Here is a 55,685-nt window from a genome sequence, read left to right as displayed (position 1 = left end):
GCGGCCATTTCGCCGGCATGATGCTCGACGGGGCCAAGGTGGATGTCGACGCCCTCCCGTACCGGCTTCCCAGCCCGGGCATCCAATCCGTGAGGACGTACCTCGAAGCGGTCGAGGCGGTGCTGTCGGAGCGGGCGGCGAAGCTGGGCGTGGAGATCAGGCGCGGTGTGACCGTCACGGCCGTCGCCCAGAGCCGTGAGGGGGTGACCGCGCACGCCGGCCCGGACGCATACGAGGCGCGCTGGCTCGTCGGCTGCGACGGCGGACGCAGTACGGTGCGCAGGCTCGCGGGTTTCGAATTCGTCGGCACCGAGCCGCAGTTCACCGGCTACGTCATGCACGCCACCATCGCGGGCGTCGATGAGCTGCGCCCCGGGTTCAACCTGACGCCGACGGGCATGTACATCCGGATGCCCGACGCGGGGTACATCGGCATGATGGACTTCGACGGCGGTGCGTTCGACCGCTCGCGGCGGCCGAGCCGGGATCATCTCCAGGCGGTCCTGCGCCGCGTGTCCGGCACGGACGTGACACTGGACGAGGTCCGCACCGCTTCGAGCTTCACCGACCGGGCGATGCAGACGACGGCGTACCGGCAGGGACGCGTCCTGCTCGCGGGCGACGCCGCTCACATCCACTCCCCCCTGGGCGGTCAGGGGCTCAACACCGGCCTGGGCGACGCCATGAACCTGGGCTGGAAGCTCTCCGCGACCGTGCGGGGGCACGCTCCGGAGGGACTTCTCGACACGTACGCCGACGAGCGCCATCCGATCGGCGCGGCGGTGCTCGACTGGTCGCGGGCACAGGTGACGGTCATGAATCCGAACCCGCACGCCCAGGCGGTCCAGGCGGTGGTGCGTGATCTCATCGGGACCCGCGACGGAACCACCTACGTGGTCGAGAGGCTGTCGGGGGCGTGGATCCGCTACGACCTGGGCGGCGAGCACCCGCTGGTCGGCGCCAGCGCCCCGGAATTCCGTCTGGAGGACGGCACTCGCCTCGGCGATCTGATGGAGGACGGGCGGGGCGTCGTGCTCGATTTCAGCACCGACCGGCGCCTGCACGCTCCGGCGATGGGCTGGGAGGGCCGGATACGGTACGCGGCCGGGACCGCGGGGGACGACCTCGGGCTGGGTGCCGTGCTCGTCCGTCCCGACGGCGTGGTCGCCTGGGCGGGTGATCGCCACCCTGATCCTGACGCGTTCGAGCGGGCCGCGAGTCGTTGGTTCGGCAGTCCGGTGATCTGAGTACGGTCGGGAGCCGGCGGGGTGTCCCGCCCCGCCGGCCCGTCCCCGCACCCGTCCCGGTGTCGGGGGCAAGGGAGGGCAGGCCGGACGAGTCGCGGAGGTGGGTCATGCGGACGCCGGAGCAGACGCTGCACGTGAACGGAGTGGACCTGGCGGTCCAGGCGTTCGGGGACCCTGCCGCGCCGGCCGTCCTGCTGGTCTCCGGGGCCGAGGCGACGATGGACTGGTGGGACGAGGAGTTCGTGGCCAGGCTGGCGGACGGCGGCCGCTACGTGGTGCGGTACGACACCCGGGACACCGGGCGCTCCACGACCTGGCCGGTCGGGGCCCCCGCCTACACGCAGGCGGACCTGGTCGGCGACGCGGTCGGCGTCCTGGACGCGCTCGGGATCGGCGCCGCGCACGTCGTGGGCATCTCGATGGGCGGCGGCATCGCCCAGCGGCTCGGCGTCGAGTTCCCGCGGCGGGTGGCGACGCTCACGCTGATCTCCACGAGTCCGGGCGGGCCCGGGGAACCCGGCGGACCCGGGCGACCGGGCCTGCCGCCCATGAGCGATGCGCTGGCGAAGGTGTTCGCGGAGCCCGGCGAGGCGCCGGACTGGACCGACCGCGAGGCGGTCGTCGACTACTTCCTCGCGGCCGAGCGCACGTTCGCCGGAACCATCCCGGTCGACGAGGACCGCCTGCGGCGGACCGCCGGGCGGGCCTTCGACCGCAGTCCCGTCCCCGCCGCCGCCGGCAACCACTGGTTGATCGGGGGCGGTCCGCCCGTACGCGGCCGGCTCGGCTCGATCGCCGCCCCGACGCTGGTCCTGCACGGCACCGCGGACCCCCTCTTCCCGTACGGCCACGCCGAGGCCCTCGCCCGGGAGGTCCCGGGCGCGCGGCTGGTCCCGCTCGCCGGCATGGGCCACCAGATGCCGCCGCCCGAGGTCTGGGACACCGCGGTGGCCGAGATCCTCGCGCACACCGGCAGGTCGGCGTAGCGGCCGGTCCCGGTGCCGGACGTCTCATCCGCCCGGCCGTGGGCGCGCACCGCCCTCAGAGGCGGTGGATGCGGGTGACGCCGTACCACTTCGACATGCAGCCGGCGACCCAGTCCCGCCCGTAGTCGGAGGTGAAGAAGGGCTCGGCCAGGCTGTCGATGTACAGGGGCCGGTACCCGAGGTCGGTGTTGCCGCGCGCCGCCTCGCCGCGCAGGCGCGCGTTCTGTGCGTCCCAGGCCACCGAGCGGCTGACCGTGGCGGTGGTGAGCTGCTGGAGGTTCGGGACGAGCGAGGCCAGCGTGGCCAGCGTCAGTGCGCCGGCCGTCACGACGGCAGCCGACACGGCCGCCGGGGCACGGCCCCGGCGTGCGAGGAACTGTCTGGCCCAGCCCCCCAGCAGGACTCCGTAGGCGCACAGGGCCAGTTCCATCGGCACGAGGTAGTTCGTCCACGTACGGGCGTACGTCCACCCGCTCGGACCGTAGCCGCTGCGCAGGCCCAGCACCACGGCGAAGGATCCCAGCACCACCACCGGCACGGGCAGCAGCAGCACGGCCACGAGCACCGGGCGGGGTACGTCTGCCCGGCGCCTCATCCATTGCGCGAGCGCGGGGCCGCGGAACCCCGCCCCCAGGCCGAGGAGGACGCCGACGGCCGCGGCGGCGAGGTAGGCCCACTGGCCCGTGACGGCGTCCCACATGTGGAGCCAGTCCCGGAAGGTGCCCTTGAGTTCGCCCGGGGAGAGCATCGAGTGCCCGGCCGGCTGCTGGGCACGGCGCCACCGGGCACCGGGGGAGGTGTAGAGCAGGATCAGGCCGCAGACGAGTCCGGAGCACCAGATCGCGCACCAGGTGAACGTACGCCAGGTGCGCGCCAGTTTGAGGCGGGGCAGGGCCGACAGACCGGCGCAGACCGCGAGCAGGCCGCTGACGAGGGCGAACGGCTCGCTCATGGTGCCGAGCGCGAACGCGATGACGAACGCGGCGGCGAAGCCCGCCGCGCGTACGGGGGCACGGGGCTCGCGCACGGTCCGGATGCCCAGCAGGAGCGCCCACACCCCGATGACGCTCGGGATGGTGTGGGAGATGGTGGCCGGGGCCCACAGCAGCACCTGGTAGCTGCGGGTGCCGGCGTAATAGACCAGCGCCTGGACGGACAGGGCGCAGGCGGTGACGGCCATCACCGTCGTCGCCCGGGGTCTCGCGCCGAGGAGCCGGACGAACGCGCACCCGAGCAGGACAAGGCCGGCCGTGAAGGTGACGACGATGGCGGTGGGCAGGATCTTGATTCCGGCGAACCCGTCGCCGTAGACGACCCCGCTCAGGAAGGCATTGGCGACGCGCCCGTTCTGGGTGGAGTAGAAGTCGGACGTGATGCCGAGGACTCCCAGGTCGCGGGATTTCCAGGCGGCGCACCAGTCGTCGGACGTGGGCCGCACGTAGAGCCCGAGGAAGCATCCGACGGCGACGAGCGCTCCGGCCACCGCCACGAGGGTGACCACCGCGGCCACGAGCAGCCGGCCGAGGATCGCGCGGCCCCCCGCCCGGCCCGGTCGGGCGGTGGCGTCCGTGCCGGGGCCCGCGCCCGGCCCCGCGCCCCCGCCCCCGCCCCCGTCCCCGCCCTCACCCGCGCCCTCGCGCTCCGTCGAAGTAGTACTCATCCACCATTCCTTCGCAGGGGCCGGTCACACCAATGTGCACGGTGCCTCGCCCACCGGCACCCGGGGTCACCCGAGTGGCGGGTGTGTCGTGGCGGGCTCCCCGCGCCGCCCGCAGGATGGGAATTCCGGGCGCCGCACGCGCGGATGCCGGACGGAGGGAGCCGTGATGTCGGCTGGCCTGCTCATACGCTGCACGGTCATCACGACGGCCGTGGTGTCCGTGACCCTTTCCGTGTGCGCCGCGGGTCCCGCCGACCGGCGCACCGACGATGCCGCTCCCCCGGTCGGCCTCCTCACCAACGCCGCCTCGACCGAGGGAATCCCGCAGTCCCTGGCCGAGGGCACGAGGTACGTGGCGCGGAGCAACGTACTGCGGTTGCCGTCCGGCCGCTGGAAGTACCTCCCCGGTGGCCGGGCGGCGGCGGCGATCGTGGCCGCCGAGGATCCGGGAGCCCGGAAGCAGATAGCCGAGAGCGGTGCCTGGCTGGCGGGAGGCCGGGTCCCCGGGGCTTCGCCCGCGCAGCGCGCGGCGGCCGAGCGGGCCCTGCTGACCATGCGCGCCCTGCTCCGGCCGAACGGTGCCATGGCCGCGGGCTGGTCCCCCGCCTGGATGTACTCCTGGCCCCGCGACTCCAGCTTCGCCTGCGCCGCGTTCGCGCACACCGGCCACGAGGCCGAGGCGTACCGGATCCTGCGCTACAGCGCCGCGACCCAGCGCGGGGACGGCACCTGGGAGGCTCGGACGAAACTCGACGGATCCGGGCCGCCGGACGGCAGGCGGTGGCAGCTCGACGCCAACGGCTGGGTCCCCTGGGCCGCGTGGCACTGGTACCGGACGGCGCCGCGGGCCACCCGCCAGGCCCGGCTGGCCACCCTGTATCCGATGATCCGCAAGGCGGCCGACCACGCGGCGGCCTCGCTCCGCGCAGACGGACTGCCTCCGGCCTCCCCGGACTACTGGGAGCTGATGACGACCACGCCGAACATCGGTACGGCCGCGCCCCTGCTCGCCGGGCTCAACTCCTCCGCGGACCTCGCCGGGGAGCTGAACCGGCCGGGCGACGCGGCGCGCTGGTCCGGCGCGGCCAAGCGGCTCTCCTCGGCGATAGCCCGGAAGTTCGCGCCACTGGGCTATCAGCGCACCGTCGACGGGCGCCACGGGTACGACAGCGCGGTCGCCTTCATGGCTCCGCCCTTCAACGCCGCTCCGGCCGACCTGCCGCGGGCGCTGGACACCTCGTACAAGGCCCTGCTGCTGCCCAACGGGGGTCTGACCCCGGGAAACGATCCGGCGGCGCCCTGGGGCGGGAACGCCTGGACGCCCAGCACCTCGTTCTTCGCCCTCGCGTGGGCCGGTACGGGACGGCCGGCGAAGGCGCGGCAGGTCCTGGACTGGGTGCTCGCCAAGCGGAACTCGCTCGGGGAGCTGCCGGAGAAGGTGGACCGGGCCGGCAGGCCGTCATCGGTGGCGCCCCTGGCCTGGACCGGTTCGATCACCGTCCTCGCCCTGGTGGCGCTCGACGACAGGGGCCTCCCCACGCCGCCGTCGCGTTTCCGGGGCGAACGCTAGGCCGTGTCTTTCGGATCATGGCGGGCCCGGGCTGCCCGGCATGATCCGAAAGACAATGCCTAGCGCTCGCGCGCCTGCGCGAGCATCGGGGGCTGGACGGCCCGGTGCCACGGGGCGGGGACGCGGTCGCCGGGCGGCTGGGTGCCGGCCGGCGCGGCCGGCGTGACGATGTGCAGGTCGGCGTCGAGGCCGAGGGCCGCCGCGACGGCCGTACCGGACCGGTCGGCCACCCCCGCCGGCGCGCCCGTGTACAGCATCCGGGACTCCTGCCAGGACTCCGGGCCGCCGGCGCCCGCCACGCCGACCGTGCCCGAGCCCGTGCGGCCGGCGAGCAGCGGGCCCGCGACGCCCACCCCGCCGTAGCCGCCGGGGCCGCCTGCCTCGGCGACCGGGGAGAACTCCGGCGCGGGCCCGCCCGCGGTGGCCAGGCTCGTACCCACGGTGCCGGTGCCGGGCCGGCGGAAGAACACGCGGACGCCCTCGCCCTCCGGGCGCACCGAGAGCATGCCCGTGGTCTGCGGCAGCCCGGTCGCGAAGGCGCCGGCCAAGGGGGCGTCCGGCGCCGGCTGGACCCAGGCCAGTACGGAGCCGGCCGTCGCCGCGTACACGTGCCGCCGCCCCGACCCGTCGGTCGCGGTGACCGGATCGCCGAAGAGGCCGGCGCCGCCGAGGGACTGCCATGCGCCGAAGGCGCCGTCCGGGGCCGTCTGGGTCCGGGCGCGCAGCGTACGCCGGGAGTCGCGTACGTACACCGTCATGCGGCCCGCCGGATCCACGGCGGCGGCCGGTGCGCCGATCGCCGAGGTGACGGAGGCGTCCGCGGTGTCGGGGTCGGGGGTTCCCAGTGACTGCCAGGGGCCGAAGGCACCGTCGGCCTTGTCCTGGACGCAGTACACGAGGGCGCGGCCGTAGTCCCGGGGGGTGGTGCCGAGCGTGGTGCGGGTCGCGAACACCGCGATGCGGCCGTCCGGGAGCCGGACCGTGCTCGCCCCGGCGTCGATGCCCGTACCGGCGAGGAACCGGGGGCCTTGCCAGGGGGCCTTCGGGCCGCTGCGCGACCAGTACGCCATCCGGCCGTCCAGCGCGGCGAAGGCCCACAGCCGTCCGGCGGCGCCCTCGGTCATCCAGGAGGTGCCGTCGCCCCGGCTGTAGCGGATGGTCTGGTTCCATCCTGCGCCGGTGGGCCTGGTCGCGGTCTTGCGGTCACCGCAGCCCGCCGGGCTGCCGCACCAGTCGTCGTGGTCCGTCCAGGCGTACGTCTTGAGGTAGCCGAGCTTTTCCTCGGCGGTCTGCCGGTCGAGCGTCGGCGGCAGTGAGCTGTTCTGGTAGCTCATGTAGTTCTGGACCGAGAAGTGCGGCCGGTCGGTGGCCTGTGCGTAGCGTTCGGCGGCGGCCTGGACGAAGCGGGCGCCGTACATGTGGTCCTGGTGGTCGAGGAAGGCCCCGGTCCCGGCTTTTCCGGGGGTCGGGTCCTGCGTCCGTATCGTCGTCGGCTCGTACTGCGCGAACACGTCCGCGATGGCGGCCACCGCCTGGTCCTTCGTGTACGAGAACGGCTGCTTGACCGGCGTCCCGGAGGTCAGCTGGGCGCCGAGGGCGGGTATTCGGCCGTCCCACAGGCCGCGCAGGCTGTCCGGATTGTCCAGGGAGATGCTGCGGGCCTCGCGCAGCTGCATCCACACCAGGTTGACCTCGGGCCGGGCGACGAGGACGTCCACCTCCGCGCTGCCCCCGCCGGCCGTGGGTACGGACCTGCGCTGCCAGGCGCTGGTGCGGTCACCCGTCGCCATCTGCGCGTAGGCGCCCCGTATGCCGTTCTGCCGGGCCTCCGCGTAGGCGGCGCGGTCGGCGGGGCCGGCCGCGTCGTCCAGGTGCGGGCTGTGGGCCTCGTTGCGGCCGTCGGACTCGCCGGAGGTGAGGTAGACGGTGGTGACCTTGATGCCCGCCGATATCGAGCGGCTCAGGTCGGGGTTCATGAAGAACAGGTCGTCGTCGGGGTGGGCCACGACCTGGAGGGTCGAGCCCTCGGTCACGCTCGCCCGGACGACCGCTTCGGCGGCCGCCGGCTCGCGCTCGTTCCCGTGTCCGTGGGCCCAGGCCGTGACGCCGGCCACACCGACGGAGACCGCCGCGAGCAGGGCCGCGAGGCGAGTGCGGCTGGCCAGGGACATCTACAGCGCCTTGAGGATCGGTCCGGTGCGGGAATCCGCCTGGGAGGTCGGTCGGGTTCCCGATGGCTCCACTGCTTCCGGATACGACCGGGGCCGATTATGCCCCGGCCGTTTGCGACTGACACACCCTCAAAAGGCATATGTTGATGACTGAGTTAAATGACGGGAATGAGCGATTTGTCCAATTCATAAACTGCTGGACCTTCCCGCCTCAGCTCCCCTTCTTCGGCTCCTCGGCGTTGCGCCAGACGGTGAGGTCGAGCGTGATGTACGTGCTCGGGTCCTTCTCCCCGGACTTGCCGCGGTACGTCAGCACCGCGATGTGGCCGGCGTCACTGAGCACGCAGATCTCCGACCCGTCCGTGAGCTGGTCGAGGCCGATCTTCTCGGTGTACCGGGTTTCCGCGCGGCAGGTCTCCAGCGAGCCCTTCTGTGAGTTGTTCAACACGACCAGCTTGCCGTTGTCGGTCCCGAGCTTCGTGTCCCCGAAGAGGGTGTCGAGGTAGAAGTAGACGTCGCCGTGGTTGTAGAGCACCCCGGCGTTGCCGCCGGTTCCGGGGCGCGGCGGATTGTCGGCCAGCATGATCTGGTAGTTGGCCGTCAGGTTGATGCCCTTGTACGAGGCCGGCGTGGGATCGGCCGGCTTCCCGCCCTTGTTCTGGGAACCGCCGCTCGGGGTCCCGCTGCCCCCACTCGCGCCGGCCGAGGACGAGCTGCCACTGCCCTTGTCCTTGCCGCCGGAGCCGTCCGGCAGCAGGGAACCGAGGACCGCGAGGCCGATCACCGCTGCGACGACGATTCCGGCGATGAGCGGTCCCTTCGACTTGCGCTGCTGTGCGGGGGGCGGATAGCCGGGGTGGTGGCCGGGCGCCGGGGTGTTGTAGCCCTGCACGTATCCGGGCGGCGGCGTCTGGTGCACCGGCTGGGTGGGGTATCCGGGCGGAGGGGTCCGGTATCCGGGCGGAGGGGTCTGGTATCCGGGCTGCGACGGGTAGCCGGGCGGGGGCGTCGGGTACCCGGGCGGCACGCCCGGAGCGGCGGGACCGGCCGGCGCGTGGGGAGGAGCCGCGGGGGCGCTCTGCGTCGGCGCGGCGGCCACGCCGAGACCGGTCGGCGCGTACGGGGACACACCCTGCGCCGGGGGCTGCGCGGAGACCTCGGTCGGCGTCGGGGCCACGGCGGGCTGCGGCGGCGGGGTCTTCGCCGGTTCGGGCAGCCGGAGTCGCTCGGTGATGGAGCCGGCCACGGCCCGGGGCAGCCAGTCCTCGCCCTGGCGCAGCGGGGAGGGGGCGAGGTCGTGGCACATCTGGATGACCTCGGTGAGGGTGGGCCGGTCCGCCGGATCGCGGCTGAGGCACCGCGTCACCAGGGGCCGCAACTCCTCCGGCAGCGCACTGAGGTCCGGGTCCTCGTGCACGATGCGGTACAGCACCGCGTGCGAGGACCCCTCTCCGTAGGCGGGCGCGCCGATCGCCGCGTACGCCACGATCTGGCCGAGGGCGAAGATGTCCGTGCTCGCGGTGACCGTGCCCGCGGAGGCCTGCTCGGGAGCCATGAACGCGGGGGTGCCGACGCTGACGCCGCTGCCGGTCAGCGAAGTGGCGTCCGCCGCGCGGGCGATGCCGAAGTCGATCACGCGGGGGCCGTCACCGGCGAGGAGCACGTTCGCGGGCTTCAGATCGCGGTGGACGATGCCCGCGCCGTGGATGACGTGCAGCGCCTCGGCCACCCCGACGGCCAGCAACAGCACGCTGCGCAGCGGCAGCCGGCCGTACCCGGCCACGGCGTGCGCGAGGGAGGGGCCCGGTACGTAGGCCGTGGCCAGCCAGGGCTGGGAGCCTTCGGTGTCGAAGTCGATGACGGGCGCGGTGTAGAGGCCCTGCACCCGCTGCGCCGCCCGCACTTCCTGCTGGAAGCGCCGCCGGAACTCGGGGTCTTCACTGAACTCGGGCCGGATCACCTTGAGGGCGATGGGCCGACCGCCCGGCGTGTAGGAGAGGTACACCTTGCCCATGCCGCCCGCCCCCAGCACGGCGGCCAGCCGGTAACCGCCCACCGCGGCCGGGTCCTCGGGCCTGAGCGGCTGGAAAAGGTCGGAAGAAGGTGCGCTCATGAAAATCCATCCCCTGTCACGGCAGTTCAGCCCGCCGAAGCCCCGAAGCCAACCGCGAGGGTACCCAACTTCGCGGCCGGTCCCCACCGCCCGCTCCACCGGGGCCGGCGGAGCGGACGGTGCTCCGCGTCGGCCGCCTCAGCAGCCACCGCAGGACGGGGCGGCCACCCGAACGGCCGTACGGAGCGGTGCGCGCGCCGTGGGAGGTGCAAGGCTGGAGGGAGGCCCCCAGCCGAGGCCGGGTCGGATGAGGAGGCATTGCCGGTGCCTGGTCTGGATTCCCTGGTGTCGTTCGCGCCGTTCCTCGTGCCGGTGATCACCGGCCTGGTGGGCGCGGTCGGCCTCGTCGTCAGGGACCGGCGCGAAGCCCGGAGCGCCGACCACCACTACCGCAGGAGGCTGGAGAAGGCGCAGATGGAGGTCCAGTTCATCACCGGCTGGATCGAGGCCAAGAGGCTGGCTCCTACCGGGGCCCCCGACCCTGAGCCCGGCCTCTGGCTCGACGAGTGCTACGAGTCGGTGCGCAGCTTCGAGGCCGCGGCGCGCCACCAGCGCGGAGGACCGGGGAAGCTGCGGCGCCTGCTCCTGCTGCGCCCGCTGCGCGGCGGCGCGGCGCACGCCGTGCGGGCCCTGTACTGGCTGGCCCTCCTCGGGTTCAACGGGGCCCTCGCCTGGTGGGTGAGCATGATCGTCGATGGTCCTCCCGCCTTCTTCGGGCCGGACGCGGACTCCGCGTCCGAAGAGGTCGAAGGGGTCCTGGCCATGGCGGGCTCCTTCCTGCTGGCGGCGGTCGTCCTGTGGGCGTGGACGGTGCACCTGGACAGGTCGGAGCCCGAGGAGGCGTACCGCTCGCGGATCGACTCGGCCGCCTGGCAGGCGCGGGAGGACGAACGCAGGAGCACCGAACCCGCCCCTCCGAAGTGATGCGGCACCGGATCGGGCGCGCCGGGAGGACGGTCGTCCCCCGGGCCGGAGTCGGCCCCTGACGGTGGTGGGACGGCGCTCGTCTTGAGAGGATCATCGGACTCGTCCCGTTCCGCCCCTCCCCGTGGCCGGCGACTTCCTCACCACGAACCGCCCGGAGGCCACGACGTGACGCGCACGAGCACAGGAACAGGTACGCGTACGAACGCGACTGCGACCCCGGCTGCGACCCCGACCCCGGCCGCCACCGATCAGCCCCCCGAGTCGCGGGCCGCCCGGCTGATCACCGACGGACTCGATCCCAAAACGTGGATCATCGCCGACACCCTCCTCACGGGCTGGCACACCGGCCGCCTCGCCGGGATCGGATGGGGTCTGCTCGGCTGCCTGTTCACCGCCGTCATACCGCTGGCCTTCATCAAGTACGGCATCCGCCGCGGGCGCTGGGCCGACCGGCACGTCGGCCGGCGGCGGCAGCGCATCGTCGTGATGACCTTCATCACCGGCTCGGTGGCCATCGGCATCACGGCGCTCTGGGCCTTCGGCGCCCCCCGCACCATGATCGCGCTGACATCGGCCATGCTGGCCACCCTCGTCGCCCTCCTCGCCGTGACCCCCGCCTGGAAGATCAGCGTGCACGCCGCCGTCTCCTGCGGAAGCGTCGCGCTGCTCGCCATGACCTACGGGCCCCTGGTCCTCCTCGCCTGTCCCCTGATCGCCGTCGTCGGCTGGTCCAGGGTGGAACTGGCGGACCACACCCCGGCCCAGGTCCTCGCGGGCGCCGCGGTGGGCGGGGCCGTCGCGGCCGGTGCGTTCGCCCTGATCCGATAGGAGAGCATCCGGAACGTCATCCCATTCGTTCATGTGACTGAGAACGGACGACAGCCGGACGAAAGGGAACCACTGTGGACGGGAACGCCTGGGCCATCACCGGGGAGGTGGCCGCCTTCCTCGACGAAGCCGCGGCCCATGTCCCTGCCGAGCAGCGCCGGATTCTGCAAGTACTCAAGATCGGGGAGGAGTTCGGCGAGGCCGCCCAGGCCGTCATCGGCGCCACCGGCACCAACCCCCGCAAGGGCCTGTCCCATTCGTGGCGGGACGTGGAGGCGGAGGTGTGCGACGTACTGGTGACCGCGATGGTCGCCCTGCACCGGCTCGGCGTCGAGGACCCGGCCGCGGCGTTCGGCGCGCACCTGGAGAAGACCGCAGCCCGCACCATGGCCGCCCGCGGGGCATGACCGCCGCCCGCCCCCAGGCCGCCCGCGGGGCATGAGCGCGGACCGCGAGCGGCCCCGCTCCGCGGAGGGTTCCGCGGAGCGGGGCCGTCGGGGCCGGGCGGTCAGGAGCCGCCCTGCTCCGTCAGGATGCCCGGGTCCGACAGGCCGGCCGCGCCGGTCTCGACCTTGCCGGCGAAGCGGCGGCGGAAGTCCGGGAACTCGGACGCGGTGACCGTCACGTCGTACCAGCGCCGCGTGCTCCGCAGCGGAACGCTGTACGTGGTGGTGGCACCCTTGGCGACCGTGAGGCGCTTCGGCCCGCCACCGTAGGCGTTGGTGACCGTCAGCGTCGCGGTCGAGGCGCCCGCGTTGGTGAGGGTGAGGTCCAAGTTCCCCGTGGTGGCGTTGTGGCGCGCCGTGACCTCGGGCCCGGCGGTGGTGCCGGGGTTGCGGAAGCCGCGCAGGAAGCCGTTGGGGCCGTGGACGGTCAGGTCCGTGACACCGGCCGAGTAGACGGTGTTCCAGGTGTCCGAGACCGACTTGCCGGCCTCGGTCGTGTACGTCCAGGGGGCGTCGGTCCGGTTGGCGGAGGTGATGTAGAACTGCGCGCCCAGGTCCGGGCCGCCGCTGAACGTCAGCCGGAACTTGCCCTCGCCGGTGAGTGCGGCGCCGTCCACGTACGGGGCGTACTTCAGCGGCCGGGTGTTGCACAGGCCCTTCTCCTGGAGCGGCATCGTCCCCACGGCCGGCGGGGTGGCCAGGAAGTTGGGGTGGCGCTCGCGGTCCTGCGGCTCCCACGGACCGGTGTCGGGCAGCCGGACCGTGTCGGTGTCCTTGCGCGCGAAGTCGAAGGCGGAGGTCAGGTCACCGCAGACGGCACGGCGCCAGGGCGAGATGTTGGGCTCCTGCACGCCGAAGCGCTTCTCCATGAAGCGGATGACCGAGGTGTGGTCGAAGGTCTCGGAGCAGGAGTAGCCACCGGTGCTCCAGGGCGAGACGACGAGCATCGGGACGCGCGGGCCCAGACCGTACGGGCCGGCGACGTAGCCGGCCTTGCCGGGGAAGACGTCGAGCGTGGTGGACACGGTCGACAGGCCCTGGTTGGCGTTGGCCGGGGCGTACGGCGGCACGACGTGGTCGAAGAAGCCGTCGTTCTCGTCGTACGTGATGAACAGCGCGGTACGGGCCCACACGTCGGGGTTGGACGTCAGCGCGTCCAGCACCTGCGCGATGTACCAGGCGCCGAAGTTGGCCGGCCAGTTGGAGTGCTCGCTGAACGCCTCGGGGGCCGCGATCCAGGAGACCTGGGGCAGGGTGCCGGCGGCGACGTCGGCGCGCAGCTTGTCGAAGTAGCCCTCGCCGGTCCGGGCGTCGGTGCCGGTGCGGGCCTTTTCGTACAGCGGGTTGCCGGGCTGGGCATTGCGGTAGTTGTTGAAGTAGAGCAGCGAGTTGTCGCCGTAATTGCCGCGGAAGGCGTCGTTGATCCAGCCCCAGGAACCGGCGGCGTCGAGGCCGTCGCCGACGTCCTGGTACACCTTCCAGGACACGCCTGCCTGCTCCAGGCGCTCGGGGTAGGTGGTCCAGCCGTAGCCGGCCTCGGCGTTGTTGAGGACCGGGCCGCCTCCCTTGCCGTCGTTGCCGGTGTGGCCCGACCAGAGGTAGTAGCGGTTCGGGTCGGTCGAGCCGATGAACGAACAGTGGTAGGCGTCGCAGATGGTGAACGCGTCGGCGAGCGCGTAGTGGAACGGGATGTCCTCGCGCGTCAGGTGGGCCATGGTGGCCGGCGTCTTGGCGGGGACCCAGTTGTCGTACTTGCCCTTGTTGAAGGCGCTCTGGCCGCCCGCCCAGTCGTGGTTGAGGCCCTGGAGGTATTCCATGCCGAGGTCGTCGGACGGCGGCCGGAACGGCAGTGTCTCCTTGCCGGCGTTGTCGGTCTGGTGCCATACGGACTTGCCGCTGGGCAGGGTCACCGGGCGCGGGTCGCCGAAGCCGCGGATGCCGCGGAGCGCACCGAAGTAGTGGTCGAAGGAACGATTCTCCTGCATCAGTACGACGACGTGCTCGACATCGGCGATCGTCCCGGTCGTCCCCTGCGCGGGGATGGCGGCGGCGCGGGCGATGCTCTCGTTGAGCAGGGTCAGGGCGGCGGCGCCGCCGGTGAGCTGGAGGAAACGGCGGCGGTTCAGTTCTGCCATGGCGAGAGTGACCTCTGCTTTTGATCGAGGAGTGCTGGAGCGCACTCAGAACAGCGTGCCGGGACTACCGGAGAGGGAGCCTGACGTGACGGTGGCGGATACGCCAGACGAACGGCAGTCGGATTTCGCAGGAGTTCGGCCACCTTCTCCGCGGCCGCCCAGGATGGGACCAATTCCGGCCATGGGCTGAACCTCGGCAAGCTGCGCGCGCTCGCCAAGCTGCCGAAGACGCAGCGGGAACTCGCCCGCGGGCTCTGGGGCACGGAGGACACCGCGGCGAGGGGTCTGGACCTCGCCGGGCCGCTCGACGTCATCGAGGCGGACACGAAGGAAGCGCCGGACCGCCCGCAATGGGCGGTGAACCACCGCCCGACCCTGATCGGCATCGAGCACGCGGAGCACCGCGCCCGGGCGATCGCCGCCGGCGAGCGCCCGGAGGTGCTCAAGGACTGCCCGACGTCCCCGGGTTGCACGTCCCCGTACACACCCACCCGGATCTCCGAAATGGTGCGACGGCAGCACGACGGCCCGGCGGGCTGATCGGCGGGAGTCCCGCACCACGACACCGGGGCGGCCGAGCGGCCGACCTTTTTGCGCCACCGCCCTGTACTGCATCGAGCCAATCAGGACCTACACTTAGGCCAGCCTAACCTAACGAGCTTGCGGGTCCGGTGCGCCCACCGCGGCCGGACCCGCCATCACGAAGGAAACGACAGCCGCATGAGACCCGAGTCCACCGTCCTCGCCACCACCCCTCGCGCCGACGTCTTCACCGAGACGGTCGAAGACTTCGGCACCGTCCGCTTCACCCCCGTCGACCCCGCGGCCGATTCGGCCGTACTGCACGCCTGGGTCGCCGAGGAGCGCGCCGAATTCTGGGGCATGAACGGCTGCAGCCGGGAGTTGGTGCAGGAGATCTACGAGGACGTGGACCGCCGGGACACCCATCACGCGTACCTGGTCCGGCTCGACGGCGAGCCGGTGGCGCTCTTCCAGGCGTACCAGCCGGAGGAGGACCGGGTCAGCGAGTGCTATGAGGTGCGGGAGGGCGACATCGGCGTCCACCTCATGCTCGCGCCGATCACCGACCGGCCCCGCCCCGGCTTCAGCCGGACCCTCATCACCTCGCTCCTCCGCTTCGCCTTCCGCGACCCGGCCGTCCTGCGCGTCGTCGGCGAGCCCGACGCCCGCAACGAGAAGGCGATCGCCCTGCTGGGCCGGATCGGCTTCGTCCGTCAGGGCGAGATCACGCTGCCCGAAATCGACCTCCCGGAGATCTACCTCCCCGAGAAGCGGGCCGTACTCGCGTTCCTCGACCGCCCCGGCTGGCTCCCCGCGACCCAGGAGCGGCCCTCCGGCCTCGTGTAATCTGATCATGACTTTTTGAACTCATTCAACAAATTGGGGGGCCGGTGTACCGTCACCGCGTCATGATCTCCGCCGCCGTCGCCGCGGCAGCCGTCGGTTTCGTACCCGTCACGGCACAGGCGGCCGGACCGTCCGCCGACCCCGGCCGGGCCGCGACCGCCGCCTCACCGGCCCCCGCGGCCGGTTCCGCGAAGGACGCCGCGGCGAAGTCCGCCGCCGTCAAGGACCTCGCCGCGAAGCAGGCGAAGGCCAAGGCCGACGCGACGGCCGGCTCCGCCGCGACGGCACGCGCACAGCAGGGCGAGTACTTCGACGTGTTCATGGGTGCGGTCAACTCCAACGCGCACAGCGTGGGGCTGGCGACCTCCGCCAGCACCGACTTCGCCAACAGCTTCGTCGCTTACGACATCGACTGGGGCGACGGCACCATCGACCGCGAATACGGCATGGCCGGCAACAACGTGTACGTGGACCACAGGTACGCCAAGGTCGGCGCCCACAAGATCACGATCACGGCCACCGACACATACCACAAGGTGAGCGCGACCACCACCGAGGACATCGTCCTGGACGGCTCCGAGTTCACCCCGCACGCACCCGCCCGGCTGCTCGACACCCGTGACGGCACCGGCACCGGCACCTCGGCCGGCCGCGCCGTCGCCCCCTACGGCACGACCCGGGTGAAGATCGCCGGCAACGGCGGCATCCCGGCCGGCGTGACCGCCGTGGCCCTCAACATCACCGCCACCAACGCCTCCTCGGGCGGACACGTCATCGCGTACGCCTCCGGCAAGAAGCAGCCGACCACCTCGAACGTCAACTTCACGGCGGGACAGACGGTGCCCAACCTGGCGATCGTGCCGGTCGGCGAGGACGGGTACGTCGAGCTGGTCAACCGCAGCGAGGGCCCGGTGGATCTGATCGCCGACGTGACGGGCTACTTCGCCCGCTCCGCCGCGAGCGGATACACCTCGGTCAAGCCGTCCCGGCTCGTCGACACCCGCGCCGGACTGGGCACGGCCGCGGGCCAGGTCGCCGGTCGGACCACCTTCGGCGTCCAGGTGGCCGGCCAGGGCGGGCTGCCCGCCGCCGGCGTCACGGCCGTGGCCATCAACATCACCGCCACCGGGCCCAAGGGCTCCGGCCACCTGACCGCGTTCCCGAGCGGTCAGCAGGCGCCGTCCACGTCGAGCGTGAACTTCACCGCGGGGCAGACGGTCGCCAACGCGGTGATCGTGCCGGTCGGACCGGACGGCAAGATCAACATCCGCAACGGCGCCTGGGACCCGGCCGATGTGATCGTGGACGTCACCGGCTACTACAGCGCCGACGGCAAGGCCGCCTACCTGCCGATGGAGCCCGAGCGCAGGTTCGACTCGCGGACCGGCACCTGGCCGCTCGCCGGCCAGGACTACCACTACGAGACCATGTGGACGAGCGGCAGGGCACTGGAGGCCGTCGTCCTCAACCTCACGGTGACCAACCCGCAGGGCAGCGGGCACCTCGCGGTCGCCCCGGACCCCAGCAGCCTCGACGACCGCATCGCCGGCAAGGCGGTCCGGCCGACCCCGCCGGACTCCTCGGTCCTGAACTGGACGAAGGGCGCCACCGTCTCCAACCTGGTCCAGGCGAGCACCGGCACCAGCGGTGTCATCGACATCTGGAACCGGGGCTGGGAACCGACCGATCTGATCGTCGACATCTTCGGCACGTACGAGAAGAACTGACGCCGGACACCGGACGATGACGCCGGATGTCGCCGACACCCCCGTGGTCGGCGACGTCCGCGGCGTGGTCAGCGCCCGACCGCGCCGGGTCAGCGGCGGTCGGACCCACCGTTCTCGCGGCGCCTGCGGCGGTTTCGGCCGAGGGCTCCCGCCAGACCGATCAATCCTCCGCTGAGCGCGCCGGCCACGAGGATGCGCAGCAGGTCTTCCATCGAGAGCTCCCAAGTCCGTACGGGTCCACCGCTGCCCGGGTCCGCCCCGGCCGCCGGGCGAAGACCCGTCTTCTTGCGGCGGGGCGCCCCGGGCCCGGTTCGTGATCAACTACGAACCGAGACACTAGCGACGCGCTCACGCACTGGCTTGGACAAATTTGACCTCGCCCCTCACAGGGCGAGCGCTCCCTCCGCCATGCGGGCGGCGGCCATCTGGCCCGGGGTGGTCTCGGCCAGGGCGCGGAACTCGCGGCTGAGGTGCGCCTGGTCGTAGAAGCCGCAGGCGGCCGTCACCTCGGTGAGGTTCGAGCCCTCGCGCGTGAGCAGCCTCATGGCCCGGTGGAAGCGCAGCACGCGCGCGGACGTCTTGGGCGTCAGGCCCACCTGCTCGGTGAACCGCCGCACCAAGTGGCCCTGGCTCCAGCCCACTTCGGCCGCGATCCGGCCGACCGGGATCGCCCCGCCGGCGCGTACGAGCAGGCGCCAGGCGTGCCTCACCTCGGGCGCGGCATCCGGGCCGCGTTCGATCCGGGCCGACAAGGCGATGTCCAGCAGGTCGAAGCGGGCTCCCCAGTCGGCGGTGGCCGCCAGTCGCTCCGCCAGCATGCCGGCCTCCGGTCCGAGGACGTCGCCGAGCCCGACCACCCGGTTGGTCAACTCGCTCATCGGCAAGGCGAACAGCCGGTAGGCGCCCAGCGGGGTCAGTTCGAGCCGGATCGCCTCCTGACCGCCGGGATGGTCACACATCCGTGGCCCGTCCTCCAGACCCGCCACGAGCGAACCGGTCACCTGGATGTTCGGGCTCGCGTCCCCCAGACGGCGCACCTGGGTGAACGGCTCCCCCAGGCTGATGACCACGACCGCCCGGCCCGTGGGAACCAGCCGCACGCGATAGGGCGTGGCCCCCGCCTCCCAGTAGCCGGCATAGCTGTGCACGTACGGGCGCAACCGGTCGGGCCACGGCCGGGTCACCCGCCACCGACCACCCACCCGGGTCATCTCGACTCCCCGACCGGCCGTGCCCGCGCTCGCGCCCACCTGTGCGTCCCTCCCGTGCCGGCGAGGAACTGTTTCCGACGCCGCGCCCAGTGATCTACTGGCACCCATCCGAGGAAGGAAGATCCATCATGCCCACCAAGACGTTACAGATCCCCACCGCGGACGGCCAGGCCGACTCCTTCGCCGCCTTCCCCGACGACGGCGAGCGGCACCCGGGGGTGCTCCTGTACATGGACGCCATCGGCCTGCGGCCCGAACTGGAGGCGAGGGCCCGCGATGTGGCCGGGCACGGGTACTACGTGCTCGTCCCCAACCTCTTCTACCGGCACGGCCCGGCACCGGTGATCGAACTTCCCGAGCGCATCACGTCGGAGATGCGGCCCGCGGTCTTCGCCGAGTTGATGCCCTTGATCCGGGCGCACACGACCGAACGCGCCCTCAGCGACGCCGACGCCTACCTCGGGTTCCTGACCGCCCAGCCCGAGGTCAGCCCCGGACCGGTCGGTGTGATCGGCTACTGCATGGGCGCCGTCCTGGCGATGCGTACGGCGGCCGCCCATCCCGGCCGGGTGGCCGCCGCGGCCGGATTCCACCCCGGCCCCCTGGTCACCGAGGCGCCCGACAGCCCGCACCGCCTCGTCGCCAAGCTCACCGCCGAGGTCCACCTCGGCCTGGCCGAGAACGATTTGTCGCCCGAGGGCATCATCGAACTGGGCCGGGCCCTGGACGCGGCGGGTGCAGCCCACTCCATCGAGATCTACCCCGGCACCGTCCACGGCTTCACCATGTCCGACACGGAGGCCTACGACCCGGCCGCCGCGCGCCGCCACTGGGACCGCCTGCTCCCCCTCCTCGACCGCACCCTGGCCGGCGGCCGAGGCTCCGGAGCCCAGTCCGCCTGATACCGCGGCGCCCGCTCCGCGCCGGGCCGCTCGACGAGCACGCACACGGCCCGGCGCTCCGGGCAGGGAGGGCCGGGCCGTACGGCTCGGGCGGCTTGCGGCCGGCCGTGCCGGGGCGCCCGCAAGGGGTCAGGGCTGCGGCGGGGTGTCCTGGGGCCTGTCGGTTCCCAGCTGCTCGTTGAGCTTCTGCTGGGCCGTGTCGACCTGGCTCTGGTACTTGTTGCCGGTCTTCGCGTCGAACGCGTCGCCGGCCTTGTCGACCCCTTGTCGGGCCACGTCCTCATGGCCCTTGAGCATGCCCTTGAGCTTGTCGAGCATCGACATTACGGCCTCCTTGAAAATGCTGGCGCATCAAGCATCCCGGCATCCGCCGTGATCCGCATCCGGAGCCGGACGGGCACCGGGCCGGGGGGCGGTGCCGCGGGGTCGATCCGCGGATCCGTCACCGCGGATCCGTCACCGCCGATCCGGCGGCTCGTGCGCGGAGCAGGCGCTTGTCCGGCTTGCCCCGGTCGGTGAGGGGAAGGGACGTCTCCCAGAAGACGGCGGTCGGCCGGTGGGCCGGAGCCAGCGCCCCGGCCACGAGCAGGCAGGCCTCGGCGGCCGCCGCGCTCGTGGGGGCGTGACCCGGCGCAGCCACCAGGAACGCGCACAGCTCCTCGCCGGTCCGATCGCTGCTCCTGCCCACCACCGCCGCATCGGCCACCGCCGGGTGCCGGGTGAGGGCCGCCTCGACCGGACCGCAGTAGATGTTCACCCCGTCCACGATCACCACGTCCTTCACCCGGTCGTCGAGGTAGAGGTAGCCATCGGAGTCGAAGTGGCCGAGGTCCCCGGTCCTGAGCCATCCGTCCCGCAGCACCTCGGCCGTCAGGCGGGGCTGATTCCAGTAGCCGGCCATCACCATCTCGGACCGCACCCACACCTCCCCGGTACGACCCGGCCCCGGCTCCGCCCCGCTCTCGTCCCGCAGCCGTACCTCCACACCGGGGGCGGGGCGGCCGACGGACCCCAGGAGGTGCGGCCGGCCGCTCATGCCCGCGTCGTGATCGGCCGCCGACAGCCTGCAGATCACGCCGGCTTCGTTCATCCCGTAGCCCTGCCGCCACCGCGGCCGCGCACCCCAGCGGGTCAGCGCCTGCCGCAGCCGCTGCGGGTGGACGGGGGAGTTGCCGTACGACACCCGGGCCAGACCCGGTACGCCGTCGGCGGTCGCCGGATCGTCCAGCAGCCGGTACACCAGCGGGGGCGTGAGGTAGGTGGACACGGGCGCCAGGCGGCGGCAGGCGGCGGCGAACTCCCCCGGGGCGAAGGGGTCGAGGATCTCCACCCGGCCGCCCTCGCGAAGGTGCTCCAGGCACCGGCCCCCGGAGCGCTGCGCCAGCGAGGTGACCGACAGGTAGACCGACTCGCGCGGGCCGCCGCCCGGGCCTCGCGTATCGGTCCGGCCCGCCATCGCGGCGAACGTGGAGGCCACCCCCTTGGGCCTGCCCGTCGTACCGCCGGTGTACGTCACGCGCGCCACGTCGTCCTCACGGGCGTGCACGGGCACGGGCCCGCCCGCCCGCTCGCGGGCGAGCCGCATGAGCTCCGCCAGCCCGATGCGCGCGGCCCCCGTGTCCGGAACCGGGGTGTCGTGCACCACCAGCACCGGTGCGCAGTCGCGCAGCATGAAGTCCAGGCCGTGGGTGGCCGGACCGACGACCACCTGGGTCAGCCGCGCGCCCCGCACATGGGCCGCGAGCCGCACCAACAGAGCCTCGGGCCGGTTGCCGTCGGTCACGCAGGCCAGACCCGCCCCGCGCCCCACCCCCAGTTCGGCAAGGACGCCGGCCAGCCGGTAGGTGTCGGCCAGGACCTCGGAGAACCCCATGACGAGGGGCCCGGCCCCGATGGCGGGCCGCCCCGCGTGGCGCTCGAACGCACCGATCAGGTCCGCGACGTACCGCGCGCCCATCGCTCCACCGCCTCCATGCCCGTCCCGTGCCGGGATGCCCGCCGTCCGACGTGCGGACCAGTCTCCCGGCAGGCCGCGTCCGAGGGGAGGACCTGGGGAGGACCTGGGGGGACACCCCCTAGTGCGGGGTCCAGGTGAACTTGCCGCCGCCGACCCAGCGCACCACGTCCAGGTCGTCGAGGTCGTGGATCGGGACCCCCGCCTCCGCGGCGATCAGCAGCACGTCCGTCATCGACATCGCCCTGCCGACGAACTCTCCGTCCACCTCCACGATGCGAAAGGGCGGATTGCCGGGTTGGACGCCCAGTACGGTGATCCGTGCCGGGGACAGGTGAGGTGCCGATCCTTCAGTCATGCGGAAACGGTTCCACGCCGGGGCCGGTGACGGCGGCGGCGACACGTTCCGAGGGGCCGTTCGGCTACCGGCCGGTCCACACTCGCGCCCGATCATCGGATTTCATTCCTATTCCAATGAATTGGCGACAAATCGGCGGAACGAGTGGCCTTGACGAACCCTACCGGCGTGCTGGAGTCCGACTCCGAACCGGCTCTGCATGGCTGGAACGTCACGTGCGGCGAGGGAAGGCTGGAGACCGTGGTCGAGCGAAGGAAGATCCTCATGGCCGGCGCCGCGGGGGGTGCGGTCACGCTTTCCCAAGGAGCTCTGGGAACTCCGGCACGCGCATCGGGCGATCCCGCTCCCGGTCACCGTCACGGGTCGGCGCCCGCCGACGACACCACGCCGACGCACACCCCGCCCCTGACGAAGTTCGTCGACCCGCTGCCCACTCCGGTGACGGCCGTCCCGGACCTGTCCGCCTACCCGGGCGCCGACTACTACGACGTCACGATGCGCCAGGGCTCGTGGCGCTTCCACCGGGATCTCGGTCCGGCCCACGTCTGGGGCTACTGGGCCAAGAACCCGCACGACCACGGCAACGCGATCGGCATGGGCTACCTGGGGCCGACCATCGACGTGACCAGGGACCGGCCCCTCGAACACGAGGACGACGACCTGATGCGCCCCTGGACGATCGTCAAGGACTGATCCGGTCAGGCGCAGCCCTTGGGGTGGTGCCGCTCCATGAGGGCGAGGAACGCGTGGGCCCTGGCCGCCATGGCCCGGGCCTGTGCCACCTGGCTGGACGTCATCGCCAGTGCGCAGCCGATGCGTTCGGCGTTCCAGCCCATACGGAACAGGCTGTGCACCACGGCGGGCCGCTGGGCCTGGAGCACCTGCGGCTCCTCCCCCGACACCACGGCCCGGGCCAGGTCCGCACCCTGGCGCATGCGCGCCAGTTGCAGCCTCATCCGGCGCCGCTCAAGCGGTGTGGTGCCGCCCCAGATGCCGTCGCCCTCGTCCGAGCGGACGGCCATCGCCAGGCATTCCTCACGTACGGGGCAGCCGGCGCACAGCTCCTTGGCGGCCGTGATCTGGGCGTGGCTGAGCGGCACGCCGTACGCCGGGAAGAACAGGGCCGGATCGGCGTCCCGGCAGGCCGGTGCGGACAGTCCGGGCAGGACCGCCGGGGCATCGGCCTCGATCACGCTCCGACCGCGTCGGACAACCTGACCTGTCACGGTGAATCCCCTCTCGGTACGACGGCGCCAGGGAGGCTCCCTACACAGGAAACGTCGGATCTCGGGAGAGGGTTCAGAACTCACGTGCCCAATGGGTCCCGCGTGATCGCGGCCGGCGGGAAGTTGACATCCGCCCGGCTCGCGAATTACCGTCAGCATTACTTAAGCATGTCAATCATCCATATCCTCAAGCACCCACTCCACGGGCAGCGGCAGCCGCAGCAGCACCGGATGAAGGGCCCACCCATGAACCCCGCCCAGCACACCGCGGCCGTCGCCGCCGAGGCGGCCGGATTCGTCGCCACCGTCAAGGCGGCGGACCTCTCCGCCCCGGTGCCGACCTGCCCCGGCTGGACCCTCGCGGACCTCACCCGGCACGTCGGCAGCGTCCACCGCTGGTTCACCGAGCTGCTGCGCCGGCGCGTCCAGCAGCCGCCGACCAGCCGTGACGTGGACCTGCGCCTGCCGCAGGAGACCGACGGCCTCCCGGACTGGCTGGCCGCGAGCGCGGCGGAGGCCGCCGAGGTGTTCGCCGCCACCGACCTGGACGCACCGATGTGGGCCTGGGGAGTCGACCAGCACGCCCGGTTCTGGGTCCGGCGCATGCTCTTCGAAACCCTCGTCCACCGGGCCGACGCGGAACTCGCCCTCGGGATCTCCCCGCACATCGACCGCCCGCTGGCGGTCGACGGCATCGACGAGTTCCTGACCAACCTGCCGTTCGCGTCCTCGTTCGCACCGCTGACCGCCGGGCTTCGCGCTCCCGGCCAGGCCATCCGCTTCAGCTGCACGGACGGCGACGGCGACTGGCTGATCGGCCTGCGCCCGGACGGCTTCGCGCTGATCGCCGAAGACGCCGGGGACGCCGGGGGCCGCGCGGCGGACGCCACCGTACGGGGAACGGCCGAGGACCTGCTCCTGCTCCTCTACGGCCGCCTGGACCGCCGCGGTGACGCCTTCGACCTGCTCGGCGACCAGGACCTGCTCGCCCTCTGGTTCACCCACTCGGCCTTCTAGCAGGGACGGTTACATTGGCCGCAGCCGGTCGCCGGCCGCGGCGCAGGACCGTCCCGAATCACCTGGAGGCATGGTGGGCACAGCTCTGATCGCGCTGGCCGCCGCCAGTGTCGGCGTGATCGGCACGCTCCTCGCGCCCCTCCTGTCCCAGCGCCTGACGGCCCGTACCCAGGCGGAGCAGTTCGAGCGCCAGCAGCGGACGGACCAAGCCCAGCGGCTCCACCAGCAGCAGCTCGCCGAGGAGGACCGGCGGCGCGAGTGCTACGTCGCGGCCAACGCCGCCTACCGCCGCTACCGGATCGAGCTGATGAACTACCTGTGGCTGGTGGAGAAGGCGGAGGTCACCCCCGAAGGGCGGCAGGCCGTGGAGGCCGCCCGGCACGCGCACCACGCGGCCTTCGCCGAGGCGCAGATGATCGCCTCCACCGCGGTGATGGACGAACTGGACACCATGACCACGGCGCTGTCCGAGGCGTACGGCCGGACGAAGCGGCTGGAGGAGGGACACCCGGTGCCGGGCGGCTCGTTCCAGGAGATACACGACGAGCTGCAGGAGCTCTGGAACCGCGGCCAGGAGCTCCGCGCCGTGATGCGCGCCGACCTCGGCGTCGGCTGATCCGCGCGGTCACCACCCCTCGTCCGTGCCCCGGTCCCGGGTGAGGGGTGGTGGGCCTCACCCGGGTGGGGCGGGTGGTCAGATCCCGAACGGGGCCGCGTAGCGGACGGTGCCGCTCGGCAGCGGATGGGCCTCGTCGAGCGCGAGGGCCATCATGGCCTCGTCCGGGACCTCGATGCTCAGGCGGATGCCGTGGGCCGAAGCCCGGGTGAAGCCGAACCGCGGGTAGTACGCCGGGTGTCCGAGGACGGTGACGTAGCGCTCGCCCATGTCCTCGGCGGCACGCAGGGCAGCGCGGATCGCGGCGGATCCGGCTCCGGTCTTCTGGTATTCGGGCAGTACGGCGACGGGGGCCAGGCACAGGGCGCGGGTGTCGCCGATGTGGCAGCGGGTGAGCAGCGCGTGGCCGACGGGCCGGCCGTCGCCGTCGACGGAGACGATCGACAGGCCGTCGATCCAGGCGGAGTCGGCGCGCAGTGCGTCGACGAGGTCGGCTTCGAGCGGGGTCTCGAACGCGGCGAGGTTGACGGCGCGGACGGCCGGGACGTCCGCGCGGGTCTCGGCGCGGGTGGTCCAGTTGCTGTGGGTACGCATGAGGGATGGAGATCCGTTTCATGGTGGGTGCGTGCAGGGACGGCCTCGCGAGCTCACGCTCTCGGCGAGGCGGGGTGGACCGGGTCAGACCGTCGCCCGGGACGTGAGGGCGGTCCGGGCGCTGCGCTGCGCAGTGGCCTTGTGCGCGGTCATCAACCCCACCTCCCTTTCATCCCTCATCTGCCTGTGCACGAACCCCTCGAATCTACCACAAGGCGTTTCTTTTTCCTTCGGAACATCGGCATCGGCAGAACCCGCCGGTTCCGGCCAAACCTCCCTCGCCGCAAGCCCCGGAACGCCGCCGGTGCCTGAAACGATCAGCCCGCACGTCGGCCGCGACGGCGCCGGCAGGTCGGCCGGATCCGGCTGCTCCTTCCCCCGCACTGCTGTGTACTCACTCCCTCCAGTTCCCCGGACAGCTGACGGCGCCTCTCCCGACCTCGGGCGGAGGGCTGCGCCGCCATGCCTCGCGCCGGGTGAACCGGGTCCCCTCGCAGCCGAGTTGGAGGAGCCGCAGCATGACCCGCACGACCCGGAAGAAGTCCGTCCCCGAGCAGGCGACAGCCGCCGCGAAACCGGAAGCCGCCGCCGTACCGCCCCCGCCGCCGGAGTTCACGTTCAGCTGGGGCCAGCACAACAAGGCCATGGAGCGCCTGTCGCTCGGGCAGATGGCCCGCCGCGTCCCCGCCGCCCTCGCCCAGACCGCACGGCTGGCCTGGGCGGTGAACCGCGCCGCGTTCCTGTGGCTCGTATGCGCCCAGCTCCTCGGCGGGGTGTGCACGGCTGCCGCCCTCACCTCCGTCTCCCGTGCCATGGGCCCGCTCCTGGCCGGCGGCAGCGCCGGGCAGCGGATCTCCGGCGCCCTCTGGCCCCTGGCCGCCGCGGCGGCCATGACGGCCGTGGGGGCGCTCGCGTCCATCGCCGCGGGCAGTGCCGCCCGGCGGCTTAACCCCGGCATGTCAACGATCGCCGACCTGGCCATGGTCGACGCCCACATGGACGTCGAGCTGGCCGCGTACGACGCCCCCGACTTCACCGAGCGTTCCGAGGCCGCCGAAACCGGGTCCGCGCGCTCCGCCATGCTGCTGCAGGACGCGCTCGGGTTCACCGGCGGGCTGATCGACATGATCGCCGTGGCCTCCGTACTGTCCGTGGTCCACCCGCTGCTGCTGCCCCTCCTCCTGCTGTCGGTGATCCCCCGCGGCCTCGGCTCGGTCTTCGCCGCCCGCCTCGACTACCGCCTCCACAACGAGACGGTGGCCTCCCGCAACATCCGCCACATGATGCGCTGGCACCTGACGACCCCCAAGTTGGCCGACGAGCTGCGGGGCAACGGCATGCGGACGTACGCGCACCACTGGTACGCGGCCGTCTGCGAGCGGATCGACTCCAAGATGGTCGACTGCGCCCCGCGCTACCTGGCCGTCCACCTGACAGCGGCCGCCGTGTCCGGCCTGTTCATCGCCCTGACCTGGATGTCCCTCGGGGCCCTGGTGATCGGCGGCTACATGGCCGTGGGCGCCGCCGGCACCGCCATCGTCGCCATGCGCACGTCCACGGCGGCCCTGTCCCAGCTCGTCGTCTACGGGGCCGCGATGTTCCAGCACGCCCTCTACCTCGGCGACTACGCCGCCTTCATCGCGCAGTCGGCCGAGCAGTCCGTGCCGCGCGGGGCGCAGGTGATGGAGGCGCCGCAGAAGATCAGGCTGGAGGGCGCCTCGTACACCTACCCCGGCAAGGACACCCCGGCGCTGGGCCCGGTCGACCTGACCGTGAACCGCGGCGAGGTGATCGCCCTCGTCGGGGAGAACGGCGCCGGCAAGTCGACCTTCATCCGGCTCCTGACGGCGCTGACCGCCCCGACCGCCGGGAGCGTGTCCTGGGACGGTGTGCCGACGGCCGGCGCCGACCAGCGTTCGGCGTGGACCCACGTCGGGCTCGTCACCCAGTCGTACGGGCACTGGCCCTTCTCGACCCGCGAGAACATCACCCTGGGCCGGCCCGACGCGCGCGGGGAGGACGCCGTGTGGGACGCCCTGGCCGCCGTCGGGATGAAGGAGGCCGTGGAGGAGTTCCCCGACGGACTGGACACGCTGCTGGCCCGTTCCCTCTGGGGCGGCCACGAGCCCTCCGGGGGCCAGTGGCAGCGGCTCGCCTGCGGCAGGGCATTCCACCGGCGGCCGGCGCTCCTCGTCATGGACGAGCCCACCTCCGCGATGGACCCGCGCGGGGAGCACATGGTCTTCTCCGGGCTGCGGGACATGAAGGACGACCGGATCACGGTGATCGTCACGCACCGCATGGAGAACTGCCGCCTCGCGGACCGGATCGTCGTCCTCGACGCCGGCCGGATCACGGAGCAGGGCACGTACGAGGAACTGGTGCGGCTGGAAGGCTCGTTCGCCGAGCTCGTACGGCTCTCCCAGGACCGGTGACCGTACGGGCGACGGCATCGCCCGCGGCCGGGCCCGCCCTCACCGGCCGGTGAGCAGGGCCCGCGCCTCGCGGCGGGCCTCGGCCAGCCAGGCCGCGCGCTGGTCCGCCGTGGAGTCGGTGACGGTGCGGAACACCGTACGCCGTACGTCGGTCACCCCCACGTACGGCAGGACGCAGGCGGACCACACGCGCTCCAGCGGGTCGCCGAACTCGCCCGCCTCGCGCTCCGCCGGGGTGTCGGAGGTGTTCAGCACCAGCGCCCGGCCGGCCCGCAGCAGGCCCGCCGGCTCGCCGTCCGCCTGCCCCAGCTTGTACGCCACCCCGGGCACCAGCACCCGCTGCACCCATCCGGTCAGCACGGCGGGCGGCAGGCCCCACCAGTTGGGGTGGATGAGGACGAGCGCGTCGAGCGTCGCCACCTCGGCGCGGTGGCGCGCCACCAGCGGGTCCGTCGCCGCCCCCGCGGCGTCGACGGTCCCGGTCTCCTCGGCGGTCAGCACCGGGGGGAACCGCTGCGCGCACAGGTCGTGGGCGGACACCTCGCACCCCTCGGCCGCCAGGGTCCGCGTCACCGCGTCGAACAGCGCGTGGTTGAAACTGCCCGCTCGCGGGTGTGCCAGGTAGACCCCGACCTTCAATTCCGTCAACTCCCCTGATGCGTACGGAGATCCACCGCGGATCACCGCCGCAACGGTACGCGGACCACCGGCGCCGGGCCCCGGCCGGGCTCGTGTCAGTGGTGCCGGGTCATGTGCGCGAGGGTCTGGGCGGCGCTGTCGGGTGCGAAGGCGCCGGCGATTCCCTCGGCGGCACCTTCGGCGGCCGCAGCGGAGCGGGGCAGCAGGAGGTCCTCGTAAGCGCGGACGGCGTCGTCGGTCGTGGTGGCGGGGTCGACGAGGGCACGGGCGAGGTCGGCGCCGTCGAGCATGGCGAGGTTGGCCCCCATGCCGGAGAACGGTGACATGAGGTGGGCGGCGTCGCCGAGGAGGGTGAGGCCGGGGGTGTGCGGCCAGGTGTGGGGGACGGGCAGGGCGTACAGGGGCCGGTTGGTGTAGCCGGTGTCGGTGTCGGTGATGAAGCCGAGCAGGTCGGGGCTCCAGCCGGTGAACTCCTTGAGCAGTGCCTCGCGTACGGCGGCTTCGTCGGCCACGTCGAGGCCGGCGTCCCGGTGCCAGTTCTCGCCGGTGCGCATGCCGACGTACACGCGTACGTGCCGGTGGCTGTTGCGCTGGGCGATGAAGCCCCTGTTGTCGTCGAGGGCCAGCATGGTGCCGTCTCCGGTGAGTGCGGCGAGTGCGGGGTGACGGGTGTCGGCGTCGTCGAGGCCGGTCTCGACGAACGTGACGCCGGTGTAGACGGGGGCCGCGCCCGAGAGCCGCCGACGGACGGTCGACCAGGCGCCGTCTGCGCCGATGACTAGATCGGCGTCGGCGGTGGCGCCGTCGGCGAAGTGCAGGCGGTGGACGCCCACGGTGAGGGGCTCGACGTGCGCGAGCTTGTGGCTCCAGCGCACGGTGCCGGGGTGGAGCGAGTTCAGCAGGAGGTCGCGCAGCTGACCGCGGTCGATTTCGGGATTGCCGTCGACGGCGTCGGCCCCGCCGCCGGCCTCGGGCGGGGCCGCGTCGAACAGGACCTGTCCGTCGCGGCCGACCAGACGCATCTGCCGGCCTTCGGGGCGGGCCAACGCCGTGAACTCGTCGAGCAGTCCGGCTTCCCGCAGGGCCTTCCGGCCGGAACCGGGGTGCATGTCGAGGGTGCCGCCCTGGTCGCGGGCGGAGCGGGAGGCGTCCCGGTCGTAGACCGTGGCGAAGACGCCGTGGCGCTGGAGGATGCGGGCACAGGTCAGGCCGCCGGGGCCGGCGCCGATGATCGCGATGCGGGGCGGGGTGGAGGTGCTCATGACCCCAGAAGAGCACACCGGATATGAAAGTGCAACGGCTACACTTTTACATCCGCACCACTCATGCCACCCCGAAATGCGGGGCCATGACGGCGAACACTGCGATCGTGCGGCTCTGACCAGGTGTTTTCCTTGATCGAGTCGCCCGTCCGGACGACGCACCGCTAGCATCGGAGCGGTTCGAGCCTTGGGGAATCCGTTCCAGACGGGAGTCCGACCAGATGGCCACACCGCGTCGTACCGCTCGCATCCTCGCCTCCGGCGTCCTGTCCGCGGCCCTCCTGACCGGTGGAGGGCTGACGGCCGTGATCGCGACCGCGGCCACGTCCGCCGCCGCGGCGACGCCGGCTCCGTCACCCGCCGGGGAGATCAGCCTCAAGGCCTCGCCGACCGAGGTGAAGGCCGGCGAGAAGGTCACCTTCACCGGCCGCTCCAAGGGCCTGCCGATCGGCACCAAGGTGGTCCTCCAGCACAAGAACGGCTCCAAGTGGACGACCCTCCACGCCAACACCCTCATCAAGCAGGGCTCCAGCTTCTCCTTCGACAACACCTTCAAGACGAAGGGGAAGGAAGAGCTGCGCGTGATGGCCGGCAACTGGACCTCGCCGTCCACGACCGTCACCGTCCGCTGAAACGACAGCTCCTCCGGGCGCGAGGCCGTCGCCGGCGGTGACGTTGCCCGGGGCCCTCGGACGGCGGGAGAACGTGCCGTGAAGCCAACCCACATCCGGCTGTGCCGGGCCTGCGCGGCCGCCGCCGCCGCAGTCCTGCTCATCGGCCCGGCGCTCGCCCGCTCCGACGCCCGGGGAGCGACGGCCGCTCAGGGGACGACGGCCCTTCACGGGACGACGACCGCGCGGGCGGTGTCCGCCACCGCCCCCTCCCCGGCCGCCGACGCGGAGTTCCCGCAGCTCACACCGGCCGTCGCGGCGCGCCTGGACACGGCCATACGCCAGGTCATGCGCGAGACGCGGGTCCCGGGCGTGACCGTGGGTCTGTGGGCCCCCGGCAAGGGGAGTTACGTGAAGACCTTCGGCGTGGCCGACAAGGCGACGCGCGCACCGATGGCGACCGACCTCCACGTACGCATCGGCAGCGAGACCAAGACGTTCACGGTCACCGCCCTCCTCCAGCTGGTCGACCAGAAGAAGATCGGCCTGGACGATCCGATCGGCAAGTACGTCAAGGGCGTTCCGAACGGGGACCGCATCACCCTGCGCCAACTGGCCAGCATGCGCAGCGGGCTCTTCAACTACAGCCTGGACGAGGGCTTCGTCAAGAGGCTTGAGGCCGATCCGGAAAGGAGCATGACGCCGCAGCAGTTGCTCCGCTACTCCTTCGAGCACCCCGTCCAGTTCCCGCCGGGCGCGCGGTTCGACTACTCCAACACGAACCTGATCCTGCTCGGCCTGGTCGTCGAGAAGGTCACCGGCCGCCCGCTCCACGAGGTCATCACGCGGGACGTCCTGGCGCCGGCGGGGCTGCGGCACACGGTCTTCCCGACGAGTGCCGCCATGCCGGTTCCGTACGCGCACGGCTACACCGACCAGACGGCCTCCGGCAAGGTCGAGGACTCCACCCACTGGAACCCCTCCTGGGCCTGGGCCGCCGGGGCGATGATCTCCGACCTCCAGGACCTGCGCAGCTGGGCCCACACCCTCGCCACCGGCAGGCTGCTGACGCCCGCGACCCAGGCCGAACGCCTGAAGACGACCCCGATGAACCTTCCCGGTGACGGATACGGGCTGGGCATCTTCAACGTCCAGGGCTGGATCGGCCACAACGGCTCGATCCCCGGGTACGAGGTCCTGCCGGTCTACCTGCCGCAGGCCCGGGCGACCATGGTCATCCTCCTCAACACGGACGACCAGTACGAGAACCAGGAACCCAGCACGCTCTTCGGCCAGGCGGTCACCTCCATCGTGACCCCCGATCACGTGTATCCCGGCCACAAGCCGGTCGATCCCCGAAGCAGCTGACCACCTCCCTCGAATCTCCCTCAGCTGACCTGCATTTTTGCTCTCTGGGTCAAGGATTGGATGCCGATCCTTGCATTGTCGCGGACCTTGCGGCGGCCGAGAGTGGGGATGCCCGCGAAAACGCGTGGCATCCCCCTCGCCCCGCCCTGGGAGCCCGCTGTGCAACAGTCCCCCCGCGCCGGCCGGGACGGCGACGTCCTGGCCGTGATCAGCCAGAGCGGATCGTCGGTCTCGTTCTTCGACGCGGCCACCGACCGCCACCTCGGCACGCTGGAAGTCCCCGCCGAACCCCATGAGTTGCTCTTCGACCCGATCCGGCGGCTGCTGTGGTGCGCCACCACGTACCGCTCCGGGCACTACGGCGCCAACAGCGGCCGGCGCACGGAGCTGACCGTCGTGGACCCCGACACCCGCCGCATCGTCGAGGTCGTCGACCTGGCCCCGGAACACGGACCGCACGGGATGGCGCTGGACCCGGCGCGCGGCCGCCTGTACGTCACGGTGGAAGCCTCACAGGACCGGCCCGGCGGGATCGTGGTGATCGACGCGGAGACCCGTGCGCCCCTGGGCAGGATCCCCACGGACGCGCCCGTACCGCACTGGTTCGCCATCGATCCGGCCGGGCGGACGGGCTACGCCACCAACAAGGAGGCGCCGTTCGTCTCGGTCGTCGACCTCGAACGGCGCACCCTCACCGCGAAGATAGAGGTACCGGGGAGCGAGGGCCTCGCCGTCTCCGCCGACGGTGCGTACGTCTTCGTCGCCGGGCCGTACGCCCGCCCCTTCTCCCCGATGGCGCAGGACCGGCCGGCCGCCGGCATCCGCGTCATCGACACCCGGACGGCCTCCGTCGTCGACACCCTGCCCACCGCGGACGTCGCGATGCCCCTGCACCTGACGTCCACCGGCATGCTGCTCGCGGGCGAACTGGGCGGGGAGCCCGACCCGGTGTCGCGGGTCCGGCGCCACGCACCGGGCCGGCTGCGGGTGTTCGACGCCGACACGCGCAAGGAGCTGGGCGAGGTGGCGGTGGGACTCTGCCCGCTGACCATCACCTCCTCCCCCGACGGCCGACTCGCGTACGTGGCCTGCGTCGCCTCCTCCACCGTCGACGTCGTTGACCTGGACGCGCTGCGGGTCCTGGCCCGGCTGGACATCCCCAAGCGCGCCGAGCCCGGAGCCCACGGCCTCGCCTACATCCCCCGCCCGTCCTGACAACCGATGGCCACGGCCACGACCACGGCCGCACTCGCACCCGCACCCGCACTCGCACTCGCACTCGCACTCGCACTCGCACTCGCACTCGCAGAGGAACCCTGATGATCGTCATCACCGCACCCACCAGCACCATCGGCCGTCTCCTCGTCGACGACCTGCTCGACCGCGGCGCACCGCTGCGCCTCGTCGCCCGCGACCCCTCGCGCCTCGCACCGCACGTACGGGAGAACGCCGAGATCGTCGTGGGCTCGCACGGCGACGCCGCCGTGATCGACCGGGCGTGTGCCGGCGCCGAGGCCGTCTTCTGGCTCGCGCCGGCCGACCCGGCGGCGCCGAGCGCCGAAGCCGCGTTCGTCGACTTCACCCGTCCCGCGTGCACGGCGTTCGTGCGCCACGGCGTCCGCCGCGTCGTCGGCATCTCCGCGCTGGGCCGCGGGACGCCGATGGCCGCGCAGGCCGGCCCGGTCACCGCCTCGCTGGCGATGGACGACCTGATCGCCGCCTCCGGCGTGGCGTACCGGGCCGTGGTCTGTCCCTCGTTCATGCACAACCTGCTCCACCAGACCGGAGCGCTCCGCGAACAGCACGCGTTCTTCATGACGATCGACCCGGACCTGAAGAGCCCGTTGGTCGCGACCGCCGACATCGCCGCCACCGCGGCAGGGCTCCTGCTCGACGAGTCCTGGCGTGGATCGGGCGAAGTCGCCTGCCTCGGCCCCGAGGACGTCTCCCCCCGCGAGATGGCGCAGATCATCTCGGAGGTCCTGGGCACCGGGATCGACTACCGGCGGATTCCGGGTGCGGCGCTGAAGGAGCGCATGACCGGGTTCGGAATGACCGAGGCGATGGCGCAGGCCATGGTCGACATGTTCGACGCCAAGAACCGGGGCCTCGACAACGCCGCCCCGCGCACCCCCGGGTCGACGACGCCGACCACGTTCCGCCAGTGGTGCGAGAACACCCTCAGGCCGGCCGTGAGCTGAATCAGGGCGCGGCGTCGTCCGGCACGACGTGTTCGGCCGCGCCCACGCCGGGCCGCCGCCTCGATCGGCAAGAGCGAGGCGGCGATCCGGCATTCCGCTCACCGGGCGCGCCGGGTGCGGGGCACTGCGCCCTTCCGGCGTTCAGTTCCAGGGATCGGTGAACGACCGTCCCGGCAGCGGCTTGGCGATGAGCGCGATCGGGACGAAGAAGTTGACCTGCCCTATCGCGATCATCAACGTCGCGAGCGCCTTCGCGTCGTAGTGCCCGGCCACCTCGGCGTACAGCTCGTCGGAGACCCGTTCCCCGCCGGCGGACGGCTGGAGCACGGCTTCCACCAGTGCCAGCGCGGCGCGCTCGGCGCCGCTGAAGTACGGGGCGTCCTGCCAGGACGCCACCGCCGTGACGCGTTCCTCGGACTCCCCCGCCTTGCGGAGCATGCCCGTGTGCAGGACGGTCAGGTAGGTGTTGCCGACGATCTGGCCGGCCCTCAGCTGCAACAGGCTGATGGTCGTGCGCGGTACGGAGCGGTTGCCGGTGGCCTTGAACAGCGCCGCCGACACCTCCGCCAGCTCGGGGACGAGCTCCATGGGGTCCTGCGCCATCCGCGGTCCCACCGGTACGTCCGCCGTGATCGTACGGGTCTGCATCGCCGTCTCCCTCAGGTCTTCCGCATCGCCGTCATCGGCGTTGCCTTCATCGGGCTGACGGATCCCGGCACGGGAGTGTGACGAGCACGCGGCAGATTTTTCGAGGCCGCTTGGGGAGAGGGAGACGGTGCAAGGGGGAAGACCCACCCCTTGCCACTCTCAACTTATAGCGCACGGGGGGGCTTGCGGCAAGGCCCCGGTCATCCCGCAAAATCGCAGCTCGTAGCCACAAACAGCGGAAACAGGAGATGCACGGGGTGCCTGTGTTGACAACGAAGACCACCAGCGCGTTCGACCTCCCCGACCACCTCTCCCCCAAGGCCGACCCGGCCCTGATCGCCCGCGACGAGCAGCACTTCGCGGCCCTCGCCCACAGCCTCGGCGAGGCCGTCACCGAACTGTCCGACCGCCTCGACGAGCTCCGCAAGGCGCCCGGCGGCCTGGGCCGGGAGGCGATGGAGCGGGACAGCGAGATCCACCGGCTCACCTCCCGACTGCGCGCCCTGCGCCGCTTCGGGCTGGACCTGTGCCTGGGGCGCATCGTCGGCGCGGAGGACGCCGAGCCCGTGTACATCGGACGGCTCGGCCTCACCGACGGGGCCGGCCGCCGGCTGCTGATCGACTGGCGCTCCCCCGCCGCCGAACCGTTCTTCGCCGCGACGCATGCCGACCCGATGGGCCTGGCCAGCCGCCGCAGGTACCGGTGGACCCGCGGGCGGATCGGCGACTACTGGGACGAGGTGTTCACGGCCGACGGGTTCGAAGGCAATGCCGCGCTCGACGACCAGTCCGCCTTCATCGCCAGCCTGGGCAGCACGCGCTCGCCCCGGATGCGCGACGTGCTCGGCACCATCCAGGCCGACCAGGACGCCGTCATCCGGGCGGGTTCGCGCGGCGCACTCGTCGTCGACGGCGGTCCGGGTACGGGCAAGACGGTCGTCGCCCTGCACCGCACCGCCCACCTCCTCTACTCCGACCCGCGCCTCGGCCACCGGCGCGGCGGCGTCCTGTTCGTCGGTCCGCACCAGCCGTACCTGAACTACGTGGCCGACGTCCTCCCCAGCCTCGGCGAGGAGGGCGTGCAGACCTGCACGGTGCGCGATCTCCTCCCCGAGGGCGCCGGAGCACCGGCCGAGGCCGACCCCGGCGTGGCCCGGCTGAAGGCGTCCGCGGACATGGTGAGGGCGATCGAGAAGGCCGTCGGGATCTACGAAGAGCCGCCCACCGACGGCATGACGGTCTCCACCCCCTGGGCCGACCTGTGGCTGAGCGCCGCGGACTGGAACGAGGCGTTCGAAGAGGCCGCCGGCGTCCCGCACAACGAGGCGCGCGAGCACATCCGGGACGCACTGCTCACGATCCTGATGGACAAGCTCGACGAGGACGACGGCCACGACGGGGTGTCGCCCGAGCAGCTGCGGAGGGCTCTGCTGCACGACGAGGAGCTGGTCACGGCCGTCAACCGGGCGTGGCCGCTGCTCGAAGCGGCCGACCTCGTCGCAGACCTGTGGTCGGTACCGGCCTACCTGCGGCTGTGCGCTCCGTGGCTCGCCCGCGAGGAGGTGCGGATGCTCCAGCGCGCGGACGCCCGGGCCTGGACGGTGTCCGACCTGCCGCTCCTCGACGCGGCGCGGCAGCGGCTCGGCGACCCGCAGGCGGCCCGGCGCAAGCAGCGCCGCGACGCGGCCGTCGCCGCCGAGCGCGAGCGCATGGCCGGGGTGATCGACGACATCCTGGCGGCCGCCGATTTCAACTCGGCCGGCGACGAGAGCGAGGGCGCGGTGAGGATGCTGCGCGGAAAGGACCTCCAGGACAGCCTGATCGACGAGACGGCCCTGCCGGGCGCGGACCCGGACCGGCTCGCCGGCCCGTTCGCGCACATCGTCGTGGACGAGGCCCAGGAACTGACCGACGCGCAATGGCAGATGCTGCTGCTGCGCTGCCCGTCCCGGAGCTTCACGATCGTCGGGGACCGGGCGCAGGCCAGGCACGGGTTCACGGAGTCGTGGCGGGAGCGGCTGGAGCGGGTCGGGTTCGACCGGATCGACGTGGCCTCGCTGGGCATCAACTACCGCACGCCGGAGGAGGTCATGGCGCAGGCGGAGCCGGTCATCCGGGCCGCCCTCCCCGACGCCAACGTTCCGGTGTCCATCCGCAGCAGCGGCATCCCCGTCGTGTTCGGATCGGTGACGGATCTCGGCGCGGTCCTCGACGGCTGGCTCGCGGAGCACGCCGAGGGAACGGCGTGCGTCATCGGCGACCCGTCCTTCGAAGCGACACCGCGCGTCGGCTCCCTGACCCCGGAGCTGTCGAAGGGCCTGGAGTTCGACCTGGTCGTGCTCGTCCGCCCCGAGGCCTTCGGCGAGGGGGTCGAAGGGGCGGTCGACCGCTATGTCGCCATGACCCGGGCGACCCGCCGGCTCGTCGTCCTCAGCTGATCGCCGCTCGCCGCGGGCCGGCGGGAGGGACCCCGCGCTCTCAGGGCGCGCGGCGCGCCGCCGGCCCGTTCGGCCGGGTCGGGGACGCGCGTACGAAGGGCAGGTCCCGGTCGGACACGCGGGTCAGCGGACCCGCCGCGCGGAGTACGACGTCGAGGACGCGGTCCGGCTCGGCCGCGTAGCAGTGCGCGAACCACGGCATGTTGGCCTCGACGACCGCCCAGCCGCCGTCGCCGAGCCGGCCCATGTCGACGCACACGGCGCTGGGCAGGCCGTGGGCCGTGGCTTCGAGCACCTCGCGGGCGAATGCCCGGGCGTGCGCGTCGAGCGGTGCGGGGTCGGGGCGCCCGTACACGGCGTAGCGGCTGCCGGCGACGGCCTCCCCGTCGAGTACGAACAGCCTGTATTCGGCCGCGAACTCCACGACCCCGCTGATCAGGACGGGTGTGCGGTCGTCCAGGGCGGCCGGCAGCGCGCTCCCGTCCCGGTACACCGCGGCCGGGAGCAGGTCGATCTTCGCCGAGGGCGGCTTCACGAAGGAGGGTTCCCGCAGGCCCCGGGCCTCGGCGAGCGTGGTGAGCCGTACGGAGCGCCCGAGGAACGCGTACGGAACCCGCGCGAGCCAGTCGTCGGCGGGTTCGAGGAGCCCGAGGCCGAGCCGGCCTCCGAGGGCGTCGGCGGCGAGCGGACCGCCGTACCAGTACGTCTCGCGGCCCTCGGCCTGGGCGACGTGCGCGACGAGGTCGTGGCCGCGCCACACAGCGGCCCGCGCGAGAAGTTCCGCCGTGGTGGTGCGGGGCGGGTGGAGGAGCAGGACGGGCGTGGCGCGATCATTCACGGCGGCGAGCGTACAAGGCGGGATCCTCAGCCTCCTCACCGCATGTTCACCGTTGCCGCATGCGACGGGGCGACCGAACGTGACACGGTGAACACGACATGCAGTCGGCCAGCGCAGCTCGAAGGGGATCCCATGCACTTCGTACGCCGGAAGACGATTCGATCGGTCGCGCCCGCGGGGCGGCGGCTGGCCACGGTCGCGGCGGCCCTCACCGGGGCCTGCGCGATGGCTCTGGTGACCGCGGCGCCGGCGAGCGCCGAGGTCAAGGCCACCTGCGGCAAGTACATCTGCGTGGCCACCGCCTACCAGGGGCGTGACTTCGTCCAGGACATCACCGTCACGACCAGGGAGGGTCTGCCGGGGACGCTGCGGGCCTTCGTCGGCGACTACAACAACAGCAGGGCCAACGTGTCGCAGGCCCGGTTCGTCGTCAACCGCGAGTTCAGGGCCTACCCGCGGCTGGCCGTCTGCGGCGGGCTGGACCGCGGCGGCAGGGTGATCGAGAACCACTGCGTGCTGATCCCCTGACGAGTGCGGTGGCCGCCCGCGGCGAGGCCCGTCCTGCGAAGATGGATGCATGGAACGTGTGACGGGAATCGGCGGGTACTTCATGCGGGCGGCCGATCCGGCGGCCCTGGGCGCCTGGTACCGCGACTGCCTGGGCCTGGATGCCGATGAGCACGGGCTCTGGCAGCAGGGGGCCGGGCCGACGGTGTTCGCGGCGTTCGAGTCCGGGACGGACTACTTCGGGTCCCGCGACCAGCGGACGATGCTCAATTTCCGGGTGCGCGACCTGGACGCGATGCTGGCGCAATTGCGCGCCAAGGGCGCGGACGTGGCCGGGGAGACGCAGGACATGGACGGCGTCGGCCGGTTCGGCTGGGTCACGGACCCCGAGGGCAACCGCATCGAGCTGTGGGAGCCCGCGTAGCGGTCACGGGGGAACCGGGCCGTCAACCTGCGCCCCGCCGCGACGCCCCGCCGAACACCCGTTACAAACCATGAACCCATTCGGCTCAGGGATGGCGGAACGCCGTAACCGGCGGTCGCCGGGGCGCGAAAGGGCAGTCTCCAGTCCTTGCACGGGTCGCTCCGCGTGCTCCCTCGGTCCGCGTCAGCGCCGCCTTGACAGATGTCCGCTACAAGCAAGAGTCACGGGTATGTCTGCATTGGGCAACACACCCCGTGTTGGTGGCTTTTGTTGGCGGTTGAGGGCCAGAGTGTGCCTCCTCGGCAGCACGCCGGGAACTGTTCGGAGCCCACCCGCGCCGTCACGGCCGGGAAAGGGCCGCTGTCTGTTGAAGGGGTCATCTCCATGTCTGCTTCTCTCGCCACCCGCCGGGCCCTCTCCGCGATCCTGGCCGCAGGCGCCCTGGTCGGCGCCGCCGCCCTGCCGGCGGCCGCCGCCGACAACCACGGGCGCGACCACCGTGGCGCGAAGTCCTCGATCGTCATCGGCGACGTCCAGTACGACAGCCCCGGTCGCAACGACCGCTCCGCCCGCGCCCTGAACGGGGAGTGGGTCGAGGTGAAGAACACCGGCCGCAACAGCGTCAACCTGCGCGGCTTCACCCTCACCGACCGCCAGGGCAACCGCTACCAGTTCAAGGACTTCCGCCTGGACGGCCGTTCCAGCGTCAAGGTCCACACCGGTCAGGGCCGTGACACCCGCCACGACGTCTACCAGGACCGCCGCCAGCAGGTCTGGGACGAGCGCGACAGCGCGACCCTGCGCGACAACCGCGGCAACGTCCTCGACTCCGACTCCTGGGACGGCCGCCGCCACCACCACCGCAACGGCTGACCTGACAGTCCGCCCCTGACGGGGTGACCGGGCCGGCGGCCACACGGACGAGCGTGTGGCCGCCGGCCCGCCGCCATGCCCTACCGCCCGGTCCGCGACATCCGTACGACCGCGGTTCCGGCCTCCAGGTCCACGGTCGTACGGTGCGGCGGCGCGCCGTCCTCCTCGTCGTCCCGCAGCACCAGGGCCGACTGCCGCTCCTTGAGCTCGTTCTGCTTCCCGGGCGAGAAACTGGCGTGCAGCTGCTCGAACCCGGTCGCCGACACCTGGCCCTGACGAACGCTGTTGCGCCACGGCAGCGCTCCGGCCCGCCCGGCACGGAGCAGCAGCTGGTCGGCGAAGGCCAGGACGGTCAGGACGACGACCAGCCCGGGCAGCGTCACGAAGACGGCGAATTCCATGCCGCCAGTATCCGGTCCGCAGCCCCGTACGAACAGGCCGGGCCGCCCCGGGCCGCCCCCGGGCCGGCTCAGAGAGCGGAGGCCGACGGGCTCGCGCCCGGCTGCGGGGTGTTCTGACCGCGTTGCGGCAGCAGGGCCTTGCAGGTCTCGAAGGCCTGCGCCGACTGCGGGTCGGTGGTGGGGAAGCCCCGCGTGCCCGGCGCGTTCGGGGAGGCCGACGGCAGCACGACGCCGTGGTCCTTGAGACAGCTGGTGAAGGCCTTCATCGCGCCGCCATCACCGCCGCCGGGGCCGCCGCCCCGCCCGTTGAACTGCGGCCGCAGATCCGCGCAGGCCTGCGTCGCCTCGCTGCGCTGCGGGTCCGCCGACGCCCTGCGACCGGGGCCACCGGACGCGCCGCCCCAGCCGCCGCCACCGTTACCGCCGTTACCGCCGCCGCCGCCGGGCCCCCGGGTGCCGGTCGGGCGCGGGGCCATCGTGACACCGTGCCGGGCCAGGCACTGGCGGTACGCGTCCATGCTCTTGGCGTCCGGCGACGATGACGCGGAGGCGGAAGCGGAGGCCGACGTACGTACGGCGCCGGCGCCGGAGGAGCAGCCCGCGAGCAGCAGCCCGCACGCCGCGAGGGCCACGGCGGACAGCGCGGCAGTCGGCCGGGTCGTGGTCCAGGGCATGTCCGTTGTCTCCTCGGGGCGTCGGGCCGCCGGCGGCGTGGGCGCGCCGGCGACGGTGACTGAACCGCACGGAGATGGGGACGGCCGGGGCGTCCGCTGGGAGTTTCCTGACAGTGCGCGGGCCCCCTCGCCCCGGAGGCGGTCGGAGGCCGCGCGGTACGCGGCGGATGGCAGGTTATGCCCGCTTCGGCAGGGCGCCACGTTCCCAGGAAACTCCCAGGAACCTCCCAGAGCCCCCAAAGTGCGGGCGGCCAGGATCCCGCCCCATGAACGTGCTCCCACGGCGGCGCAGGGCCGCCCTGATCAACTCGGTGCTCGGAGTGGCGGTCCTCGCGGGCGCCGGCGGCGCGTACGCGGCGGTGACCGGCGGCAGTGAAGGGCCCGCGCGCGGCGGCGCGCGGACCGTCGCGGTCACCAAGAGCACCGTCCTCGCGACGGTGTCCGGCTCGGGGTCGCTGAGCTCGCCGAGCGATGCCGGCGTGAACTTCACCACCGGCGGGCGGCTCACCGAGGTCGACGTCAAGCCGGGGGACAACGTCACCAAGGGCCGGCTGCTCGGGAAGGTCGACGCGACCGCCGCGACGGAGACGCTCACCCAGGCCCGTGCCGCACTGACCGCGGCCCAGGCCAACGTCACCAAGGCCGAGGCCGGGCAGGTGAGTTCGTCCTCGAACAACGGCTCCTCCTCTTCGAAGGGCGGCTCCGCTCCGGCTCCGACGCCGACCGTGGACGCGGCGCAGGTGGCCCAGGCCCGCTCCCAGCTCACCCAGGCTCAGAACGCCGTGGACGCGGCGCAGCGCGCCGTCGACGGGACCGTGCTGAGGGCGCCGGCCGCCGGGACGGTCGCGTCCGTGTCGGCGAAGGTGGGCGACACGGTGTCCGGTACGAACGGCAACGGCGGTACGAGCGGCGGCAGCGGGGGCGGTTCGAATACCGGCTCCACCTCCTCCGGCTCCGCCTCCTCGTCCGCCCTCTCCGGGTTCGTGGTCCTCACCAACCCGTCCGGCATGCAGGTGACGGCGAACTTCTCGGAGGCCGACGCCCTCAGGCTGAAGCCGGGCCAGCCGGCCACCGTCACGCTCAACGCGATGTCGGGCAGGGTCCTCAATGCCCAGGTCCTGGCGGTCAGTTCGCTGCCCACCGGCAGCGGCTCCTCCTCCGGCGGCGGCAACTCGGGCGGCGGCAGCGCCGTGCAGTACGCGGCGACCCTCACCGTCACGAGCCCCACCGACGATCTGCGCAGCGGCCTCAGCGCCTCCATCCAGGTCGTCGTCGGCGAGGCGTCCGGAGCCCTCTCGGTTCCGGCCGCCGCCGTGTCGGGGACGGGCGCGAACCGCAGCGTCACCGTCGTCAAAGGGGACGGCACCGCCGTACGGACGCCGGTCACCGTCGGCCTCGAAGGCGACAGCACCGACCAGATCCTCAGCGGGGTGGCCGAAGGAGAGAAGGTGCAGCTGGCCCCGGTCTCCACGACCGGCAGCGGAGGCTTCCCGGGCGGCGCCTTCCCCGGCGGCGCCGGAGCGGGCGCGACCCGCAACCGCGGGGGCGGCGGGGCCGCCGGCGGGGGCGGCATCCGCACCGGCGGGGGCGGGGGTGGCCGCGGATGACACCGCCGCTGTGGCCGCGCCGGGCACCGTCCGGGCGCCCCACGCCCATCGAACGGCAGACGGCCTCGGTACCGCGACAGCCCGAGACGCCACCGCCGGTGATCGAGGTGCGCGCGCTGTTCAAGACGTACGGGCACGGCGACGCCGCCGTACGCGCGCTCGGCGGGCCGCCCGACCCCGCCACGGGCCGCCGGCCCGGCGTCGAACTGATCGTGGAACAGGGTGACTTCGTCGCCGTCATGGGCAGCTCGGGCTCGGGCAAGTCGACCCTGATGAACATCCTCGGCTGCCTGGACGTCCCCACCTCGGGCCGCTACCTCCTCGACGGGATCGACGTGGGCGGCCTGGACGAGCACCAGCTCTCACTGGTCCGCAACCGCAAGATCGGCTTCGTCTTCCAGTCCTTCAACCTGGTGCCCCGCACGAGCGCCGTCGCCCAGGTCGAACTGCCTCTGGCGTACGCCGGGGTGAAGGCCGCCGAGCGGCGCCGGCGCGCGGTGGCGGCACTCACCCTGGTGGGCCTCGCCGAGCGTCTCGACCACCGTCCCAACGAACTCTCCGGCGGCCAGCAGCAGCGCGTGGCCGTGGCCCGCGCCCTCGTCACCGCGCCCGCGATGCTGCTCGCCGACGAGCCGACCGGAAATCTCGACAGCCACAGCACCGAGGAGGTCCTGGCCCTCGTGGACCGGCTCAACGCGTCGGGCCGCACTGTCGTCCTGATCACCCACGAGGACGAGGTGGCCCGCCACGCCAAGCGCGTGCTGCGCCTCGTGGACGGGCAGATCGTCGAGGACGTCCGGCAGGCACCCGTGGGCGGTCCCCCGCCCGCGATGCGCGAACCCGCGCACGCTGTGGCCGGAGGTCAGCGGTGAACCCGTTCCAGACGCTGCGCTTCGCCTTCGGCGGCCTCGCGGCGAACAAGGTGCGCTCCGCGCTGACGATGCTGGGCGTACTGATCGGTGTCGCGGCGGTGATCCTGCTCCTGGCGGTGGGCAACGGCTCCTCGCAGGCGGTGAAGGACTCCATCGAGAAGCTCGGCACCAACGCCCTGACCGTCTCTTCCGGCAGCGGATTCGGCGGCTCGCGCTCCGGCTCCGCGAGCGCCGCGAAGCCGCTGACCGTCGAGGACGCGCGGGCGCTCGCCGACCCCTCGGCGGCCCCGCACATCGAGTCGGTCGCGCCCGAGGTCACCACCTCGCAGACCGCCCTCCACGAGGGCACCTCGCACACGGTCGGCCAGGTCGTCGGCACCTACCCGGCGTACTTCAAGGCCTCCAACAGCAAGGTGGCCAAGGGCGACTACTTCAGCGGCGACGACGTGCTGGCGTCCCGCAAGGTCGCCGTCATCGGCTCGACGACCGCCGCGGACCTGTTCGGCACGGCCGACCCCGTCGGGAAGAAGATGGTGCTCGGCGGTACGCCGTTCACCGTGGTCGGGGTGCTCGCCGCCAAGGGCGGCACCGGGTTCCAGGACCCGGACGACGTGGTGGTCGCGCCGCTGCCCACCGTGCAGAACGCCTTCACCGGCTTCGGCTCGGTGGGCCAGATCCTCGTCGAGGCCAAGTCCGCGGCCGCGACGGCCGAGGCGCAGAGCGAGATCACGACCGTCCTGATGGGGCGGCACGGCATCAAGGATGCGGCCGCCCTCGACTTCCGGGTGTCCAGCCAGGAATCGCTGCTGACCACGCAGGCGGCGACGAACAAGACGTTCACCGTGCTGCTCGGCGCGGTCGCCGCGATCTCCCTGCTGGTCGGGGGGATCGGGATCACCAACATCATGCTGGTCACGGTGACCGAGCGGACCCGGGAGATCGGAATCCGCAAGGCGATCGGGGCACCCCGGGGAGTCATCCTCGGCCAGTTCCTCGCCGAATCGACCCTGCTCTCGCTGATCGGCGGCGGGCTGGGCGTCGCGGCCGGGCTGATCGGCTCGCAGTTCACCATCGTCGGCATCAAGCCGGTCGTCATACCGGAGTCGGTCGTCGGCGCCTTCGCCATCGCCGTGGTGATCGGGCTGTTCTTCGGCGGATATCCGGCCAACCGGGCCGCGGGTCTGCGGCCCATCGAAGCACTGCGGCACGAGTGAGCCGGCACACGCGGGAACAGGGAGAAGCTGACATGGCACGACGCCGCACCGAACTGGGGAAGCAGCCCGAGGCGGGAGACGACCGGTACGCGCCGTTCGCCGATGTGTTCACCGCATCGGCGGCCGGGGAGGACCGCTTCCCGGAGGAGCTGATCGTGGAACACCCCGTCGCGCAGGGCCCGGGCACGGAGGATCCCGGCGCGGAGGACTCCGGCCCACAGGGCCCGGGCGCCGATCCGGAGGGGATCCTCGCCGAGCCCCCGGACACCCGGGACATCTCGGCGGAGCTCGCGGCGCCGCCGCGGCCGCGCCTGCCCTGGCTGACGCTGGTGCTCTCGGGCGGCGTGGTGGCCGGGCTCGCGTTCACCGGGGGCGTCCTGGTCGAGAAGGGCCACCTGCAGGATTCGCCCGGCACCGGATCCGCGGGCCGGAACTTCGCGGCCGGGGCGGGCGGCCAGGGACGTACCGGCGCCCTCCAGGGCGGCGCCGGGGCCACCGGCCAGGGCCGGACCGGAACCGGAACCGGAACCGGAACCGGGCAGAGCGGCGGGCGGCAGGGCTTCGGCTCGGCGCCGGGCGGCCCGGGCGCCGGGGCCGGCGCGACCACCGGTACGGTGAAGCTCGTCGACGGCACCACCCTCTACGTCACCGACGCCCAGGGCAACGTCGTCAAGGTCACGACCGACACCAACACCCAGATCACCCAGGCCAAGAGCGGCAAGGTGTCCGACCTCCAGCCGGGTCAGACCGTCACCGTACGCGGCAGCCAGAACCCCGCCGGCGACCTCGCCGCGACGACCGTCGCCCAGGGCGGCGCGGGCGGGTTCGGGGGCGGAGGCGGCGGCCGGGGCTGAGCGCGAGAGGAGCAACCCCCTTGGACAGGGACACGGCCACGCCCGAGGCGTGCCTGCTCGTCGTCGACGACGAGCCGAACATCCGGGAGCTGCTGTCCGCCTCGCTGCGGTTCGTCGGCTTCCGGGTCACCTCCGCGGCGAACGGCGCCGACGCGCTGGCGGCCGTCGCCAAGGAGCGGCCCGACCTGGTGGTGCTCGACGTGATGCTGCCCGACATCAGCGGGTTCGCCGTCGTACGCCGCCTGCGCGAGGCGGCCGGCGGATCCGGGGCCGAGCACCTGCCGGTCCTCTTCCTCACCGCGAAGGACGGGGTCGACGACAAGATCGGCGGACTCACGGCCGGCGGGGACGACTACGTCACCAAGCCGTTCAGCCTGGAGGAGCTGATCGCCCGGATCCGCGCGATCCTGCGCCGCACCGGCGCCCCGACGGGCGAGGGCCGCCTGGTCGCCGGGGACCTCGAACTGGACCCGGTGGGCCACCAGGTCCTGCGCGGCGGCCGACCCGTCTCCCTCTCCCCCACCGAGTTCAAGCTGCTCGCGTACCTGATGACCCACGCCGACCGGGTCGTCTCCAAGATGCAGATCCTCGAACACGTGTGGGCGTACGACTTCGGCGGCGACGTCAGCATCGTCGAGTCGTACATCTCGTACGTGCGCCGCAAGGTGGACTCGGGCGCGGACGGCGCCGTCAAGCTCATCCACACCGTGCGCGGCATCGGGTACGTCCTGCGCCGCCCGCAGAGCTGATATGGCGAGGCTCCGGTTCTCGGCCCTCTCGCTGCGCTCGCGGCTGGTGCTGCTCTCGATCGCCCTGGTCGCGCTCGGGCTGGCCGTCAGCGACACCGTCGTCCTCGGATCGGTGCGCGCGCAGCTGGTGGGGCGGGTGGACCGGCAGCTCGAACGGTTCGGGGACTCGGTGGCGTACCGGCTCCGGGCCGAGGGCACCCCGCAGCCGCACCTCGGCCGGCCGGGGAGCGGGCCGGGCGGCGGAGGTGGGCGGGCCTGGCTGCCCAGCCAGTACGTGGTGGCGTTCGCCGATGCGGACGGCCGGGTGACCGACCAGTTCCGGGAGCCCGTGGCGGCCGGGGATCCTCGCCCGCTGTGGCCCGCGATGGACGGGGCGCAGCTGCGGGACAGGTTCGGGCGGGCGTTCGAGGTACCGAGCGACCACGGGGAGGGCACCTGGTGGGTGCTGATCGTGCCGGTGGGGAGCGAGGATCCGGGACTGCCCGCCGGGGTCGTGGTCGCGGCCCCGCTGGACGACGTGTCCTCCGCTCTCGACCACCTGGCCACCGCCTTCGAGCTCATCGGCGTCGTCGTGGTGCTGCTGCTCGCCGCGGCGGGCTGGTTCGCGGTACGGGCCGGGCTGCGCCCGCTGCGGCGCATCGAGGAGACCGCGGCGGAGATCTCGGCCGGGCGACCGCTCTCGCACCGGATGCCGGACGCCTCGCCGCGCACCGAGACGGGCCGGCTGACCAGCGCGCTCAACGGCATGCTCGCGCAGATCGAGTCGGCTTTCGCGGTCCGCGCCGCGTCGGAGCAGCAGATGCGGCGCTTCGTCGCCGACGCCAGCCATGAGCTCCGTACGCCGCTGGCCGGCATCCGGGGCTTCGCGGAGCTGTACCGGATGGGCGCCCTCGCCGACGAGGCGGACGTGAAGCGGACCATGGCCCGGATCGAGAGCGAGGCGGTGCGGCTCGGCGGTCTGGTGGAAGACCTGCTGACCCTGGTCCGGATGGACGAGCAGCGCCCGCTGGAGCTGGCCCCGATGGACCTGCGCACGCTGGCGGTGGACGCCCTGCACGACATACGGGCCCTGGACCCGGCGCGCGAGGTGACGCTGACCGGTCCGGGCGGCGCCGGCCTTCCGGGCCCCGCGCCGGTGTGCGGCGACGAGGCGCGGCTGCGCCAGGTGATCGCCAACCTGGTCGGCAACGCGGTCGCCCACACGCCGGCGGGCTCGCCCGTGCGCATCGGCGTGGGTGGTGCGGGCGGCCGGGCGGTGATCGAGGTGGCCGACCGCGGGCCGGGGCTCACGCCGGAGCAGGCGGCCCGGGTCTTCGAGAGGTTCTACCGGGTGGACGCCTCGCGGAGCCGGCAGGCGGGTGGCGGGGCGGGGCTCGGCCTGGCGATCGCCTCCGCACTCGTCCGGGCCCACGGCGGCGGGCTGGAACTGGAGACGGCGCCGGGCGGCGGAGCGGTGTTCCGCGTACGTCTGGAGTCCGCCGGGCCCTGACCGGCCGGCCGGTTCAGGCCGGTCCGGTCCGCTCCACCGCGCTCGCGCCTACTTCAGGCCTATCTCGTCGCAGGCGGCCTTGTACCGGTCGGTGCAGATCTCGGCGATGGTGTAGACGCCGTCGTAGATCACCGTCGACCTGATGTTGTTCTTCGTCAGCGCGATGCCCGGGACGAGCACGGACGGCACGCCCTTGACGGTCGGGCTGTCGACGACCTGGTTGATGAGTCCGTCGATCTTCTCGCCCTGGGCGAGGGAGACGGCCATTTCCGCGGCGGCCGCGGCCTCGGGCGCGTAGCTCTTGTAGACGGTCATGTACTGCTCGCCCGCGACGATCCGCTGCACACCGGCGAGTTCCGCGTCCTGGCCGGTGACCGGGGGAAGCGAGGAGACTCCGGCGGCCTTGAGCGCGCTGATGATGCCGCCCGCCATGCCGTCGTTGGCGGAGTAGACGCCGATGATCTTTCCCTTGCCGAGCGCGGAGAGCGCGGCCGTCATGTTGGCGTTGGCGTTCTCCGGCTTCCAGCCAAGGGTGTCGTACTCCTTGCCGATCGTCACCTTGCCGTCGAGGACGGAGTGCGCGCCGGACTTGAAGCCCTTGGCGTTCGGGTCGGTGACCGAGCCGTTCATCATGACGATCTGGCCGTCCTTGGCCTTGTCGCCGAGAGCCTCCAGCAGGGCCTTGGCCTGGACCTTGCCCACGTCTTCATTGTCGAAGGAGGTGTAGGCGTCGATCGGGCCCTCGGCGAGACGGTCGTAGGCGATGACCGGAATACCGGCGTCCTTGGCTTTCTTGACCGCTCCCGCAATGGCCTTCGCGTCCACCGCGTCAATGATGATCACATTCACCTTGCGGGCGATCATGTCGTCGACCTGGGCGTTCTGGGCTGCCGCATCCTGCTTGGCATTGGCGTAGACCACTTGGCCCTTATTGCGCGTGAACTTGGCGATTTCCTTCTCGATCAGCGGCTTGTCGAACTTCTCGTAGCGAGCCGTCTGGTCTTCCGGGAGCAGGAGGCCCACCTTGATGGCCTCGTTCTTCGCCGAGCCGCCGGATCCCGCGTCGGCGCCCTCCGTACTGCCGCAGGCGGCGAGCGAGACGGATGCCGTGGCAGCGGTGACCGCTACGACGACCCGGGCGAGATGCGAGTTCACGACGTAAACCTCCCTGAGCAGGCCGTGTCCTTTCGGCCGAGGTAGACGCAGTCAACTCGGCACCGACACCCCCGTCAAGAAGTGAACTATTAACGAGATGGCAACGTTGCCATCACGCTCCGCTTCGGCGTAATTCGGTGATTAGCCTGCCTTTTCAGCACGATTGGCACTGACGTGAGGGTTCAAGTCATGAAGAGGCGCGCGGGCGAAATCCCGGCATTCCGAGAAGGCGCCGCGAACGGCCGGCGGCGCCTCCCGTCATGAATGCGCTCAGGCCCCGGCCGCCGGGCGGCCGCCGCCCGGCGCGCGGCGCATCGGCCACAGGGTCGGGCCGCCGCCCGGGAGCCGGACCTCGCCGAGCACCGTGAAGCCGAAGTGCCCGTAGAAGGGGAGGTTGGCCGGCTTGGAGGACTCCAGGTACACGGGCAGGCCGGCCTCGTCGGCCTTGGCGAGGCCGGAGCGCAGGAGGGCGGCTCCGTGGCCCTGACCCCGGGCGGCCGGGTCCGCGCCGATCACGGCCAGGTACCAGTGCGGCTCCGGGGGCCCCTCCCCGGCGGCGGCCTCCGCGGCCCGCCGGAACAGCGGGGCCCGGTCGCCGAGGATCCCGGAGAGCTCCGCGATGGTCGCGGCGTCGGGAACGGCCTTGTCCTGCGCGCCCGGCGGAACCCAGAAGGCGGCTGCCGCGCGGGTGTGCTCACAGACGCCGTGGCGCGCGTACTGCCGGGTGAAGATCGTGCTGAAGTACCGGCCCAGCAGGGCCTCACGCGCGGCCGCACCGGGCCGACCGGACCCGTCGGGCCGACCGGGCCGACCGGGCCGACCGGGCCCACCGGCAACCCCGGCGACCCCGTCGCCGTCGGCGGCCCCGTCCGGGAAGAACCAGCGCATCATCGGGTCGTCGTCGAACGCGAGGGCCAGGGTGCGGCCTATCCGTGACGCATCGTCAATCGACGCCGGTTTGGGCATGTTTGTCATCGGCATACGGCTCATTCTGCACCCGATGATCTTGCCCGCTCGCGCCGGGGTGCCCGCGGCCGCGACCCGGGGTCTTGCGTGATGCGTCCACTGGACGCAAGATATGCGTCCAGTGGACGCATAATCGAGAGAGGCGGGGCATGAACCGTACGACGGGCACCCACGGACACCACGAGACCGACCCGGACACCGGCCCGGGGGACAGCGGGAACGAGTGGCGCGGCAGCGCCTTCGTCCCCCGCCAGGAGAACCTCGAACTGCCCCTGCCCCCGGCGTTCACCGACCCCGCGCAGGAGCGCGAGCACCGCAAGCAGCGGCTCGCCGGAGCCTGCCGCGTCTTCGGCCGCCTCGGCTTCTCGGAAGGGGTCGCGGGACACATCACCGTGCGGGACCCGGAGTACACCGACATGTTCTGGGTCAACCCGTTCGGCATGTCCTTCCGGCACGTCCGCGTCAGCGACCTGATCCTCGTCGACCACGAAGGACAGGTCCGCCACGGCAGGCGGCCCGTCAACCGGGCGGGCTTCGTGATCCACTCCGCGATCCACGCGGCCCGACCCGACGTGATCGCCGCGTGCCACGCACACGCCGTCCACGGCAAGGCCTTCTCCAGCCTCGGGCGCCCGCTGGACCCGATCACCCAGGACGCGTGCGCCGTGTACGAACACCACACCGTGCACCGGGACGGCGCCGGCGCCGTGGTGGTCGAGGAGGAGGCGGGCCGACAGCTCGCGGCGGGGCTGGGGCCGCACAAGGCCGTGATCCATCAGAACCACGGCATCTTCACGGTCGGCGAATCGGTCGACGAGGCGGCCTGGTGGTTCATCTCCATGGAACGCAGCGCCCAGGCGCAGCTGCTGGCCGAGGCCGCGGGCACCCCGCACCTGATCGACCCCGAGTCCGCCCGGTACACCAGGGACCAGACCGGTTTCCCCCTCGCGGGGTGGTTCTCCTTCCAGCCCCTGTGGGACGAGATCGTCCGCGCGGAACCCGACCTCTTCGAGTAGGCTCCGCCACCCATGACGCTCCAGCACGAAACCGAGCCGGCCCCCGCGCACCCCGGATCACCCGCCTGGTGGCAGGCCCGGTACGCCGAACGCGACCGGCGCCGGCCCCGCCAGGGCGGGCTGACGCTCGACCGGATCACGGCGGGCGCGCTCGAACTGGCCGACCGGGAGGGCCTGGACGCGCTCACCATGCGCCGGCTCGGCGAACGCCTCCAGGTCCGCCACACCTCCTTGTACCGGCACGTCGCGAGCAGGGAGGAGCTCCTGATCGAGACCGTCGACCACATGCTGGGCGAGATCCGGCTGCCCGAACTGCGCGGGGACTGGCGGGCCGGGCTGGAGCGCGGAGCGCTGGAGTTCCGCCGGGTCCTCGCGGCGCACCCGGCGGTCGTCCCGCTGCTGACCTCCGGGCAATTGCTCGGCCCCAACGCCCTGCGGGCCCGTGAGCACGCCCTCGGGCAGCTCCTCGCCCACGGGTGGAGTCCGCGGTCGGCCGTCCACGTCTACCTCACGGTCACCCACTTCGTGATCGGCGCCGCCGTGCTCGACTCCGGCGGCGCCGCCCGGACCGCCGGACAGCGCGCCGCGATGGCCGAGCTGTTCGGATCCCTCTCCCCGCTCACCCACCCGTCCGTCCACCGCCACGCGGAGCTGCTCAACTCCCTCGATTCCGAAGCGGAGTTCGAGTTCGGCCTGCGGACCCTGCTGTACGGGCTGGACCACCGGCACTCCGAGGAGGCCCCCGCATGAGCGGCGAACACATGAGGGGCGGACACATGAGGGGCGAACGCGCCCTGCCGCCGCTGCGCGGCTGGACCGAAGGCGGCAGTACCACGCTGGTCGGCGGGCACCGCGTCTTCGTGCGCCAGGACGGTCCGCCGCTCGGCCCGCCCGTCACCCTCCTCCACGGGTTCCCGACCTCCTCGCACGACTGGGCGGCCGTGGTACCGGTGCTCGCCGCGGCCGGAATGCGGGTCACGACGCTCGACCTGCTCGGTTTCGGCGAGAGCGACAAGCCGCGGCGCCACCGCTATGCGGTGCTCGACCAGGCCTCGCTCGTCGAGGAGGTCTGGCGGCGGTGCGCGATCGGCTCCACGGCCCTGGTCGCGCACGACTACGGAGTGAGCGTCGGCCAGGAGCTGCTGGCCCGCGACCCGGCCCGGATCACCCACATGGCCTGGCTGAACGGCGGCCTCTACCCCGACCTGCACCGCCCCGTGCCGATCCAGCGCCTGCTGCACGGCCCCCTCGGCCCGCTCCTCGCACCGTTCACCACGGAGCGCCGCTTCGCGGCGACCCTGCGCACCGTGCTGGGCCGCTCCCCCCATGACGGGGACCTCCACGACCTGTGGGTGTCCGCCTCCCGCGCCGACGGCCACCGCCTCGCCCCGCGCCTGCTGCGCTACATCGACGAGCGCCGTGTGCACCGGGACCGGTGGGTCTCGGCGCTGGAGGAGTTCGCCGGTCCCACGCTGTTCGTGTGGGGCCCGGCCGACCCGATCAGCGGCGCCCACGTACTGGCCCGGATCCGGGTGCGCATGCCGGACGCCCACGTGGTGGAGCTGACGGGCCCGCCGGCCGTCGGGCACTACCCCCAGCTGGAAGACCCGGAAACGGTGGCGGCGGCCCTGGTCGGTTTCCTCGCGTCCTGAGAGACCCCGGCGCGGCGGCCGGACTCAGCGGTTGCGGGCCAGCGCCGCGGGGGCTCCCGCCGACTGTGCGCCCTCGGATTCCAGTCTGAGGCGGTCCGCGGACACCATGGTCAGCACGTAGAGGTTGCCCTGGGGACAGTCGAACGAGGCGGCGCGGTCGGTCGGATGGCTGGTCACCGCCGCGAAGACCGCCGTGTTCCCCTTGATCTGCTGGAGTTTGAGCGCCTCGGTACAGCCCAGGTCACGCCCGGAGGAGACCTCCTTCACGTTGCTGACCTGCTTGCCGACGATCTCGCCCGGGGCTCCGGCGTTCAACGTGACCGTGACCGAGAAGTCACCGGTCCTCGCCCGGGTGATCCCGTCCGCGTCCGGCGTCCCCGGCCCCACTGCGGACCACGTGCCGGCCCACGTCTGCGGCAGTGAGCCGGCGGAGGCCACCGGGGAGGACGACGGCGTGGACGAGGGGGTGGACGCCGGGGGCGAGGCGGCGGAGGATCCGCGGTCGTCATCGCCCTTGTGGAGCACGATCGCGAGCGTGACGGCCGCCGCGAGAACGGCGGCACCCGCGGCCGCCCCGAACACCGGCCGCCGCCGGAAGCCGAGCCCGGGACGAGGTCCGGCTCCGGCTCCGGCTCCGGTTCCGATCCCGGTCCCCGTCCCGCCCGCCGAAGACGCCGGAGCGTACGAGGGCGGCGGCGGGGGAAGCGGCGCGGTGCCCGTCCCGGCCGACGCGAAGGCCGGCGCGCCGGCCGGCGGCCGCGGCCCGGTCAGGAGCCGGCGGAGTTCGGCCTCCCGGCGTCCGGCCTCCGCGACCAGGGCCGGCGGCGCCGCCGCGCTCCACTCCCCCTCCTCCGCCGCGCCGAGCCGTGCCCGTACCTCCTCGGCCGTCGGCCGCCCGGCCGGTTCCTTGGCCAGGCACTCCCGTACCAGCGCGAGCAGTGCCTCCGGCACCCCGTCGAGCACGGGCTCGTCGTGCACGATCCGGTACAGCAGGGCCGGCAGCGAGAGCTCCTCGCCGCCCGTGACGAAGGGGCTGCGGCCGGTCGCGGCGTACACGAGGACCGCGGCCAGCGAGAACACGTCGGCCGGTGCCTCCGCCACGGCGCCGACCGCCTGCTCCGGCGCGAGGAAGCCGGGCGTGCCGATGACGGCGCCCGTCTGCGTGTGGCGGGGGTCGCGGACGGCGCGGGCGATGCCGAAGTCGATGAGGAAGGGCCGCTCGGGGCCGAGCAGCACGTTCGCCGGCTTGATGTCGCGGTGTACGACACCCGCCGCCCGTACGGCGACCAGCGCGGCCGAGAGTTCCCGGGCCAGGCACCGCAGGGCCGGTTCCGGCAGCGGCCCGTACTGCCGCACCCAGTCGCCGAGCGAGGGCGCGGCGATGTACTCCGTCGCCAGCCACTGCGGGAGCACGCCAGGCGCGCTGAAGTCCACGACCGAGACCGTCCACGGGCTGCGTACGCGGTCGTTGGTGCGTATCTCGCGGGCGAACCGGTCCGCGAAGTCCGGTTCCAGGCTCAGCTCGCGGTGCACGGTCTTGAGGGCCAGCGGCCGGCCGGAAGGGGTCCGGGCCAGGAACACCTCGCCCATTCCGCCCTCGCCGAGCCGCGCCAGCAGGCGGTATCCGCCGATCTCCGGCAGGTCACCAGGCCGCAAAGACTCCACTGAACTCCCCCGTCCCCCAGGACCGCTGCACGGCCCGCGGCGAACGGACCGTCCGGTGGATCAACTTAGCGGACGGGCGCGCCCCGCAGCGGTGTCCGGCCGGCTCGGCGGCCGCCGGACACCGCGCGCGGGATCAGGAGACGGTGATGAACTTCGCGGTGCTCGGCACCCCTTGGGCGTCGAGGGCGAAGAGCATGTAGTTCCCCGGCAGGACCACGCCGGTGTCCGCCGGTATGGACACCGTGTACGCGCCGCCTCCCTTGGCCGTGGAGGTCAGCGGGACCCGCCTCTGGTCGTTGTCCGTGGAGTGCGTGGCGGCCGCGGCCCGCATCAGGACGAAGGAGGCCACCGGGGCCTGGGTGCTCACCGTGAGCGAGGCGCCGGGGGACGCCTTGGAGGGTACGCCCCCGGTGATGGCGGGACGCGGCTTCGGCGATCCGTCCGCGTTCAGCAGGTACGGCGGGGTGAAGACGGCCCCGTCGGCGTGGTTGGTCGCGCAGTCACCGCACAGGCCTCCGCCGCCCGAGAAGATCCGGCCGTCCGGCAGCAGGTTGGCCACGCTGTGGTAGTTGCGCGGTATGGCCATGGTGGCGAGCGGGGTGAAGGTGCCGGTCGCCGGGTCCCACAGCTCGGGGGCCAGTACGGAGGTGGCGTCGCTGAAGGGCACCGGACGGGCCTGTCCGCCGAAGACGGCCACCTTTCCGTCGGGGAGGACGACGCTGTTGCTGAAGGCGCGGGCGTGCTCCATGTCCCCGGTGCGGGCGGCCTGTACGGCCTGGCCGCCGCCCGGGATGGTCACGGTGTAGGCGCGCCGGGTGGCCGGGGTCTTCTCGTAGGCGGGCGAGCCGCCCAGGGTGAGCAGTTTGCCGATGTCGTACGCGACGGCGTTGCCGGTCATGGCGTCCTGGCTGTCGGCCCGGGTTCCGGCGGGGGTGATGCTGCCGCGGCCTGCGGTGGAGATCCAGTTCATCTGCTTGCTCGGCCCCAGTTGCAGTACGTTGCCGCCCGAAGTGGCGTACAGCCACATGTGGTTGTCGGCCCGGTAGGGTCCGGCCGGGTCCGCGGTGAGCGCGGGAGCTGCCGGGACACCGGGGAGCGTGCGCCAGGTGCGGGTGTCCGGCGACCAGGCCTCGCCGGCCTTGTCCGTGTTCGCGGCCCCGCTCCAGGATCCGCCGAGGACGAAGGCCTCGCCGGTGGAGAGCAGGGTCATCGCCTGGTAGCCGCGGGCTATGTTCATGCTGGTGGTGGCGGACCATTGGTCGGTGGCCGGGTCGTAGATGCTCGCCTTCTCGGCGTTGCTCCCGCCGGTGACGAGCACGCGGCCGTCGGCCAGCATGGCTATGCCGGGGCAGAACATGTCGTGGCCGGTGTTGTCGATGCGCCGCTGCGTGACCTTGCCGGTCTTCAGGTCGAGGATCGCGGTCTGTGTGTAGCCGTTGCTGCCGCCGAAGCGGTCGACGGCGTACGCGGACCAGGCCAGCAGTTTGTCACCGGGCAGGGCGGCGGTGGCGACGGGCACCAGGGGGAAGCCGGTGATCCGGTCCCAGGAGCCGTGGACGGCCGGGCTGGCCGGTCCGCTGAGGCGTATCTCCCCGGCCGAGGTCCAGGGCCCGCGGCCGCCGGCCTCGCTGGTCACGGTCAGGCGTACGTAGCGCGCGGTCTCCGTGCGCAGGAACGTGGCGGTCTTGACGGTGTCGTCGTCGCGCCAGGTGCCCGCGGCGACCGGGGCTCCGAAGGCCGTGCCGTCGGTGCTGGTGGCGATCGTGTACGCGCCGGCCCGTCCGTTGCCCCAGTCCAGGCGGGGGTGGTAGACGAGGGCGGAGACGGCCGTGCTGCGGTGCATGTCGATGGTGATGCTGTGCGGCAGCGGGGCGGGAGTACCCGACCACCTGCTGTGCCACAGGGTGTTGGGGTCGCCGTCGAGCACGTTGGCCGCGCGGCCGTTCTCGCCGGTGGTCTCCTCGTCGCTCGCCGCGGCCGTCCAGCCCGTCCGGGGCAGGTCGACGGTGGCGGCGGGGGTGCCGGGGTCGCCGAGCAGGTTGATCTCGGCGGCGGAGGTCCAGGGCCCGCG

Annotated in this window: 51 protein-coding genes and 1 pseudogene (2 of these 52 only partly in view); 31 read left to right on the top strand and 21 right to left on the bottom strand. The window is 72.6% G+C overall.

Annotated elements, in window-relative coordinates; genetic code table 11:
- Nucleotides 1-1,247, top strand: the 3' portion of a protein-coding gene (locus tag ACFYXV_RS12410) for an FAD-dependent oxidoreductase (protein WP_389382826.1). 277 nt of this gene lie to the left of the window's left edge; only the last 1,247 of its 1,524 coding nucleotides appear in the window; its start codon lies off the left edge, out of view; the stop codon is at nt 1,245-1,247.
- A 107-nt stretch (nt 1,248-1,354) separates the two neighbouring features.
- Nucleotides 1,355-2,233 (top strand): alpha/beta fold hydrolase, encoded by an 879-nt coding sequence (locus tag ACFYXV_RS12405; RefSeq protein WP_389382825.1) that lies wholly within the window; start codon nt 1,355-1,357, stop codon nt 2,231-2,233.
- Between the two features lie 55 nt (nt 2,234-2,288).
- Here ACFYXV_RS12405 and ACFYXV_RS12400 read toward each other — a convergent pair whose 3' ends face one another.
- The gene (locus ACFYXV_RS12400; protein WP_389382824.1) at nt 2,289-3,893 is read right to left on the bottom strand and encodes a hypothetical protein; all 1,605 of its coding nucleotides are present in this window, start codon (nt 3,891-3,893) and stop codon (nt 2,289-2,291) included.
- Between the two features lie 166 nt (nt 3,894-4,059).
- Here ACFYXV_RS12400 and ACFYXV_RS12395 point away from each other — a divergent pair, with 166 nt between their 5' ends.
- A complete protein-coding gene (locus tag ACFYXV_RS12395) occupies nt 4,060-5,463 on the top strand; it encodes a hypothetical protein (RefSeq protein ID WP_389382823.1) in 1,404 nt (467 codons plus the stop codon).
- Between the two features lie 59 nt (nt 5,464-5,522).
- On the opposite strand, the gene ACFYXV_RS12390 is transcribed toward ACFYXV_RS12395, so the two are convergent.
- On the bottom strand, nt 5,523-7,634 hold the full coding sequence (locus ACFYXV_RS12390; protein ID WP_389382822.1) for a PIG-L family deacetylase: 2,112 nt from the start codon (nt 7,632-7,634) through the stop codon (nt 5,523-5,525).
- A gap of 211 nt (nt 7,635-7,845) precedes the next feature.
- Nucleotides 7,846-9,747: a protein kinase gene (locus ACFYXV_RS12385; protein WP_389382821.1), complete on the bottom strand. Its 1,902-nt coding sequence runs from the start codon at nt 9,745-9,747 to the stop codon at nt 7,846-7,848.
- A 264-nt stretch (nt 9,748-10,011) separates the two neighbouring features.
- Between ACFYXV_RS12385 and ACFYXV_RS12380 the strand changes: the two genes are divergently transcribed.
- The 3 genes from ACFYXV_RS12380 to ACFYXV_RS12370 all read left to right on the top strand — a co-directional run bounded on the left by ACFYXV_RS12380 (nt 10,012) and on the right by ACFYXV_RS12370 (nt 11,909).
- The gene (locus tag ACFYXV_RS12380; protein WP_385474795.1) at nt 10,012-10,671 is read left to right on the top strand and encodes a hypothetical protein; all 660 of its coding nucleotides are present in this window, start codon (nt 10,012-10,014) and stop codon (nt 10,669-10,671) included.
- 168 nt (nt 10,672-10,839) lie between these two features.
- Complete coding sequence (locus ACFYXV_RS12375; protein WP_389382820.1) at nt 10,840-11,502, top strand: hypothetical protein; 663 nt, start codon at nt 10,840-10,842, stop codon at nt 11,500-11,502.
- A gap of 74 nt (nt 11,503-11,576) precedes the next feature.
- A complete protein-coding gene (locus tag ACFYXV_RS12370) occupies nt 11,577-11,909 on the top strand; it encodes a MazG-like family protein (protein ID WP_385474799.1) in 333 nt (110 codons plus the stop codon).
- A gap of 101 nt (nt 11,910-12,010) precedes the next feature.
- Here the strand turns inward: ACFYXV_RS12370 and ACFYXV_RS12365 are convergent, their stop codons facing one another.
- A complete protein-coding gene (locus ACFYXV_RS12365; protein WP_385474801.1) occupies nt 12,011-14,083 on the bottom strand; it encodes a phosphocholine-specific phospholipase C in 2,073 nt (690 codons plus the stop codon).
- A 91-nt stretch (nt 14,084-14,174) separates the two neighbouring features.
- On the opposite strand from ACFYXV_RS12365, the pseudogene ACFYXV_RS12360 reads away from it, so the two are divergent.
- The 3 genes and pseudogenes from ACFYXV_RS12360 (at nt 14,175) to ACFYXV_RS12350 (ending at nt 17,178) form a co-directional block, all read left to right on the top strand.
- Nucleotides 14,175-14,623 (top strand): annotated as a pseudogene (locus ACFYXV_RS12360) (hypothetical protein).
- 180 nt (nt 14,624-14,803) lie between these two features.
- The gene (locus ACFYXV_RS12355; RefSeq protein WP_389382819.1) at nt 14,804-15,451 is read left to right on the top strand and encodes a GNAT family N-acetyltransferase; all 648 of its coding nucleotides are present in this window, start codon (nt 14,804-14,806) and stop codon (nt 15,449-15,451) included.
- A gap of 62 nt (nt 15,452-15,513) precedes the next feature.
- A complete protein-coding gene (locus ACFYXV_RS12350) occupies nt 15,514-17,178 on the top strand; it encodes a hypothetical protein (protein ID WP_385474804.1) in 1,665 nt (554 codons plus the stop codon).
- Nucleotides 17,179-17,267: 89 nt separating this feature from the next.
- Here the strand turns inward: ACFYXV_RS12350 and ACFYXV_RS12345 are convergent, their stop codons facing one another.
- Nucleotides 17,268-17,390 (bottom strand): hypothetical protein, encoded by a 123-nt coding sequence (locus ACFYXV_RS12345; RefSeq protein ID WP_385474806.1) that lies wholly within the window; start codon nt 17,388-17,390, stop codon nt 17,268-17,270.
- Between the two features lie 171 nt (nt 17,391-17,561).
- Entirely contained in the window at nt 17,562-18,389 is an 828-nt protein-coding gene (locus ACFYXV_RS12340; protein WP_385474807.1) for a helix-turn-helix domain-containing protein, read from the bottom strand.
- Nucleotides 18,390-18,517: 128 nt separating this feature from the next.
- On the opposite strand from ACFYXV_RS12340, the gene ACFYXV_RS12335 reads away from it, so the two are divergent.
- On the top strand, nt 18,518-19,291 hold the full coding sequence (locus tag ACFYXV_RS12335; protein WP_389382818.1) for a dienelactone hydrolase family protein: 774 nt from the start codon (nt 18,518-18,520) through the stop codon (nt 19,289-19,291).
- Between the two features lie 129 nt (nt 19,292-19,420).
- On the opposite strand, the gene ACFYXV_RS12330 is transcribed toward ACFYXV_RS12335, so the two are convergent.
- The 3 genes from ACFYXV_RS12330 to ACFYXV_RS12320 form a co-directional block, all read right to left on the bottom strand.
- On the bottom strand, nt 19,421-19,615 hold the full coding sequence (locus ACFYXV_RS12330; RefSeq protein WP_385474811.1) for an antitoxin: 195 nt from the start codon (nt 19,613-19,615) through the stop codon (nt 19,421-19,423).
- Between the two features lie 118 nt (nt 19,616-19,733).
- On the bottom strand, nt 19,734-21,248 hold the full coding sequence (locus ACFYXV_RS12325) for a class I adenylate-forming enzyme family protein (protein WP_385474813.1): 1,515 nt from the start codon (nt 21,246-21,248) through the stop codon (nt 19,734-19,736).
- Between the two features lie 118 nt (nt 21,249-21,366).
- A complete protein-coding gene (locus ACFYXV_RS12320) occupies nt 21,367-21,603 on the bottom strand; it encodes a hypothetical protein (protein WP_383342308.1) in 237 nt (78 codons plus the stop codon).
- Nucleotides 21,604-21,753: 150 nt separating this feature from the next.
- On the opposite strand from ACFYXV_RS12320, the gene ACFYXV_RS12315 reads away from it, so the two are divergent.
- Nucleotides 21,754-22,296, top strand: coding sequence for a hypothetical protein (locus ACFYXV_RS12315; RefSeq protein ID WP_389382817.1), 543 nt, complete (start codon nt 21,754-21,756; stop codon nt 22,294-22,296).
- A gap of 5 nt (nt 22,297-22,301) precedes the next feature.
- Here the strand turns inward: ACFYXV_RS12315 and ACFYXV_RS12310 are convergent, their stop codons facing one another.
- Nucleotides 22,302-22,796, bottom strand: a complete 495-nt coding sequence (locus ACFYXV_RS12310; protein ID WP_385474817.1) for a WhiB family transcriptional regulator — start codon at nt 22,794-22,796, stop codon at nt 22,302-22,304.
- 279 nt (nt 22,797-23,075) lie between these two features.
- On the opposite strand from ACFYXV_RS12310, the gene ACFYXV_RS12305 reads away from it, so the two are divergent.
- Nucleotides 23,076-23,846, top strand: a complete 771-nt coding sequence (locus tag ACFYXV_RS12305; protein ID WP_389382816.1) for a maleylpyruvate isomerase family mycothiol-dependent enzyme — start codon at nt 23,076-23,078, stop codon at nt 23,844-23,846.
- A gap of 70 nt (nt 23,847-23,916) precedes the next feature.
- Nucleotides 23,917-24,462, top strand: coding sequence for a hypothetical protein (locus ACFYXV_RS12300; protein WP_385474821.1), 546 nt, complete (start codon nt 23,917-23,919; stop codon nt 24,460-24,462).
- A gap of 78 nt (nt 24,463-24,540) precedes the next feature.
- Here ACFYXV_RS12300 and ACFYXV_RS12295 read toward each other — a convergent pair whose 3' ends face one another.
- The gene (locus ACFYXV_RS12295; RefSeq protein ID WP_389382815.1) at nt 24,541-25,056 is read right to left on the bottom strand and encodes a GNAT family N-acetyltransferase; all 516 of its coding nucleotides are present in this window, start codon (nt 25,054-25,056) and stop codon (nt 24,541-24,543) included.
- Nucleotides 25,057-25,574: 518 nt separating this feature from the next.
- Between ACFYXV_RS12295 and ACFYXV_RS12290 the strand changes: the two genes are divergently transcribed.
- On the top strand, nt 25,575-27,491 hold the full coding sequence (locus tag ACFYXV_RS12290) for an ATP-binding cassette domain-containing protein (protein ID WP_385474825.1): 1,917 nt from the start codon (nt 25,575-25,577) through the stop codon (nt 27,489-27,491).
- Nucleotides 27,492-27,530: 39 nt separating this feature from the next.
- On the opposite strand, the gene ACFYXV_RS12285 is transcribed toward ACFYXV_RS12290, so the two are convergent.
- Nucleotides 27,531-28,139 carry an NAD(P)H-dependent oxidoreductase gene (locus ACFYXV_RS12285; protein ID WP_385474827.1) on the bottom strand — a complete coding sequence of 203 codons (609 nt, stop codon included), beginning with the start codon at nt 28,137-28,139 and terminating at the stop codon, nt 27,531-27,533.
- An 86-nt stretch (nt 28,140-28,225) separates the two neighbouring features.
- Nucleotides 28,226-29,392 (bottom strand): FAD-dependent oxidoreductase, encoded by a 1,167-nt coding sequence (locus tag ACFYXV_RS12280; protein WP_389382814.1) that lies wholly within the window; start codon nt 29,390-29,392, stop codon nt 28,226-28,228.
- A gap of 221 nt (nt 29,393-29,613) precedes the next feature.
- On the opposite strand from ACFYXV_RS12280, the gene ACFYXV_RS12275 reads away from it, so the two are divergent.
- The 4 genes from ACFYXV_RS12275 (at nt 29,614) to ACFYXV_RS12260 (ending at nt 33,572) form a co-directional block, all read left to right on the top strand.
- The gene (locus tag ACFYXV_RS12275) at nt 29,614-30,024 is read left to right on the top strand and encodes a hypothetical protein (RefSeq protein ID WP_385474831.1); all 411 of its coding nucleotides are present in this window, start codon (nt 29,614-29,616) and stop codon (nt 30,022-30,024) included.
- A 78-nt stretch (nt 30,025-30,102) separates the two neighbouring features.
- On the top strand, nt 30,103-31,371 hold the full coding sequence (locus tag ACFYXV_RS12270; protein ID WP_389382813.1) for a serine hydrolase domain-containing protein: 1,269 nt from the start codon (nt 30,103-30,105) through the stop codon (nt 31,369-31,371).
- A gap of 159 nt (nt 31,372-31,530) precedes the next feature.
- A complete protein-coding gene (locus ACFYXV_RS12265; RefSeq protein ID WP_389382812.1) occupies nt 31,531-32,586 on the top strand; it encodes a YncE family protein in 1,056 nt (351 codons plus the stop codon).
- 104 nt (nt 32,587-32,690) lie between these two features.
- Entirely contained in the window at nt 32,691-33,572 is an 882-nt protein-coding gene (locus tag ACFYXV_RS12260; protein ID WP_389382811.1) for an NAD(P)H-binding protein, read from the top strand.
- Between the two features lie 141 nt (nt 33,573-33,713).
- Here ACFYXV_RS12260 and ACFYXV_RS12255 read toward each other — a convergent pair whose 3' ends face one another.
- On the bottom strand, nt 33,714-34,220 hold the full coding sequence (locus ACFYXV_RS12255) for a carboxymuconolactone decarboxylase family protein (RefSeq protein WP_389382810.1): 507 nt from the start codon (nt 34,218-34,220) through the stop codon (nt 33,714-33,716).
- Between the two features lie 266 nt (nt 34,221-34,486).
- Here ACFYXV_RS12255 and helR point away from each other — a divergent pair, with 266 nt between their 5' ends.
- Nucleotides 34,487-36,658, top strand: a complete 2,172-nt coding sequence (helR, locus tag ACFYXV_RS12250) for an RNA polymerase recycling motor ATPase HelR (protein WP_389382845.1) — start codon at nt 34,487-34,489, stop codon at nt 36,656-36,658.
- A gap of 40 nt (nt 36,659-36,698) precedes the next feature.
- On the opposite strand, the gene ACFYXV_RS12245 is transcribed toward helR, so the two are convergent.
- Nucleotides 36,699-37,496 carry an ATP-grasp domain-containing protein gene (locus ACFYXV_RS12245; protein WP_389382809.1) on the bottom strand — a complete coding sequence of 266 codons (798 nt, stop codon included), beginning with the start codon at nt 37,494-37,496 and terminating at the stop codon, nt 36,699-36,701.
- A 132-nt stretch (nt 37,497-37,628) separates the two neighbouring features.
- Between ACFYXV_RS12245 and ACFYXV_RS12240 the strand changes: the two genes are divergently transcribed.
- The 3 genes from ACFYXV_RS12240 (at nt 37,629) to ACFYXV_RS12230 (ending at nt 39,300) form a co-directional block, all read left to right on the top strand.
- On the top strand, nt 37,629-38,024 hold the full coding sequence (locus tag ACFYXV_RS12240; RefSeq protein WP_385474843.1) for a hypothetical protein: 396 nt from the start codon (nt 37,629-37,631) through the stop codon (nt 38,022-38,024).
- A gap of 49 nt (nt 38,025-38,073) precedes the next feature.
- Nucleotides 38,074-38,427: a VOC family protein gene (locus tag ACFYXV_RS12235; RefSeq protein ID WP_383342257.1), complete on the top strand. Its 354-nt coding sequence runs from the start codon at nt 38,074-38,076 to the stop codon at nt 38,425-38,427.
- 384 nt (nt 38,428-38,811) lie between these two features.
- Nucleotides 38,812-39,300: a lamin tail domain-containing protein gene (locus ACFYXV_RS12230; protein WP_383342254.1), complete on the top strand. Its 489-nt coding sequence runs from the start codon at nt 38,812-38,814 to the stop codon at nt 39,298-39,300.
- Between the two features lie 80 nt (nt 39,301-39,380).
- Here ACFYXV_RS12230 and ACFYXV_RS12225 read toward each other — a convergent pair whose 3' ends face one another.
- Both ACFYXV_RS12225 and ACFYXV_RS12220 read right to left on the bottom strand, forming a co-directional pair.
- On the bottom strand, nt 39,381-39,701 hold the full coding sequence (locus ACFYXV_RS12225) for a DUF6191 domain-containing protein (protein WP_385475013.1): 321 nt from the start codon (nt 39,699-39,701) through the stop codon (nt 39,381-39,383).
- Nucleotides 39,702-39,769: 68 nt separating this feature from the next.
- Nucleotides 39,770-40,375 carry a hypothetical protein gene (locus ACFYXV_RS12220; RefSeq protein ID WP_389382808.1) on the bottom strand — a complete coding sequence of 202 codons (606 nt, stop codon included), beginning with the start codon at nt 40,373-40,375 and terminating at the stop codon, nt 39,770-39,772.
- Nucleotides 40,376-40,641: 266 nt separating this feature from the next.
- Between ACFYXV_RS12220 and ACFYXV_RS12215 the strand changes: the two genes are divergently transcribed.
- The 6 genes from ACFYXV_RS12215 (at nt 40,642) to ACFYXV_RS12190 (ending at nt 47,160) form a co-directional block, all read left to right on the top strand.
- Nucleotides 40,642-41,982 (top strand): efflux RND transporter periplasmic adaptor subunit, encoded by a 1,341-nt coding sequence (locus ACFYXV_RS12215; RefSeq protein WP_389382807.1) that lies wholly within the window; start codon nt 40,642-40,644, stop codon nt 41,980-41,982.
- Between the two features lie 98 nt (nt 41,983-42,080).
- Entirely contained in the window at nt 42,081-42,854 is a 774-nt protein-coding gene (locus ACFYXV_RS12210; protein ID WP_389382806.1) for an ABC transporter ATP-binding protein, read from the top strand.
- A complete protein-coding gene (locus tag ACFYXV_RS12205) occupies nt 42,851-44,068 on the top strand; it encodes an ABC transporter permease (RefSeq protein WP_389382805.1) in 1,218 nt (405 codons plus the stop codon). Before ACFYXV_RS12210 ends, ACFYXV_RS12205 begins: the two co-directional genes overlap by 4 nt.
- A 32-nt stretch (nt 44,069-44,100) precedes the next feature.
- Nucleotides 44,101-44,922 carry a DUF5666 domain-containing protein gene (locus ACFYXV_RS12200; protein ID WP_389382804.1) on the top strand — a complete coding sequence of 274 codons (822 nt, stop codon included), beginning with the start codon at nt 44,101-44,103 and terminating at the stop codon, nt 44,920-44,922.
- A 20-nt stretch (nt 44,923-44,942) separates the two neighbouring features.
- Nucleotides 44,943-45,671, top strand: coding sequence for a response regulator transcription factor (locus ACFYXV_RS12195; RefSeq protein ID WP_389382803.1), 729 nt, complete (start codon nt 44,943-44,945; stop codon nt 45,669-45,671).
- Nucleotide 45,672: 1 nt separating this feature from the next.
- A complete protein-coding gene (locus ACFYXV_RS12190; RefSeq protein ID WP_389382802.1) occupies nt 45,673-47,160 on the top strand; it encodes a sensor histidine kinase in 1,488 nt (495 codons plus the stop codon).
- A gap of 48 nt (nt 47,161-47,208) precedes the next feature.
- On the opposite strand, the gene ACFYXV_RS12185 is transcribed toward ACFYXV_RS12190, so the two are convergent.
- Entirely contained in the window at nt 47,209-48,315 is a 1,107-nt protein-coding gene (locus ACFYXV_RS12185; protein WP_385474996.1) for a sugar ABC transporter substrate-binding protein, read from the bottom strand.
- Nucleotides 48,316-48,585: 270 nt separating this feature from the next.
- Nucleotides 48,586-49,305 carry a GNAT family N-acetyltransferase gene (locus ACFYXV_RS12180; protein ID WP_389382801.1) on the bottom strand — a complete coding sequence of 240 codons (720 nt, stop codon included), beginning with the start codon at nt 49,303-49,305 and terminating at the stop codon, nt 48,586-48,588.
- A 125-nt stretch (nt 49,306-49,430) separates the two neighbouring features.
- Here ACFYXV_RS12180 and ACFYXV_RS12175 point away from each other — a divergent pair, with 125 nt between their 5' ends.
- Genes ACFYXV_RS12175 through ACFYXV_RS12165 form a run of 3 tightly spaced genes read left to right on the top strand, consistent with a single transcriptional unit; the run spans nt 49,431 to nt 51,949 of the window.
- Nucleotides 49,431-50,297 carry a class II aldolase/adducin family protein gene (locus tag ACFYXV_RS12175; protein WP_385474991.1) on the top strand — a complete coding sequence of 289 codons (867 nt, stop codon included), beginning with the start codon at nt 49,431-49,433 and terminating at the stop codon, nt 50,295-50,297.
- Between the two features lie 12 nt (nt 50,298-50,309).
- Nucleotides 50,310-51,047 (top strand): TetR/AcrR family transcriptional regulator, encoded by a 738-nt coding sequence (locus ACFYXV_RS12170; protein WP_389382800.1) that lies wholly within the window; start codon nt 50,310-50,312, stop codon nt 51,045-51,047.
- On the top strand, nt 51,044-51,949 hold the full coding sequence (locus tag ACFYXV_RS12165; RefSeq protein ID WP_389382799.1) for an alpha/beta fold hydrolase: 906 nt from the start codon (nt 51,044-51,046) through the stop codon (nt 51,947-51,949). The genes ACFYXV_RS12170 and ACFYXV_RS12165 overlap by 4 nt, the downstream gene beginning before the upstream one ends.
- 24 nt (nt 51,950-51,973) lie before the next feature.
- On the opposite strand, the gene ACFYXV_RS12160 is transcribed toward ACFYXV_RS12165, so the two are convergent.
- Entirely contained in the window at nt 51,974-53,605 is a 1,632-nt protein-coding gene (locus tag ACFYXV_RS12160) for a serine/threonine-protein kinase (protein WP_389382798.1), read from the bottom strand.
- A gap of 142 nt (nt 53,606-53,747) precedes the next feature.
- Nucleotides 53,748-55,685 carry the 3' portion of a discoidin domain-containing protein gene (locus tag ACFYXV_RS12155; protein ID WP_389382797.1) on the bottom strand. Its footprint extends 633 nt past the window's final position, so only the last 1,938 of its 2,571 coding nucleotides appear in the window; its start codon lies off the right edge, out of view; it ends in the stop codon at nt 53,748-53,750.

The organism is Streptomyces sp. NPDC002181 (genome assembly GCF_042890485.1).
Lineage (GTDB): Bacteria > Actinomycetota > Actinomycetes > Streptomycetales > Streptomycetaceae > Streptomyces.
The sequence above is the reverse complement of the archived record's forward strand: the minus strand, read 5'-3'. Positions and strand labels throughout refer to the sequence as shown.

What these genes read in the sequence shown, in the direction of transcription:
- ACFYXV_RS12405 (WP_389382825.1), top strand. Translation starts at nt 1,355, where the DNA reads ATGCGGACGCCGGAGCAGACGCTGCACGTGAACGGAGTGGACCTGGCG.
- ACFYXV_RS12400 (WP_389382824.1), bottom strand. Translation starts at nt 3,893, where the DNA reads ATGAGTACTACTTCGACGGAGCGCGAGGGCGCGGGTGAGGGCGGGGAC.
- ACFYXV_RS12395 (WP_389382823.1), top strand. Translation starts at nt 4,060, where the DNA reads ATGTCGGCTGGCCTGCTCATACGCTGCACGGTCATCACGACGGCCGTG.
- ACFYXV_RS12390 (WP_389382822.1), bottom strand. Translation starts at nt 7,634, where the DNA reads ATGTCCCTGGCCAGCCGCACTCGCCTCGCGGCCCTGCTCGCGGCGGTC.
- ACFYXV_RS12385 (WP_389382821.1), bottom strand. Translation starts at nt 9,747, where the DNA reads ATGAGCGCACCTTCTTCCGACCTTTTCCAGCCGCTCAGGCCCGAGGAC.
- ACFYXV_RS12365 (WP_385474801.1), bottom strand. Translation starts at nt 14,083, where the DNA reads ATGGCAGAACTGAACCGCCGCCGTTTCCTCCAGCTCACCGGCGGCGCC.
- ACFYXV_RS12355 (WP_389382819.1), top strand. Translation starts at nt 14,804, where the DNA reads ATGAGACCCGAGTCCACCGTCCTCGCCACCACCCCTCGCGCCGACGTC.
- ACFYXV_RS12350 (WP_385474804.1), top strand. Translation starts at nt 15,514, where the DNA reads ATGATCTCCGCCGCCGTCGCCGCGGCAGCCGTCGGTTTCGTACCCGTC.
- ACFYXV_RS12345 (WP_385474806.1), bottom strand. Translation starts at nt 17,390, where the DNA reads ATGGAAGACCTGCTGCGCATCCTCGTGGCCGGCGCGCTCAGCGGAGGA.
- ACFYXV_RS12340 (WP_385474807.1), bottom strand. Translation starts at nt 18,389, where the DNA reads ATGACCCGGGTGGGTGGTCGGTGGCGGGTGACCCGGCCGTGGCCCGAC.
- ACFYXV_RS12335 (WP_389382818.1), top strand. Translation starts at nt 18,518, where the DNA reads ATGCCCACCAAGACGTTACAGATCCCCACCGCGGACGGCCAGGCCGAC.
- ACFYXV_RS12330 (WP_385474811.1), bottom strand. Translation starts at nt 19,615, where the DNA reads ATGTCGATGCTCGACAAGCTCAAGGGCATGCTCAAGGGCCATGAGGAC.
- ACFYXV_RS12325 (WP_385474813.1), bottom strand. Translation starts at nt 21,248, where the DNA reads ATGGGCGCGCGGTACGTCGCGGACCTGATCGGTGCGTTCGAGCGCCAC.
- ACFYXV_RS12320 (WP_383342308.1), bottom strand. Translation starts at nt 21,603, where the DNA reads ATGACTGAAGGATCGGCACCTCACCTGTCCCCGGCACGGATCACCGTA.
- ACFYXV_RS12305 (WP_389382816.1), top strand. Translation starts at nt 23,076, where the DNA reads ATGAACCCCGCCCAGCACACCGCGGCCGTCGCCGCCGAGGCGGCCGGA.
- ACFYXV_RS12300 (WP_385474821.1), top strand. Translation starts at nt 23,917, where the DNA reads ATGGTGGGCACAGCTCTGATCGCGCTGGCCGCCGCCAGTGTCGGCGTG.
- ACFYXV_RS12295 (WP_389382815.1), bottom strand. Translation starts at nt 25,056, where the DNA reads ATGCGTACCCACAGCAACTGGACCACCCGCGCCGAGACCCGCGCGGAC.
- ACFYXV_RS12290 (WP_385474825.1), top strand. Translation starts at nt 25,575, where the DNA reads ATGACCCGCACGACCCGGAAGAAGTCCGTCCCCGAGCAGGCGACAGCC.
- ACFYXV_RS12280 (WP_389382814.1), bottom strand. Translation starts at nt 29,392, where the DNA reads ATGAGCACCTCCACCCCGCCCCGCATCGCGATCATCGGCGCCGGCCCC.
- ACFYXV_RS12275 (WP_385474831.1), top strand. Translation starts at nt 29,614, where the DNA reads ATGGCCACACCGCGTCGTACCGCTCGCATCCTCGCCTCCGGCGTCCTG.
- ACFYXV_RS12260 (WP_389382811.1), top strand. Translation starts at nt 32,691, where the DNA reads ATGATCGTCATCACCGCACCCACCAGCACCATCGGCCGTCTCCTCGTC.
- ACFYXV_RS12255 (WP_389382810.1), bottom strand. Translation starts at nt 34,220, where the DNA reads ATGCAGACCCGTACGATCACGGCGGACGTACCGGTGGGACCGCGGATG.
- ACFYXV_RS12240 (WP_385474843.1), top strand. Translation starts at nt 37,629, where the DNA reads ATGCACTTCGTACGCCGGAAGACGATTCGATCGGTCGCGCCCGCGGGG.
- ACFYXV_RS12235 (WP_383342257.1), top strand. Translation starts at nt 38,074, where the DNA reads ATGGAACGTGTGACGGGAATCGGCGGGTACTTCATGCGGGCGGCCGAT.
- ACFYXV_RS12230 (WP_383342254.1), top strand. Translation starts at nt 38,812, where the DNA reads ATGTCTGCTTCTCTCGCCACCCGCCGGGCCCTCTCCGCGATCCTGGCC.
- ACFYXV_RS12225 (WP_385475013.1), bottom strand. Translation starts at nt 39,701, where the DNA reads ATGGAATTCGCCGTCTTCGTGACGCTGCCCGGGCTGGTCGTCGTCCTG.
- ACFYXV_RS12220 (WP_389382808.1), bottom strand. Translation starts at nt 40,375, where the DNA reads ATGCCCTGGACCACGACCCGGCCGACTGCCGCGCTGTCCGCCGTGGCC.
- ACFYXV_RS12215 (WP_389382807.1), top strand. Translation starts at nt 40,642, where the DNA reads ATGAACGTGCTCCCACGGCGGCGCAGGGCCGCCCTGATCAACTCGGTG.
- ACFYXV_RS12200 (WP_389382804.1), top strand. Translation starts at nt 44,101, where the DNA reads ATGGCACGACGCCGCACCGAACTGGGGAAGCAGCCCGAGGCGGGAGAC.
- ACFYXV_RS12190 (WP_389382802.1), top strand. Translation starts at nt 45,673, where the DNA reads ATGGCGAGGCTCCGGTTCTCGGCCCTCTCGCTGCGCTCGCGGCTGGTG.
- ACFYXV_RS12180 (WP_389382801.1), bottom strand. Translation starts at nt 49,305, where the DNA reads ATGAGCCGTATGCCGATGACAAACATGCCCAAACCGGCGTCGATTGAC.
- ACFYXV_RS12175 (WP_385474991.1), top strand. Translation starts at nt 49,431, where the DNA reads ATGAACCGTACGACGGGCACCCACGGACACCACGAGACCGACCCGGAC.
- ACFYXV_RS12170 (WP_389382800.1), top strand. Translation starts at nt 50,310, where the DNA reads ATGACGCTCCAGCACGAAACCGAGCCGGCCCCCGCGCACCCCGGATCA.
- ACFYXV_RS12165 (WP_389382799.1), top strand. Translation starts at nt 51,044, where the DNA reads ATGAGCGGCGAACACATGAGGGGCGGACACATGAGGGGCGAACGCGCC.